This is a genomic window from Acinetobacter yuyunsongii (assembly GCF_041021915.1).
In the GTDB taxonomy this organism is placed as follows: domain Bacteria; phylum Pseudomonadota; class Gammaproteobacteria; order Pseudomonadales; family Moraxellaceae; genus Acinetobacter.
This window is the reverse complement of the sequence record NZ_CP157435.1, coordinates 1,960,827-2,018,497: the sequence shown is the minus strand read 5'-3', so window position 1 is coordinate 2,018,497 and position 57,671 is coordinate 1,960,827. Positions and strand designations below refer to the sequence as shown.

The window sequence follows — 57,671 nt, the reverse complement described above, 5'->3', positions numbered from 1 at the left end:
CACCTGAATATCGAAATTATCGCCGAGTTACTTTTTAATTGAGCCAGATCTAGTCTGATTGATGAAATGTAAATGTAATTCAGTAATCTAGAACAGAACAAAACCTGACTGATCTTGAATGATCTTTCAGGTTTTTAGCTTATTATTACTCTCATACAACTATCTGTTATATTTTTTTTATAAAATCTGTATCTACCTTTATCATCTGTATTCATTCAAAGTATAACGAGGTTGATATGAATGGGCTAAATATGAGTTTTTTAAAAAAGAAAAATAATGCGAGTTTCGTATTTTTTATTATCACACTCTATGCTTTGATCGGTTTTGGGTTAGGCTATATTATTTGGGAATATTTTCTTTAAAATCAGCTTCAAGTCTGATTTATAGCACTATTTAGCTATTCATTTAATACAGCAAATTTAAGCTTGGGAATCTGTTTCGCTACAATGATCACATCTACTGGATGCGGCTTGGATTATATTCATCCAGCCATTCAAAACAATGAATAATATTCATAGCTCTTCATTAGAATAAATCATTTTATTCATAGATTTTTGTTCTGTACTCTAAAAATAAGCCGTATTTTAAAAATTACATAAATGATGACTTGGGACGATGATCATCACATCTTCATCATTTGAAAGAATAAAGAGTGTTGGAATGAGAAAACTCGATTTTGCAATTATAGATCCGCATATCCATCAATGGGATCCATATCATACTCCACATTCTGCTGCCTTGTTGGTTAAAGCTTTGGGGAATTATCCCCGTGTGATGAATAAAGTTATTCGAGTCGTTAAACCGAAGCCACTTTTAGACACGCTAGGATTAACTAAATATGCGTTGAGTCCTTATCTCCCTCAAAATTATCATGAAGATATGGGACATCATAGGATTGAAAGCGTAGTGCATGTCGAAGCAAATTGGCATCATCACAAAGGCTTTGGTGTTGTCGAAGAAACCAAATGGATTCAACAATTAAATTTTAAAGACCAAAATTTAAAGCTAGGTGCAATTATTGCCACTGCTGACCCGCGAGATCGAAAATTTAAACAGATTTTAAAAGCGCATCAAGATGCCAGCCCTCTATTTAGAGGTATTCGTAAAATGGCTTCTTGGCATGAGGATTCTGGTATTTATCGTTGGTGTGATCAAGCACATTTATATCAGTCTAAAAAATTCCTTAAAGGCTTTGAACAACTTGCCAAAATGGATTTATCTTTTGATGCGTGGACTTATTCAACACAAATTTCAGAAATTACAAAATTAGCGAAACAATTTCCTCAAACACCTATAGTCGTTGATCATTTGGCAACACCCGCAGGACTTTTTGGCCCTATTGGCAAAAAAACTGGCCAAACACCATCACAACGTGCCGCCATTTTCCAGCAATGGCAGCATGATTTGGCAGTTTTGGCTGAGCAGAAAAATGTCTATGCCAAGATTTCAGGGCTGATGATGCCCGTGTTAGGACACCGATTTTATCAACAATACCGTACTGCAACCGTCTATGAAATGGTGAATTTATTAACACCATTGATTCAGCATGCAATACAGGTATTTGGTCCAGATCGAATCATTTTTGCTTCAAATTTTCCTATGGATAAAGCAAATGCAACGTTAAGCGATTTGATCCAAGCTTATATTGAAATGATTACACCTTATGGTGATCAAGCGATGTATTCCATTTTTAGACAAAACGCTGCCAATTTTTATCAATTAAATTAGAGTCATCATATGAAAAGTTTTAATCAAAAGGTTGCTGCAATTACGGGTGCAGGTTCTGGAATCGGTCAACAACTTGCTATTTTATTAGCACAGCAAGGCGCTGATTTAGCTTTAAGTGATGTGAATGATCAAGGTTTAGCCGAAACATTGTCTTTAGTAAAACAGTATCCTGTAAAAGTTACCTTAACCAAACTGGATGTTTCTCATCAGCAAGCTGTACGTGAATGGGCGGAGAATAGTTTCAATGATCATGGCAAAATCAATTTGATTTTTAACAATGCTGGCGTTGCATTAGCAAGCACAGTAGAAGGTATGAGCTATGAAGAAATGGAATGGATTTTTAATATTAATTTTTGGGGTGTTGTCTACGGCACAAAAGAGTTTTTGCCTTATTTAAAGCAAAGTGGTGAAGGGCATATCATTAATATTTCTAGTTTATTTGGACTCACTGCTCAACCTTCTCAAAGTGCTTATAATGCAACAAAGTTTGCAGTGCGTGGTTTTACCGAATCATTACGTCAAGAATTAAATATGCAAAATAATGGTGTCAGTGCGACTTGTGTACATCCAGGTGGTATACGAACCAATATCGCTAATAGTGCTCGTATGAGTGACAGTATTCGTTCTTTGGGTATGAACCCTGCAAAGGCTAGTCGATCATTTAATAAAGTTTTGAAAACCCCACCTGAAGAAGCTGCAAAAATCATTTTAGAGGCGGTCAAACAGGACAAAGCTCGAATATTGATTGGCAATGATGCCAAAATTTTAGATTTGATTCAGCGGATTACACCAACTCATTATTCTCAAGCATTGGATTTTTTAACCAAAAAAACTTCGAAAAAAAGTTAAAATATTCTTCAACCTAAGGATGCTCATTTAATTTGTGTGAGCATCCTAGTTAATTCATTTCAAGGTGAATTATCATCTATCATTATGTTTTATATGTAGAAAGTAAAATACTTGTTTCACTATTATAAATACCTGAAATATTTCGAATTCGTTCGAGTGCCTTGTCAAAATTTTCTAAACTGTCGGACTGTAATTCAACCAAAATATCCCATTTCCCGTTTGTAGTATGCAGGCGTTCAACGGCTGATTCTAGGCGTAATTCACGAATAACGGCTTGCGCTTTGGTTCCCTCCACCATGATATTCATCCACGCCCGAATAATATTTTTCTCCACATTAGGGCGAAAGCGTACAGTATATCCCGTGATGATACCCGTCGATTCCATGTATTCAATTCGTTTTTGCACAGTCGCTCTAGAGACTCGTGTTTTTGCAGCCAGATCTGTAATTGAGATCCGAGCATTATCTTTGAGTAAACCTAAGATAATATGATCAATATTGTTCATTTTGATACTTACTATTAGCAAATTGATAAAAATTAATTCATTTTAATCATTATAAAGAATTTTTTGAATCAATTTGATTTTTAATAATAATCAATATACAAAGCCCCAAACATTTTTTTCGAATGAATCAAGAAATCTATGTTGACACGGAACGATGGGGTGAGCGGAAACCTTTGCAGTAAGGGAATCTGTAGATAACAGGGACAATTGATTAATTAAGGAAAAGATGATGTCTTTATCATATGCGGCTCAAAATGGTAGTGCTTGGCAAACCTTTCTCACTCAAGTAGATCGTGTAGCACCTTATTTGGATGCCGACCTCAGCAACTTTATCAATACACTGAAAACACCAAAACGTACGCTAATTGTTGATGTGCCAATCGTGATGGATGATGGCACAATTCGTCATTTTGAAGGCTATCGCGTACAGCACAATCTCTCTCGTGGTCCTGGTAAGGGTGGTATTCGTTATCACCAAGATGTTGAGTTGAATGAGGTCATGGCCTTATCAGCATGGATGACCATTAAAACTGCGGTGCTTAATCTCCCATTTGGCGGCGCAAAAGGTGGTGTTCGTGTCAACCCAAAAGAACTTTCAACACGTGAATTAGAGCGTTTAACTCGTCGTTTTACTAGTGAAATTAGCCCAATTATCGGCCCACAAATTGATATTCCTGCACCTGATGTTGGTACTAATGCCAATATCATGGGCTGGATGATGGATACTTATTCAAGTATTAAAGGTCACACGGTTACGGGCGTTGTAACTGGAAAACCTGTGCATTTAGGTGGTTCACTCGGTCGTGTTCGTGCAACAGGTCGTGGCGTATTTGTTACAGGTATGCAAGTTGCAGAGCGTATCAAATTACCTATCGAAGGCAGCAAAGTTGCAGTTCAAGGCTTTGGTAACGTAGGTAATGAAGCTGCTTATTTGTTTAATCAGGCAGGTGCAAAAATTGTTGCTGTGCAAGATCACACAGGCACAATTTTTAATGCTGAAGGTTTTAACGTAAAAGCATTACAAAAGCATGTTGCTGAACAGGGTGGCGTGAAAGGTTTTGCTGAAGCCACTGTGATCTCGGATGAAGAGTTCTGGGATGTCGATATGGATATTTTGATTCCAGCAGCATTAGAAGGTCAGATTACGGTTGAACGTGCACAAAAACTCAAAGCGAAAATTGTGCTTGAAGGTGCAAACGGACCAACTTATCCAGAAGCAGATGATGTATTCGTTAGCCGTAACATTACTGTAGTGCCTGACGTAATTTGTAATGCGGGTGGTGTAACCGTCAGTTATTTTGAATGGGTTCAAGATATGGCGAGTTATTTCTGGAGCGAAGACGAAATTAATGAACGTCTCGACAAGCTGATGATTCAAGCCATGAGTGATGTGTGGAATACCGCAGCACAAAAGCAATGTAGCTTGCGTACAGCAGCTTATATTTTAGCATGTGAACGTATCCTCAAAGCTCGTAAAGAGCGTGGTATTTTCCCGGGATAAACCATCCATAAAGTTAAAGCAAACGGCTCATTGAATATTCAATGAGCCTGCATATCAAAACAGGAAGTGAGTAAATAAAATGAGCGAAGTCGCAATTACACGTAACAATTTTAATGATTGGATGGTGCCTGTTTTTGCTCCAGCAAATTTCATTTTGGTTCGTGGTGAAGGTTCTCGTATTTGGGATCAAAACGATAAAGAATATATCGATTTTGCAGGTGGTATTGCGGTTAATGCTTTAGGTCATGCCCATCCAGTTGCGGTAAATGCTTTAACAGAACAAGCTCAAAAACTTTGGCACATTGGTAATGGTTATACCAACGAGCCAGTATTACGCCTTGCAAAACAATTGGTTGAAAGTACATTCGCTGACAAAGTATTTTTCTGTAATTCTGGTGCAGAAGCGAACGAAGCAGCATTAAAACTGGCACGTAAAGTTGGTTTACTCAGTGGTAATCCAAATAAAAATCATATTGTTGCATTTAAAAATGCATTCCACGGTCGAACTTTGTTTACTGTAACAGCGGGTGGACAACCTAAATATTCTCAAGATTTTGCACCTTTACCGGGTGGAATCGAGCATACGGCATTTAATGATTTAGATGCTGCTAAAGCTATTATTACTGAAAATACCTGTGCGGTGATCGTAGAACCGATCCAAGGCGAAGGTGGTGTGTTACCCGCTGACATCGAATTTTTGAAAGGCTTACGTGCATTGTGCGATGAAAAAGGCGCTGTACTGATTTTTGATGAAGTACAAACAGGCGTTGGCCGTACAGGTTCACTTTATGCCTACATGAATACTGGCGTAACCCCAGATATTTTAACGACGGCAAAAGCCTTAGGTGGTGGTTTCCCAATCGGCGCAATGATTACTACAGATCATTATGCCAACATGTATGCGGTGGGTGATCACGGTACGACTTATGGTGGTAACCCATTGGCTTGTGCAGTGGCAGGTGCGGTGTTTGAATTCATCAATACACCAGAAGTTTTAGACGGCGTTAAAAAACGTCATCAATATTTCATCGATGCTTTGCATAAAATCAATGCTGAATATGGTTTATTCAAAGAAATCCGCGGTCAAGGTCTATTAATTGGTTGCGTTCTGAAAGATGAATATGCAGGCAAAGCAAAAAATATCGTGACCTTAGCGGGTGAAGAAGGCTTGTTGGCGTTGGTTGCAGGTACTGATGTCGTACGTTTTACCCCTTCACTGATTATTCCAATGGAAGATATTGACGAAGGTTTAAATCGTTTTGCTCGTGCCTTAGCACGCCTCTAAATCTTGTTGTGAGCATCTAACCATGATGATTGTTAGACATGCAGCGCATCGGGACTTAGATGATATTTATCGTTTAGCGCAAAGAGCAGGAGAGTCGGGCATTGGCTTGACCTCCTTACCAGAAAACAAAGAAATCTTAGCTGAACGTATTACACGTACGACTCACACTTTAGCGGGCTTAACCGAAAAGTGTGAGGCAAGTTATTTGTTTGTTTTAGAAGATACCAGTATTCACAAAATTGTGGGTGTGAGTGCGATTGAAGTTGCAGTGGGGTTAAAAGAACCATTTTACAACTTCCGTGTAGCAAAACAGGTGCATGCCTCTAAAGCCTTAAATGTGTATAAGACTTTAGATACTCTTTTTTTAAGTAATGATCATACTGGTTGCAGTGAACTCTGCACTTTGTTCCTTGATCCTGAATACCGCAAAAACCAAAACGGTAAGTTTTTATCCAAAGTACGTTTTCTGTTTATTGCAGCGTTTCGTTCTTTCTTTGAAGAAAGATTGATTGCTGAGATGCGTGGTTTTTCAGATCAAAATGGACATTCGCCATTTTGGGATTCGCTCGGTTATCTATTTTTTGATATGGATTTTGCAGCTGCGGATTATTTAAGTGGTGTAGGACAAAAAGCGTTTATCGCCGAACTCATGCCGAGATTTCCAGTCTATGTTGATTTGCTGACCTCAGAGGCGCGTGCTGTGATTGCTGAAGTACATCCGCACACATTGCCTGCGGCAAAAGTGTTGATGTCAGAAGGGCTTAAATATCAGGGTTATGTGGATATTTTTGATGCAGGACCAACACTGGAAGCCAATACCGCTGAACTACGTGCAGTCAAAGAGAGTCGTTTGCTCAACGTTCAAATCACTGAGCAAGTTGAAACGACAGAAACTCATTTTTTGGTTGCGAATGACCAATACCAAGATTATTGCGTGTTGTTGATCAATAACAAAATCACTGAAAGTGACACTTTGCAGATGACAGCAGCACAAGCACAAGCACTGAATATTGCTGAACACGATCAAGTACGCGTTTTAGCATTAGAAAAAATGGAGAAGAACTAATGTCACAAGGTGCATTATTAATTGATGGTGCTTGGATCCAAGGACAAGGAACCGCATTCAGTAAAACCAACCCTGTTAACAATCAGCAAATTTGGGCAGGTCATGAAGCCAGCCAAGCTGATGTTGAGCAGGCATGTCTTGCTGCTCGTCAGGCATTTCCTGCTTGGGCACGTATGCCGTTAGAAGATCGTATCGCAATTATTGAACGTTTTGCGAGTCTACTTGAGCAGAATAAAAATGAATTGGCTCAAGTGATTAGTCAAGAAACCAGTAAACCACTTTGGGAAACATTGACCGAAGTGCAATCAATGGTGGGCAAAGTCGCGATTTCAATTCGTGCTTATGATCAACGTACGGGTTTCAGTGAAACTAGAATGCCAGATGGTATTGCTTCATTACGTCATCGTCCACATGGTGTTTTGGCTGTATTTGGTCCATATAACTTCCCAGGTCATTTGCCAAATGGTCATATTGTTCCTGCATTGATTGCAGGCAATACCGTAGTGTTTAAACCAAGTGAACTTACCCCTTGGACTGCGGAAGAAACGGCAAAGTTATGGCAGCAAGCAGGTTTGCCGAATGGCGTATTGAATATCGTACAAGGTGGGCGTAGTACAGGTGAGGCACTTGCTGCGGCTGAACAAATTGATGGTTTGTTGTTCACAGGTAGTGCCAATACAGGTTATCACTTGCATAAGCAAATGGCAGGCGCGCCTGAAAAAATCCTTGCTTTAGAAATGGGTGGTAATAATGCCCTCATCATTGATGAAGCAACTGATATTGATGCGGTCGTGAATTTAGCGATTCAATCGGCTTTTGTTTCGGCAGGACAACGTTGTACTTGTGCACGCCGAATCATTGTCAAGCAGGGTGTAAATGGTGATGCCTTCATTCAACGTTTTGTAGAAGTCTCGAAGAATCTAGTTGTTGGTGCGTGGAATGCTGAACCACAACCATTTATGGGGGGAGTGATTTCTTCTCGTGCGGCTGAACAAATGTTAGTAGCACAAACTAAACTGATTGCTTTAGGCGCAAAACCATTATTAGAAATGACACGTCCACAAGCAGACAGTTCATTGTTGACTGCAGGCATTTTAGATTTAACACAGGTCGATGGTATTCCTGATGATGAATACTTCGGTCCATTGACGACAATTTATCGCTACAACACTTTTGATGAAGCATTAAGCATCGCCAATAACACTCGCTTTGGTTTGGCAGTTGGTTTGGTTTCACCTGATCGTGATTTATTTGATCGTGTCTTGGTTGAAGCACGTGCGGGTATTGTGAATTGGAATAAACCATTGACTGGTGCTTCAAGTGCAGCACCATTTGGTGGAGTAGGTGCTTCTGGCAATCACCGAGCGAGTGCCTTTTATGCAGCAGATTATAGTGCTTGGCCAATGGCATCATTGGAAAGTGATAACGTGACGCTTCCTGCAAAATTATCACCGGGCATTGTGCTCTAAGACGGATCGCATCGGGACACATGGAGAATAAAATGTCTGGTTATGAAATCAATTTTGATGGTTTAGTTGGTCCTACGCATCATTATGCGGGCTTATCATTTGGTAATGTGGCTTCAACTAAAAACCGTAATAATGCATCAAATCCTAAGCTTGCGGCAAAACAAGGCTTGAAGAAAATGAAAGCGCTTGCAGACTTAGGGCTTAAACAAGGCGTGTTTGCACCACAAGAGCGTCCGCATGTACCAACATTGCGTCGTTTAGGCTTTACGGGTAGTGATATTGATGTGATTGCTCAAGCCATGCGTACTGCGCCTGCGTTGTTATCATCATTGAGTTCAGCGTCATCAATGTGGACCGCGAACTCGTGTACGGTATCACCATCGGCTGACAGTACTGACGGGCGGATGCATTTTACTGCTGCAAACCTAAATAATAAGTTTCATCGATCAATTGAGCATCATACAACGACTCGTATTCTTCAAGCGATGTTCAAGAATGATGTATATTTCGCACATCATGAAGCATTGCCAGAAGCTGCTTTATTTGGCGATGAAGGTGCAGCCAATCATAATCGTCTAGGCGGTGCTTATGATCAGGCTGGCGTGCAAGTTTTTGTTTACGGTCAACAACAACTTGGTGGTACGGTTGCACCACAAAAATTCCCTGCACGTCAAACACGTGAGGCGAGTGAAGCGATTGCGCGTTTACATCGGTTAGATGCAAATCGTACTGTATTTATTCAGCAAAATCCTGACGTGATTGATCAAGGCGTATTTCATAATGATGTGATCGCCGTGAGTAACCAACAGGTGTTTTTCCATCACCAACATGCATTTTTAAATCAAGCTGCAGCCTTAGATGAAATTCGTCACAAGATGGCCGAAATTGAACAAGAGTTTGTTTCGATTGAAGTGCCTGAAAGTCGAGTGAAAGTTGAAGATGCTGTTTCAACTTATTTATTCAACAGTCAAATCTTAACCCGTGCTGATGGTGGCATGAGCATTGTTGTACCAGAAGAATCTCGTCAGAACTCAGCCGTTTGGAGTTACTTAAATGACATGATTCAAATGGGAACACCAATTGACGACATTAAAGTATTTGATCTGCGTGAAAGTATGCGGAATGGCGGCGGACCTGCATGTTTAAGACTTCGTGTTGCTGTAAACGAAGCTGAGTTGAATGCAGTCAATCCAAACTTGTTCATGAATGATGCTTTGTTCAAAACACTGAATCAGTGGGTGGATCAGCATTATCGTGATGAGTTAACGCAGGATGATTTGGCTGATCCAAGTTTATTGATTGAGAGCCGTACTGCGCTAGATGAACTCACTAAGATTTTAAATTTAGGCTCGGTTTATCACTTCCAAAGATAAAACAGCAGAGAACAGCTTTTAAGGATGAAAGTACATGGTTGATCTACTCGCGTTGACTTTAGCGCAACAGGAACCCGAGCAAATGCAGGGTGAAACAGTTGAGTTTACATGGCAATGGCTAGGTGAAGGGTTACTGCAATGTACACCTAAAACAGCGTATAGAAAAACCATGGTGCTTTCTGCTGGAATTCATGGTAATGAAACAGCACCGATTGAATTATTGTCTCGCATCATTAGTGACCTATTTGCTGAGCATTTAAAATTAGCGGTGCGTGTACTCTTTGTTTTAGGTAATCCTAAGGCAATTCGACAAGGTGTTCGTTATCTCGAAAATGATATGAACCGAATGTTTTGTGGTGCATATCAGCAGTTAGCACAAGATGATGAAACGCATCGAGCAGCACAATTAGAACAGTGTACTTCAGAGTTTTTTGAGCAAAGTCAGTTTGAAGCACAGCGCTATCATTATGATATGCACACTGCAATTCGTGCATCATTACTGCCTGTATTTGCATTATTTCCCTATCAAACACAGCCCTATGATGACTTCCTGATTCAAAGTTTGAATGCTGCGGATTTGGATGCTTTGGTGTATCACAATGCGGTTGGAAAAACCTTTACTCATTTTACAGCTGAACGATGTCAAGCGGCGAGTAGTACCTTGGAGTTAGGCAAAGCAAAGCCGTTTGGTCAAAATGATTTAACTGAATTTGCGAGTACCGATCAGGTTTTACGTGCGGTACTTTCAGAGCAGGCTTTGCCATGTAGACAGAAGCCAAGTATTCGCCAATTTAAGGTGGTGGACTCCGTTCTAAAGCAGAGTGACGATTTCCAATTGCAATTAAGTGCTGATGCACCTAATTTTTCGACCTTTCAGAAAGATGAGGTGATTGCAACTCAGCAAGCAGGCAATTATGTCGTCGATAATCAACAAGTTTGGATTTTATTTCCAAATCCAAATGTCAAGATGGGCTTGAGAGCTGGACTGGTTTTAAAGGAAATTGGGTAGCATACACATACATCGACTTTTAAAAAATGGATGTGATACGGAATAGGCGTAAATGGAGTTTGAATATGGATGTTCAGTAGAAAACAGAAGATCGGAAAAAATATCCATTGGATATTCATTTTTATGAAGTGGAAAGCAAGGACAGGTTGTCATAAAAAGATAGTTGGAGTGATCGTGTATGATTAACAATATGGAAGTGGGTAAGCCGCTAAAACGTGCCATGACGAAACGTCATTTGGTGATGATTTCATTAGGTGGTGCAATTGGAACGGGCTTATTTTTAGGCTCAGGTGATGTGATTTCACAGGCAGGTCCCATTGGTGCGATTCTCTCTTACCTGCTTGGTGGTATCATTGCCTACATGGTGATGCTGTGTTTAGGTGAGTTGGCAGTACAGATGCCAGTTTCGGGTTCATTTGGTGAATATGCCAGAACCTATATTGGACCAGGCACGGGCTATATGATCACATGGTTGTATTGGTTGACGTGGACTGCAACATTAGGTACTGAATTCACAGCTGCAGCTTTACTCATGCAGGAGTGGTTTCCTTCCATATCCATGTGGACATGGACCTTATTATTTGCAGCACTGGTCTTTACGCTGAATGTGAGTTCCACTCGGTTATTTGCTGAGTCGGAATTTTGGCTATCTTTGGTTAAAGTTCTCACCATTATCTGTTTTATTGCATTGGGCCTAGCCGCTATTTTTGGCTTGATCTCCTATCATGGTCATGAGTCAGCACCGCTGTTTAGTAAATTGACCGAGCATGGTTGGTTCCCAAATGGTATTTACCCAATTTTTGCCACAATGCTGATCGTTAATTTTGCATTCTCTGGTACAGAACTGATTGGGGTTGCCGCAGGGGAAGCTGAAGAACCTGCGAAAACGGTACCGAAAGCAATTAATGCTGCAATTTGGCGTTTATTGATTTTCTTTGTTGGTACGATTGTGGTGATTTGTGCATTACTGCCTTATGAAATGGCAGGACTCAATGCAGAAGGCGTAAGTAATAGTCCATTTGTAACGGTATTTAATTACATCGGCATTCCATATGCAGAAGATATTATTCGTTTTGTGATTATTACTGCACTTTTATCGGCTGCCAACTCAGGCTTATTTGCTGCTTCTCGAATGATGTGGTCATTGTCAGCGCAGAATCAACTTCCTAAAGTGTTTGCTAAATTGACACGTTCAGGTACGCCAATTATTGCCATTATTGTCACCATGTTTGGTGCAATTCCTGGTTTATTATCTGAACAATTTGCGCCTGAAACCATTTTTAAAAATTTACTGGGTGTTGCTGCTTTTACTATGGTCGTGGTTTGGATCTCAATTTGTGTGAGCCAATTTAACTTCCGTAGACAATGGATCAAGTCTGGAAAAACGGTAAAAGATCTTAAATTTGCTGCGCCGTTGTTTCCGTTGACACCAATTTTAGGTGGGGCTTTCTGTGTCATTACTTGTATTAGTATGGTGGCAGATCCTTCAATGCAAGTTGGTTTTGTCTGCTGTGTTCTATTTATCATCGCCTGCTATGCAAGCTACTATATGTTTTATAAAAACAAAGCTTAACTGTATAAGCTAATCTTTCATAAAAGACGAATCCTTACTCAGAATCTTTGAGTTGAGATTCGTCTTTTTTACTTTAGGAAATGACCATTTAGCTGTTTATAAAATGTAAAAAACTTCAAATAAAGATGACAAAAAAGAGCAAGTGCCGTAGTACTTGCTCTTTTCATTTGATTTAGGATATTTACTTATAGGTAAATATCGCTAGTCATGTTTTAGAAGAATCCAGCAGGTTTAGTTGAATAACTCACCAATAAATTCTTGGTTTGTTGATAGTGATCTAACATCATTCTGTGGTTTTCACGACCCACGCCTGATTTTTTATAACCACCAAATGCAGCATGGGCAGGATAGATGTGATAACAGTTTGTCCAAACACGGCCTGCTTCAACTGCTCGACCAGCGCGGTATGAAGTATGTGCAGAACGAGCCCAAACCCCAGCACCTAAACCATAGATGGTGTCATTTGCGATTTTTATGGCTTCATCAAAATCTTTGAACGTTGTTACAGATAGAACTGGTCCAAAAATTTCTTCTTGGAAGATCTGCATCTCGTTGTGTCCTTTGAAGACAGTTGGTTCGATATAGAAACCTTCACCCACTTCTTGTCTAGCACCACCACCCGTAAGAAGTTCAGCGCCTTCTTCTCGACCCATGTTAATACAACGTAGGATTTTTTCCTGTTGTTCTTGTGAAGCTTGTGCACCAACCATTGTTTCAGTATCAAGTGGATGTCCAACTTTGATACGTTTCACACGCTCAATGGCTTTTTCTAAGAACTTATCCGCAATACTTTCTTGAACTAATGCGCGAGATGGACAAGTACAAATCTCGCCTTGATTGAGTGCGAACATTGCAAAGCCTTCAAGTGCTTTATCAAGAAAATCATCTTCTTGATCCATAACATCTTCAAAGAAGATATTTGGAGATTTTCCACCAAGTTCTAAAGTGACTGGAATAATATTCTCAGTTGCATATTGCATGATCAATTGTCCAACTTGGGTTGAACCTGTAAATGCAATTTTGGCAATACGAGGATTAGTGGCAAGTGGACGGCCTACTTCGACACCATAGCCATTCACAACGTTTAATACACCAGCAGGTAGAATATCTTGGATTAATTCTAAAACAAGTAGAATGCTTACAGGTGTTTGTTCTGCTGGTTTTAATACGACACAGTTACCTGCTGCTAGTGCAGGAGCAAGTTTCCATGCAGCCATGAGAATTGGGAAGTTCCATGGAATAATTTGTCCAACGACACCTAAAGGTTCGTGGAAATGGTAAGCGATTGTATCTTCATCGATTTCTGAAATGCCACCTTCCTGTGCACGGATACAACCAGCAAAATAGCGGAAGTGGTCAATTGCCAATGGAATATCGGCAGCAAGTGTTTCTCGAACAGGCTTACCATTATCCCAAGTTTCTGCAACGGCAAGATATTCTAGATTTTGTTCTAGTCTATCAGCGATTTTAAGTAAAATATTTGAACGTACTGTCGGAGAGCTTTTATTCCACTCAGCTTTGGCTTTGTGTGCTGCATCTAATGCGAGTTCGATATCTTCAGCTGACGAACACGGTACTTTTGTAAATACTTTGCCATCGACAGGAGAGATATTATCGAAGTATTCTCCTTTAATAGGTGCTACCCATTGACCGCCAATAAAGTTCTCGTATTGAGCTTTGAATTGAACCTTTGAATCAGGTTGATTAGGATCGACATAACGCATATATATATTCCTTTGCTTATAATTGATCTGTTAAGCATCTACAGCTTTGGTATAAGGTACTTTTGTACGCTATTTGATTAGGATATAACTGGGAAGGTTGGAGAAAGGTTGGAAAACGTGGTCATTAGTAAGGGATACACAAATGTTTACAAAACGAGACCTATTACAACAACGAACATCAATTGATCAACTTAAGCGACACAATAGTTTGTCGCCGCAAAGTGCTGAAATGTTAGGACAAAGTATTGCCAGTTCTTGGCAACGCTCAGCATCTTGTGCTATTCCAAAAGAGCGCTTGGCTGCACCTTTATTGGCACAACATAACAAAGCAAAAACGACTTTAGATTTAGCATTAGAGGCTTGTTCAAATGATCTCAGTCATATTGCGGCACAATCATCTATGGTGATTGCGGTTGGCGATGTGGGGAGTACAATTATTTGGACTGCTTCCAGTACGCAGATGCAAAGCGCCGCTGAAAAGGTACATTTTATTGCAGGCGGTCAATGGGCAGAAGAAGAGGTTGGGACGAATGCCTTAGCGCTGTCTTTAAAGACTCAACAATCTAGTTGCGTGTTTTCAAATGAGCATTATATGGAATCCGTGCATGACTGGGTTTGTTATGCAGCGCCAGTGATTGATCCCTACTCCAAACAAGTGTTAGGTGTGGTGGATTTATCCACAACTTGGAAAAATCACAATACGCTCGGTGTATTGGCTGCTGAGCGTTGTGCATCTATTATTCAAACCGCTCTGATTGAACAGCAACGTCAGCGTTTATATATCCGTGCTTTTACTTCACCGCAAGTGATGTTTAATAATAAATCTTTGGTTTTAACGCCGCGTCAAATTGAAATTTTGGCAATTTTAGCGCTCTGTCCGAATGGTTTAAATTTAGAAAATTTACATCAAGCGCTTTATGGTGAGCGTAAAGTCAGTGTTGGAACGTTAAAGGCTGAGATGTCACAGTTACGTGATATTTTGGGCGGAATGCTAGGCTCAAGACCTTATCGCTTACTTGCAAATGTAGAAGCTGATTTTTTATATGTGGAACAGGCACTTGACTCGGGTTATATCGCCTCAGCATTACAATTGTATAAGGGTATCTTCTTATCAAAAACAGAAAGTCCTTTCCTATGCGCATGGCGAGATTGTCTTGAATCACGTCTCAGCGATATGATTTTTAAAACCAAAGAAATTGATGTATTACTGAAACATGTAGCTCATTTTCCTGAAGCAATTGATGCCGTTGAAAGATTAATTGAATTATTACCCTTAGATCATCCTGCACATCAATCGCTGAGCAAATTCAGAGATATGTCATAACTACAGCGGATCTAAAAAATAAAATTTTGTTTTATTATTCAATAACAATGGATGATATCTTTTGGGATGTCATTTAGCTGGCATTAGAAAAATTTGTCTAAAGGCATATCATCTAATCAAATTGAAAAACAAGATGATTCGCTTAATTTAGTTCATATCTTTTAAATATATAACAGCGTTTGACCTTATCAAAGACACGGTTAATTTAGAAAAAATGATTCACAAGTTCGCTGAAATTTGATTCGATTATGGATGTTGATAAGCTCAATGAAATAAAAAAAGGGAATACCTTTTGAGGGGTATTCCCAAAATCAAGTAAGCCGACGGTCGGAGAGATTCAGCTTACTTCTCGGGAAAAGCGTGGATTACAATGCTGCTTTAAAAATCTCAACAACTTGGGCATGCGTTGCTTTGCGAGGGTTAGTCAGCATACAGGCATCTTTTTGAGCATTTTCAGCCATGATTGCAAGATCTTCAGTTTTCACACCAAGTTCAGTTAAACCTGATGGGATACCGATTGAAGATGATAATTCCCGAATGGCGTCAATGGCTGCAAAAGCCGCTTCAGTTTCTGTAAGCCCTTCAGTATTTACACCCATAAGTTCAGCAATTTTTGCATAACGGTCTTGGCAAGAAATTAGATTGAACTCACATACATGAGGGAGCAATACCGCATTACATACACCATGTGGGAGATTATAGAATCCGCCTAATTGATGAGCCATGGCATGGACATAACCTAGAGATGCATTGTTGAATGCCATACCTGCGAGGTATTGTGCATAGCTCATTGCATCACGTGCTTCAATATTTTCACCATTTGCAACCGCAGGGCGTAGCCATTGGCTAATCATGGTAATGGCTTTTTCTGCACAGGCATCGGTGATTGGGTTTGCTGCAGTCGATACATAAGCTTCAACTGCATGTGTAAGTGCATCCATTCCTGTTGCAGCGGTTAAACCTGCTGGCTTTGCAACCATAAGTTTAGGGTCGTCGATTGCAATCAACGGAGTACAGCGCCAGTCAACAATTGCCATTTTTACGTGGGTATCGGTATTGGTAATAATACAGAAACGGGTCATTTCTGATGCAGTACCCGCAGTCGTATTAATCGCAATAAGTGGGGTCATTGGTACTGTACTTTTATCAATACCTTCATAGTCACGGATATGACCACCGCCAGCCGTGACGAGTCCAATCCCTTTTGCACAATCGTGTGATGAGCCACCACCTAAAGAGACAATAAAATCACAGCTATTGTCGTTATAGGCTTCTACACCATGATGCACATTGATGTCAGTTGGATTTGGTTCAGCGCCTGGAAAAATGTGGCTGTCAACGCCTGCATCTTTTAAATATTGTGCAATGGTGTCTGCAACACCAAATTTAAATAAGCCTTGATCAGTTACGATCAGTGCTTTTTTTGCACCAAGATTCTGTGCTTTCGCACCGATTTCTTTTGCACAGCCTGGTCCAAAGAGAGATACACAAGGGATGTAAAAACCGTTAGTTTGATCTGCAATATTTTTAAAAGCCATGGAGTGATTCCTTCTTCCATATTCCATTGTTTGTTATTCAGTGATCTCATCACTGTAGGCTCAGTATGCAAGGCTTAAAAATTTTTCCTACCTACCAAAAACCTACCAAGAAATGTCTTAGATTGTTTAAATGAAATAATATGAATTTTCATTTGAGCGCAATCGATGAATATTAGACAGTTAAATATCTGTATTTTTACTGAATATTAATGTTGTTAAATAATTGTTTTTTAATGTAATAAAGAGTAAATCTCACATTTTATTCACGGTTTTATCTCTATAAATTGTTTAGTCAATTTTGATAAAATCAAGAGGATAAAATGAAAGCTAAAACTTTATTTGGCATGGCAATATTGTCTGCTGCAATGACTGCTGTTGTAATACCAATGCAAGCAAATGCTGAAAAACCCTCTGCTGTCGATAAAATTGATGTGAATCAATATGCTGGAAAATGGTACGAGATCGCTCATTTGCCAATGTATTTTCAACGACACTGTCTTAGTGATACGACTGCTGTGTATACGCTTAATCCTGATAAAACCATCGGGGTCTTAAATAGCTGTAGAACTAAAACAGGGCAAATGGATAGTTCAGAAGGTGTGGCTTATCCTGCTAATAGTGGGAATAGTAAATTGAAAGTTAGTTTCTTACCTAAAGGTTTACGTTGGCTTCCATTTACGAAAGGCGATTATTGGGTTTTACGCGTAGATCCTGAATATAAAGTTGCATTGGTAGGTGGGCCATCGACGAAATATTTATGGCTTCTTTCTAAGACACCAACAATTGATGACGCTACTTATAATTCATACCTTGAAACAGCGAAACAACAAGGTTACGACTTATCTAAGCTCATCAAAACTCCTCATCGGACACCATAAATTCTTAAAATTTAATCAGGTATCTCAGTTTGATACCTGATTTTTACTATTAATTTTAGCTTGTGATTTACATTTTTTAGAGCAATATTGAACTTCATTCCAACATCTTTCCCATTTTTTACGCCAAGAAAATGTGAGGTGGCAATTTAGACAAACTTTCTCGGGTAAATGTATTTTTTTATGCATTTTTAGAGTTCTTCGATTTGATTTTGAAGGTGGGAGGCACGTTTTAAAATACGATTTTGTTCAGATAATTCTAATTTATCCCATTGCTTATACATCATTGTCATCCGCGGATTTGAACTAAAAAAGACTCGATTTCGATGTAGAAAGTCCCAATATAAACTGTTGAATGGGCAACTATCATGATCAGTTTTGGTTTTTAGATTGTAATGGCAGTGTTGACAGTAATTGGACATTTTATGAATGTAATTACCTGATGCTGCATAAGGTTTACTTGCAACAAGACCAGCATCTGCAAATAAAACCATTCCATGAGTATTTGGAAGTTGTACCCATTCAAATGCATCAGCATAGACACTCAAATACCATTCATTGACTTGCTTGGGTGAGATGCCATTCAGTAATGTGAAATTACCAATCACCATCAAGCGTTGAATATGGTGAGCATAAGCATTTTCCAAAGAGTTTCTTAAACATTCATGCATACATTGCATTTTTGTTTCAGCAGTCCAAAAATAGCTGGGCAAGTCTCTTTCAGCATTTAATTTATTGAGATCACGATAATTTGGCATACACAGCCAATAAATGCCGCGAATAAATTCACGCCAACCTAGTATTTGTCGAATAAAACCCTCAGCAGCGTTCAACGGAATTTGGTTATTGTAATAAGCTGATTCAGCAGCATCACAAACTTCTTTGGGTGACAGCAATCCACAGTTTAGGTAGGGAGAAAGGAGGCTATGGAACATATAATCTTGTTGGTTGACCATAGCATCTTGATATTGACCAAAATGGACTAATTGATGTCGGATAAAATAATCAAGGGCTTGAAGAGCCTGTTGACGTGTAGTTGCCCAGTTGAAATGATCAATTTGACCAATATGATCTTGAAACTCTGCTTTAACTAAAGCGATCACATCTAAATCAATCTGGTCATGAGTAAAATATAAAGCAGGAGAAATAGTGGGGGTTCCATTCCACTTTTGACGATTATCACTATCAAAATTCCATTTTCCTCCAATTGGTTTATCCGCCTGCATCAAATAGCCTGTTTGCTGTCTTAACTTTCGGTAGAAAAACTCCATCCGTAGGATTTTGGCAGTTGAACTCCATTGTTTAAAAGCTTGAATCGAAGAGAAAAAACGATCGTCTATAAGGATTTGTATGGGAATGTTAAGTTCTTTTTCCCAACTATTTTCCATTTGATATTGTAAGCGGTATTCTCCACATGCGGTTATGACTAAACCTTTTGCCTCTTGTTTATCTAATTGAGACTTAAGAAATTGAAGAAAATTGTTTGTTGTTTTTGAACGGTCAAAAACTTGATAACGAACAGTCCATCCTTGTTGTTTAAGATGTTTGGCAAAATGTCGCATTGCACTAAAAATGAGTGCAATTTTCTGAGGATGATGTTTTACGTAAGTGGTTTCTTCAACCAGTTCTGCCATTAAAATCACATCTTCATGTTTATCAAGTCGTTTTAATGTGGCGATTTCTTCCGAGAGTTGATCACCTAAAATTAAACCGTAACGCATAAGCTTTCACGCTTAAAAATTTGAATATAGTTTTTCGGTTGTAAAGTTCTTGTGAATACTGCAATTCTTTTTAATCGTATTAGATTGAGAGCTTTTAAATTAAGCAGCATGGGCACTTAAATAAACGGCTAAAACTTGAATATACATTATGAAATATTCTCAGTGAAGAAACAGGTGACATCAAACGTGCATCTAATTTTTGACCGTAACAATTACAGCTCAGCGTTGGTTGAATGACATTGCCACAGCTTTTGTGTGAGCTACATTAATCATCCAATTTTTTGGCATAGCCATTGCTTTATGCTGGTTGAAAAATATCTATGCTCAGGCTCTTGGAATAGATACAAAGTATTTTTCGTTTGTTTCCTTCTTGAAACATATTTCACGATATTTTTTGTATTTTTGGAGTGAAATCTTTTGCTTATCGCTATATTTCTGAGAATATATTTTTAAGTATGAAGTATATTTTATCGTTCTGATTTCAATAAAATTAGAATCTTTAAAATGCGACCTTTGAAAAAGGGGAAAAGGTTTCATAATTTGGATTGCACTAAATTGAGCTATTTTTAATTTTTGCACTAAACTGGGATGAACTCACATTAGGTGAAATTGAATTTCATCATGCTGTGAGATTTTATTTTGACTCATAGCATCATTAAAAATAGCAAAGTCTTAATCTCTGTTATTTTTAGCATATTTTTATCTTTCAATATGTTTTTAAAAATATATCGATTTCTGAGGGAAAAGTGGCATGCCGATCAATATGAAAGCGATCCGTGTTTTATGTACTATCTTTGGTTGTAGCGTATTTTCTAGTAGCAATGTTTTTGCGAATGAGTCTGTAACGGTCTATGCCGCAGCAAGTTTGACCAATGCGGTGAATGAATTAGATGCAATCTACGAACAAAAAAATAAAGTTGAAGTAAAGACTTCTTATGCGGGTTCTTCAACGCTAGCTAAGCAGATTGAAGCAGGTGCGCCAGCTGATGTATTTATTTCGGCCGATGTGCAATGGATGGATTATTTACAGAATAAGCAGCTTGTTTCAGCAAGGGATCGCGTGAATTTATTGGGTAATCGTTTGGTAGTGATTGCTCCCAAAGCTCGTCCAATCAAATTAAAAATAGATAAAATTTTTGATTTCACTAGGGTTGCTCAAGGTAAATGGTGTACAGGTGATACCAAGAGTGTACCTATTGGGAAATATGCAAAGCAGGCTTTGATCTCGATCGGCTGGTGGGATAAGGTTTCAACTCGCCTAGTGGAGACTGAGGATGTACGTGCTGCCTTAAACTTTGTGGCTCGTGGTGAATGTCAGTTAGGGATTGTTTACGCTACTGATGCAGCAATCAGCAAAAATGTCGTCATCATTGGAACATTTCCAGAAAATACCCATCAACCTATTATTTATCCAATAGGTTTAGTAAAGAAGAATACAGAGTCAATGAAATTCTATAAGTTTTTACAAAGCAGTCAGGCAACAAAAGTATTTAAAAAATATGGTTTTAGTGTACTTAAGTAATTAAATGATGATTCTGACTCCTGAAGAACTTGAGGTGTTGCTACTGTCATCTAAAGTGGCAGCAACATGTCTGATTGTGAGTTTAATTCCTGCTATTTTGATTGCTTGGGTTTTGGCTCGAAAAGAGTTCTGGGGAAAATCACTATTTGAAACACTGGTTTTCTTACCTTTAGTGTTACCACCGGTTGTACCTGGTTATTTGTTACTTCAAATTTTTGGCAATCGAGGTATCTTAGGGCAATACCTAGCACCCTTAGGTTTAGAGTTTGCGTTTAATTGGAAAGGGGCTGTGTTGGCTTCTGCAGTGATGGGTTTTCCGTTATTGGTACAATCAATTCGACTCGCCATTGAACTGGTCGACCAGCGCTTAGAAATGGCTGCAAAAACCTTAGGTGCATCCTCTTTCGGGGCATTTATGCAGGTGACATTACCTCTTGCCAGTAGTGGTATTTTGGTGGGGAGCATTTTATGTTTTTGTCGAAGTTTGGGTGAGTTTGGTGCAACCATTACTTTTGTTGGCAATATTGCCAGTGAAACACGGACACTGCCTTTAGCGATGTATAGTCTGATGCAGCAGCCTGATACTGAAGCCGCAGTATGGCGATTGATTATTTTGTCTTTATCTGTGGCGTTTTTTGCGTTGTGGTTTGCGCAATGGTTCAATCGTTATCAAAAAAATAAGCGTGGGCATTAGCGATGATTGATTGTCATATCCAACTCAAACAAGGGCAATTTGATCTTGATCAACGCTTTCAGTCTGATCAGTCCGTGATTGGTTTATTTGGCGCTTCTGGTTCAGGCAAAACTACGATCTTACATAGCATTGCAGGCTTAGTTACGCCGCAAGCAGGTTGGATCAAAATCAAAAATCAAACATGGTTTGATCAGGCACAAAAAATTAATCTGACTACACAACAACGTCGTATTGGTCTTGTATTTCAGGACGCACAGTTATTTCCGCATAAAAACGTCAAGCAGAATCTATTGTTTGGATTTAAGCATATTCAACCGCAGCAACGTCAGTTTGAAGTGGATTATATTATTGAGTTACTCAAGTTAGAGCATCTGATTGAACGAATGCCCATCAAGCTCTCAGGAGGGGAAAAACAGCGTGTCGCATTGGGACGAGCATTGCTGTATTCGCCACAATTGTTGTTATTAGATGAGCCACTTTCTGCATTGGATGCAGCACATAAAGCAGAGATCATTCCTTTTTTTCAAAGCGTCAAACAGGAATTAGGCATTCCAATGTTATATGTCAGCCATGATAAATCTGAGATTAAGCAGCTCACCCATGAAATCTGGTATTTATAAATAGCGTTGTAATAAAGCCAGAAATTTCTGTACTTCCTCATCATTGACATGATCAACATCTTTTAATAGTGGAAATTTATCATATTCAATAGATTGGGCTGACTAGAGTTGATTTGTGCATCAACGCTAGTGCAAATTTTTATACAAATAGGTATAGAACTAAACCAAAAAGTGCAGAAGCGAAAATCACATAAAGCACATTGATTTGGAATTTAAACAGCGCAATCATCGCAGCGATTGTGATGATTGCCGCTTCATAATTAAAAGTGTGATCGAAACCCTGTGGCCACAACACATGATAACTAAAGAAAAGTGCCAGATTGAGAATAACCCCCACGACAGCAGCGGTAATTGCCGTAAGTGGTGCAGTAAATTTAAGTTCATTATGAGTGGATTCAATAATCGGAGCACCTGCGAGAATGAACACAAAGGAAAATAAAAAAGTAAACCATGTAACAATGACAGCACCAAATGCACCCGCCAAGAACAAATGATCTGCACCTAACAAGGCATGATTAAAGCCCCCTACAAATCCAACGAATGCAACCACCATAATCAGTGGGCCTGGAGTACTTTCACCCAATGCCAGTCCATCAATCATTTGGGTTGGACTGAGCCATGCATAGTGATTCACCGCACCTTGATACACATAAGGTAATACGGCATAAGCTCCACCAAATGTCAGTAATGCAGCCTTGGTAAAGAACCATGCCATTTGGGTATAAGCATGTTGCCATCCTAAGCTTAAGGTTAAACTGATCATTGGGATACACCATAACAATGCTGCGATAACGAGGATTTTAGTCAGTTGAGTCCAACGGAAAATAGCATGTGCAGGAGGAGGCGTATCATCATCAATCAGGGCAGCACCATAATGTTTTTGCTTGCCTTGATGGGTGCTTTGAGTTGCAAATAAGTGTGGTTGCTTTTTACTCAGTAAATAGCCCAGTATCGCGGCACTCAATACAATCAATGGAAAGGGAATATTGAAGAAAAAGATCGCGATAAAAGCAGTAGCGGCAATCAAATATAAGAAATTGTTTTTGAGTGAGCGGCTACCAATGCGATAAGTTGCATGGAATACAATTGCTGTTACGGCAGGTTTGATGCCATAAAATAATCCAGCAATAATTGGCACATCACCAAACTGTACATAAATCCATGACAAGGCAATTAGAATAAATAAAGAAGGCAGCACAAATAGAATGCCTGCAACTAAGCCACCTGCGGTTCGATGCATCAACCAACCAATATAAATGGCGAGTTGTTGTGCTTCAGGGCCGGGTAAAAGCATGCAATAGTTGAGTGCATGTAAGAATCTTTTTTCAGAAATCCAACGTTTCTGTTCGACTAGTTCTTGGTGCATCACTGCAATTTGACCTGCTGGTCCTCCAAAACTAATGAAGCCTAATTTCAACCAAAATAAAAAGGCTTGCCAAAAAGGAATAGAGTCCAGAGCTTTTATTGGATCAGATTGCTGCATAATTATTCTCAGATAGAGCGTTTATTTTCTGAATATCGCGAGTTGTATTGCACACCATAAGAAGTTGTCGATTCTAAATGAATCCAATTCATTTCTTTATATATTTAATTGCTTTAATAATTCAAATTAATGACTTTTAATAAATTTTTCTGATTGCAGAATAATAAAAACAAAGTGTTTATATCGATAAAAAATATAAATATAGGACTTACGCATTGACGGATTCAAAAAAGTATTAAAATGCTTTATAAAGTATCTGTGATCAGACGAATTAAAAATGCTTCTACAGCAACTTGTACTCTACCCATTTATATGGGCTTTCTCATGACAGAACCGAACTCTATTAGCTGCACACAACTTGCCGAGACTTATAACATCTCGCATGATAGTGTAAATCGCTTTCTAGAGCGTGAAGACTACACACCTCACGACCTATATCAATAAGCAATTCAACATATTGATAATAATAAACTTATTGTTAGTATTGATGATACTGTTTTATATAAAGCGTATAGTCAGCATACATGCCGCCGAGCGCGGTAGTGAATATTTGCGAGAATTTAAAATTACAAGAAAAGGCATTTCCGGTTCTCTTTTATCTGCGCTTGGAAATTTCTAGACCGTTTGATTCTTAGGCATTAAGTAAAATGATCTCTTGTTTATAAACCGAAGGCGCTTGCCCTGTCCAGCGTTTAAAGGCACGTCGGAATTCACGTAATTCGCTAAAACCCAGTTGCAGGCTAATCTCACTCATGGATAGGTTCTTTTCCAGTAATTGTTTGGCTTTACGCTCCAAGACATTTTGTCGGATTTGTTGAAAACTCAAGCCTTCTAATAATAATTGCCGCCTTAAATGGCGTTCGCTGATGCGTAAATGTTCCGCAGCTTGCTGCATTTCAAAACGTTCAGGTAAATGCTGTTCAATCAAGTGGTCAAGTAAATGTACATAGCCGACCTGATTGAGCTGATCAATTTCTTTTAGTGCCTGTTCACAGATTTGTATTGCAGTTGCGTAATTGGCAGGGCTGTAATTTTTTAAGCTGCGCTGCAACATGCTGCTGCTAAAGCGCATGATATTTTTATCACTGTTAAATTGAATTGGGCAGCCAAAGATATCGATATATTGCTGTTGATATTCGCTTGCTAAATAGCTGAGCTCAAGACTGATCACATCATTATGGTCGCCCAGCATTGCATTTAAACAGGTGATGATGCTGCTGAATAATTCATCATAGAAAAAGGCTTTCAGTTCATTGCAGGGATAGGGTTCAGTCACTTCCAATTTACAAACATCACCCTGAATTTTAAAGTCGATATTGAGTACACTGCCCGAAATACGATGGTAACGAAGCGCGATTTCTAGAGCATCTGCAACGGTTTTACAGGATTGCATGGCAAAGCCCAAAATCCCCATCGAAATCAGACCTTCGCTACTGCCAAGCTTTAAACCAAGGTCGGGCTGCTGATAGGTGGTCATGGCTTGACCAACCACATCACAGAGTTGGCTAAAACTGACCACAGCTTGGGTTTGCTGTATTTGTGCAATGTCTAAACCTGAATTCTGAAACCATGCAGCATAATCCCACTGTTGCTGCTCTGCATAATGGATCAGGCTCGCCAGAATGGTGGGTGGAATAAATTGCTGTTGATCATTTTTATCGCTGCTACGTATAGGCATAAGTCCGTTTTGCCCCCCAAAGAAAAGTCTCTTTAACCCTGTTGCGTATCGCATAATTTTGATTAACTTTCAACATGCTTTAACACAGTTAGAAAAAGAATCGAAAGGAAGTCGTGATGTATCAGGTGGGTTGGAATAAACAACAAATCAAAATTACACCGAAAGGTTATGCCATGTTTGGTTATGGACAATGGTCACATCGGGCCTATGAACAGCGCACAGCTTTATTTGCACGTAGCTTTAGTATTGTTGATCAGCAGCAGCATCGGCTCATCATTTGCTGTCTGGATTTAGGCTGTATTACCCATGCCACACGCAGTCAAACAGTTGAGCGACTCACACAAATCCTTGATTCACAATTTGATGAAAATCAATTGGTCCTCATGGCAACCCATACTCACTCAGGACCTGGCGGTTGTGGCTATGAAGCTTTATACAATATGCCAACCCCTGGTTTTGTGCCTGAACATTTAACTGCAATTGTTGAGGCGATTGTACTGAGTATTCAAAATGCGATTGCATCTGAACAAGACACCGAGATTTTTTTAGGGACGCAGCATTTTCCAGAACAGACACCTGTCGCATGGAATCGTTCAATCAAAGCCTATAATCGGAATCCAGAAGTTCAGCCACGTACCGAAGCTGAAACGCATTTAGCCTTGAACAGAGAAATGCAGTTGATCGGTTTCTATCGTGAGCAACAACTACAGTCGTTTATTTCATTATTTGGTGTCCATGCAACCTGTTTGGGAAATTCTTTAAACGCCTATGATGGCGATAATAAAGGCTATGCAGCCGTATTCTCTGAGCAGGCTTTAATTGAGCAAGGGATTCAAAATCCAGTCACGATTTTTGCTCAAGCAACTGCAGGGGATGTATCACCGCATTTTCATGGCAAAGATCAGCTGAAGATTCGCAATAAGATTAAAGGCGAGCAGGAATATCAATACGCACAACAAAATGGTCGTTATCAAAGTGAGCTGGCTTTGACGGCTTTACAGTCCAATATTCCTAAAAAATTACATAAAGTTGAAGGCAAGATCGATGCTGTTTTATCCTATGTTGATTTGAGTAATATTGAGATTCCAGATGAGTTTGCAGCTGGGCAAAAGCATGCAAAAACCAGTCAGCCTTGTCATGGCACCGCATTTTTTGCAGGCACGCCTGTCGATGGTTTAGGTGCGCCAAAAGTTTTAATTAAAGGGATGCAGTTTTTAGCCGATCAATTTCGCAGACAGAAAACCAAGCATTCAAAAGCAGCTGATTTTGCAGACTATCAGCAGTTGTATGCCTCTCAAGGACCAAAACAGATCTTACTGGAAGCAGGTGCTAAAAAGATTTTAGGTCAGCCGATTGGTTTTCCACCGAGTATGCTTGATCCGTTGATTGCTGAGATGAATCGACAAGTGAAAGCGGGGGCGATTCAGCACAGTCCTTTAGTCCCGAGCGTTGTTCCATTACAGATTATACGATTAGGTCAATTGGCTTTGATTTGCTGTCCAGGCGAATTTACCACCATCGCAGGGCAGCGTGTGGTTAACACCGTCAAGCAGACGCTTGCTACACAGGCGTCAATAGAGAGGGTCTGGTTGGCATCGTATTGCAATGATTATATGGGTTATGTCACGACCTATGAAGAATACCAACAACAAGCTTATGAGGGTGGGCATACCTTATTTGGTCAATGGACATTGGCAGCTTGTCAGAGCAAATTCAAAGATTTGGCAAAACAATTGTTGTTAGAAAAAAATAAACGTCATTACGATGAAATGACACGACCACAGCCGATTCCAGAAAACGAACTCGCAAAACGCAGCAATCATGGCAATTTAAAAACTGCCGTTAGCCAAGGAGAGGCAGTATGAGTGATTTAACACAAGGCATTTGGACAAACTGGTCAGGTTTTCAAAAAGCCAAGCCACAACAGATTTTACAACCAGTCAATATTCAAGAATTACAGTCGATTGTTTATGAACAGCAAAAAATACGTGTAGTCGGTGCAGGACATTCCTTTACGCCGTTGGTGTGTACCGATGCGACCTTAGTATCTTTAGATCGAATCTCAGGTGTTGCATCTTTCGATGTAGAACACTGTCAGAGCAATATTTATGCGGGTACACGTTTATACGATTTAGATCAGCATTTACAGCAGCAATCCATCAATCAGGCTTTGATGAATCAAGGAGATATTGATCAGCAAAGTCTGGCGGGTGCAGTTTCTACAGGCACACATGGCACAGGTGCAGATTTACATTGTATTTCAGCCTATGTTGAAGCTTTTGAGTTATTGACGGCATCTGGTGAAATCCTAAAATGCAGTCGCACAGAGAACTCTGAAATCTTTGCCGCAGGGCGGGTTTCTTTGGGTAGCTTGGGAATCTTAATCAAGATCACTATGCAGAATCGACCTCGCTATAAGCTGAAAGAGCATATTCAACTTTGTCTAGTCGAGGACATGATGCAAAACATTCAGCAATGGAAGCATCAGCATCGACATATCGAGTGTTTTGTATTTCCCCATGAAAAGCAGTTGATGTTGAAAACTTTGGATGAAACCGATGAAGCAATTTTACCGCGGAAAGAGAATTTCCCATCGGATGATACCTTACTGACCTTATGCTCTGAGTTGACCAAAAACTTTCCGTCACTAAATCCTTATTTACAGAAACTATTAGGCATCTTTGTCAAACCAACCACCTATGTCGATTGGTCGAGCAAGATATTTCCAACACTGCGTAATACCAAGTTCAATGAAATGGAGTATCAGATTCCCGTTGATCGTGGAATTGAGTGTTTGGATGAAATATTGCATGCTTTAAGAACGTATAAAGTCGCCACCTTTTTTCCGCTCGAATTTCGCTTTGTGAAAGGTGATGATATTTGGCTCAGTCCTTTTTATCAGCAGGACTCGATTTCGATTTCAGTGCATCAATATCATAAGCAAGATCCGAAGTTGATTTTTGATGTGGTTGAGCCGATTTTGCAGAAATATCGAGGGCGTCCGCATTGGGGTAAAATGCATCATATGACCAGTACACAGCTTCGAGCTTTATATCCAAAGTGGGATGATTTTATGGCTTTGCGTCAGCAGCTTGATCCAGAAGCTAAGTTTTTAAATCCGTATCTGGAAAAGTTGTTTTTAGGGAAAAATTAACACAATAAGGACATGTGCATGTTGGATCATTATTTTAAACAACTCAATCTTGACCTAAAAAAACAGGGGATTGCGACCCCGCAACTTATTGTAGATGCGGCTGCGTTAAAACAAAATATCCAACATGTACAACTGCGTTTGTCACCTGCACCACATTTAAAAGCACGCTTGGTAGTGAAATCATTAGCAAGCCTAGAATTACTTAAGTTGCTATCTGAACAACTGAATACGCAACGCTTTATGGTATTTCATCAACCGCATATTGTTTCGATCTTAGAAAATTTTGCCGAAGCCAATATTTTGTTGGGTAAACCAATGCCCGCTCAAGTAGTCCATCAATTTTTTGATCAGCATGCGGAGTGGTCAAATGCCAACATTCAATGGCTGATTGATACCAAGCAACGCTTACAACAGTATCTTGAGATTGCTCAGCTCTATGCTCTATCTTTGCATGTGAATATTGAGATTGATGTTGGTTTGCATCGTGGTGGCGTGCAATCGGCAGCACAAATGGTCGAAATATTAAAGTTGATTCAACAGTATCCGCATTATTTAAAGCTTTCTGGTTTGATGGGCTATGATGCACATGTCACTAAAATTCCAGCCATCATTAAAAAACCTGAATTGGCTTATCAAAGCTCACAGCAGACCTATGCCGATTACCAAAAGCTAATTAAACAGCAGTTTCCATCACTGTGGAGTGATGCGCTGTGTTTTAATGGCGGTGGTAGTCCAACCTTTAGCTTTCATACCACTGAAAGTGTCTGCAATGATTTGTCTTTTGGTTCAATGCTCTTAAAACCAAGTGATTTTGACAGTGATTTTTTAAAGGCTTTACAGCCTGCTTTATGGATTGCATCGCCAGTCTTAAAAGTTTTACCTTTTACCCAGCTGCCATCAATGTCTTTACTCGATAAATTGCCACATAAGTATAAAGCACTATTTATTTATGGCGGCTATTGGCTGGCGAATTATGTCTATCCAAAACAAGCGCATCCACATGCATTGTATGGGCGAAGTAGTAATCAGGAGTTGGTCAATGTACCCAAGGATTGTGATATTCAGGTCGATGATTTTGTGTTTTTAAGACCGACACAGAGTGAAGCGATTATTCCTCAGTTTTCTAAGTTGAAGCTTTATCGCGCACATGCTTTTGAGACATGGCAAAGCTTTCGGGAATAAAAAAGCCTTGTGCGATCACACAAGGCTTTGCATTTTGTCTCAGTTTATTGTTTGACAATCAGCACAGGAATATGTGATTCCGTTAAAACAGCACGCGCTACACTACCCAGTAATAAGCGTTTTACGCCTGTACGACCATGTGAACCCATAATAATAAGGTCTGCGCCAATTTCATCAGCTATAAAAATAATGCCTTCACTCGCTACACCATGCTGAATTTTGGTTTGAACCTCAATTCCATCGCGAATGAAAGATTGAGCAATATCTTGTAGTTGGGTTTTAGCATGCGCTTCAGCCTGCATAAAATGATCGGTAATGGCTGGTGCAACTTGATAAAAATCAACACCGACATATGGATCAACAGCCACCACGCTGAGTACAGTCACTTTTGCCCCTGATAATTTTGCTAAAGACAGTGTATGTTCAACTGCTGCATAAGAAATTGGAGAATCATCAACAGCGACTAAAATATTTTGATAAGACATATTTACTCCTTATAGTTTATCGTTGTAAAAGATAAAAGTATAAGCAGTTGATAACACATTGAACCCACTCTAGCAAATGGGACGATCATCTAAAACCTATGATAACGCTGAATATAATCTAGAAATATAGGAAATCCCTCAGCAAACTATGGGTCTAAGAGAATCTCTGTATTTTTGTAATTTTTCTTCATATTTATCGGCATAGGAACATCCGTGTTACTCAGTTTAGAAGCATTCAAACAACAAAAATTTGATCAAGTCGCAGCAAAAATTATGGCTGATCCAGAGAGTTATCTCGCATTTGACTCAGTTTCAGATTTTTATAAAGCTGAATGGCTAGATGAGTTTCCACAAGGGGCGACATGGTCTGCTACAGGATTAGATGATGGCGCTGAGCAGTTTTATGCAGTCATCGAATATGGCAATCACTATCTCTATATCAGCCGAACGGAGCGAGTAACGGTAAAATTAGGTATAAGACATCATTACAATAAAAATTATTAATCCGGGCAGTCATTAATTTTTACATGTTCAGATTTTGTGATTGAAATGAGAATGATATAATTTGCTGCGATGATGAAACCTTAATTAAAACTAAACGGAAATTTAAAAAATGGCACATCAATTTACGGTAAATGAAACAATTCATGGCGTTTCAATTGAAGATTTTTCAAGATTAGTTGCTATGACTTCATTGCATGAAGCAGTATGTAAGCGTATTCCAGGTGAGAACTTAGAAATTATTGAATCTGCTGTAAAAGGTGATATTTATACCTTACGTCGTGAATATAATCTTGATGTGAATATTCCAGATGTGGCTAAAAAATTATTAAAAAATGCATTCCGTTTAAAACGTTCTGATATTACTGATTTAAAAAATTTAACCTCAACTGTAGAGCTAGGCGCAAACTTACCTTTAGAAGCAAAAGCTGAACGTAAGGTAACAGGTAACAGTAACCAAGTAGACATTACTCTGACCTGGACGGTAAAGGTGAAAGTACCTTTGATTGGTGGTATGCTTGAAAAGCATGCTGAAGGTGAAATTCGTAAATTTAGCCAGCTTGAGATTGAAATTGTTGAGGATGAATTAAAGAAAAACCTTTAATTTAGATGCGATAAAAGAACTCTCCGTGAGGGGAGTTTTTTATTTTTATAAGCGTAGAAAATAGGGCAGAAGCGCAAGAATGACACCAACCGCACTGAGTAAAGCGGTACTTTCTATAAAGTAAGGATAAATCATTAGAATCAGGCCACAGGCAAGGGGCACGGTCATTTTCTGCTTTTTGCCATACATAAAATAGCCTAAGCCAATCGAGCTAAAGATCACACCAAGAAAAAGCTGGGTCGCGTTCATTGTGATTTGCCATACGTTATTTTTATCGTGCATATACTATGACAAGATTCTTAAATGAAAATTATGGCAACCCGATTCAATATCCCATACGATGTTATTCATGATTTGGTCAAAACAATTAATTATAAGGTTATGCGATGAGTGTGATTTTACCTGTGGCACAGCGTGGTGAAGACATTTTAAAGCTGAAAGCGGCATTGGTGGCCGATGCGGAATTTAATAGTGGATGGTTGATGGCACTAGCATCTGCCATGCATGCCACCATGCTTGAACGTAATGGTGTTGGCATTGCAGCACCGCAGGTTTATATTTCCAAGCGTGTGATTATTGTGGCGTCCCGACCAAACCCACGTTATCCAGAGGCACCTGAGATGGATGCAGTGGTGATGGTGAATCCTGAGATTTTGGAGTTTTCCCAAGCAACTTGTTTGGGAGAAGAGGGTTGTTTGAGTGTTCCTGATCAACGTGGAGTGGTTGAACGTGCACAAGTAGTAAAAGTACGTTATTACACTTTACAAGGTGAAATTGTCGAAAAAACTTTTGAAGGTTTTCCTGCACGTATTGTGCAACATGAAGTTGATCATTTAGATGGTATGCTGTTTGTGGAGCGGCTCAGTGCTTAGAAATTAAAATAATAATGAAGCCTTACAATAAAAACTTAAAACTTCCATCACGAGATTTACGAGGCAACATGACTGATGCAGAACAATTGCTATGGTCAAGATTGCTCAGTAAACAGATTTTAGCATCAAGTGGACGATAGTCGAAATGCTGTATTTTTTAAGACAAATATCTATTCTTTTATAAAAATTTCAATTACTTGTGAATTCTTTACAAGTGTGATTTCAATAGGGAGTGTTACATATATATCTACCCGCGTTGAGTGTAAATTAGATAGGCTTACATGAACTGAAGATAAAGTTTCAGGCGTAACTTTCTCAAAGTTTATATGTTCAATGATGTTACTTGGGGTAATATAAACTCTATCATCAGGTAATATATGAGAATACTTAAAAATAGTTTTTCCAATTTTATAAAATCTATTATTTTCACCACATTCAATTTTGTAAGAATGCAGTAAAGTTCTATTGATATTATGTAAGATAAAACTAAAAATTTTTGAATTTCCTAAAAAAACTATAGGGGATGCATAAATATAACTGCGTAGTAAAATTTTTTTAAGTAATAAAGAAGTATCTTTCTCAAAATATATTTCTGTAATTTTTTTCTGGTCTAAAGATTTAAATATGAACGAATCAATTAGGTGATAGTAGTAATCTGGTTTTAAAATATTATCTATATGTATGTTGTAATCTGTGGTTAGATATTTAGATGGTAAGGATTCTAAGCTATTAATTGTTTTAATATTATTTTTGTAGCTAATTTTTTTATTTGAAATTAATGGTGAAAATGTTGATTCATCTTTGAAATTATCTAAATTTTTTACATAAAAAGTACTTTCTGAAACTATTTTTTGAGTTTTGTTGCTGTCTAATTCTATTGAGTTAAACATTAGCTTTTGATGTTCTGAAATAAATTTTATTAAGTTTTCAATATAATCACTTAATCTTTTTTTTGTGATTTCTAACTTTTTGATGTGCCACTCTAAGCTATTATAATCATTGAAATGAATAATATCTTTCTGAATTTTCAATAGTAAGTTGTGTATTTTATCAATTCTTGCTATTGAGGATTTTTTCAGTGCATATTCCCATATATATGTTGAAACTGGTCTTGTTTTTTTTGAGTTTAGTAATAGTAATGTAATTATATAGTTAGTCATCCTGTTTTCTAAATGCGGAACCCATCCACCATACATTAAGCCTGAAATTTCAATTACACGGTCTAGGTCTTCAAGAAAATTGTTGAAATAATACTCATACATATTGTTAGAGAGAAGCCTAAAATAGCTAAATAAAATTTCATCTATGGTTTGAAATGAATAAGAGTTATTGATTAAATCAGTTGTTCTAATTAATTGTTTACCTTTGATTAAAATTTCATAATATTTGTAACATATTTCTTTGTTATCTAAATTTTTTGTAATTAGGTAAAAAGATAATATTTTTGTTTCTAAAGCAAGATTAGCAAATGTATATAAATTTTCAGATTCAAATATCGTTTGCAGTTTATCTTCATATTCTACATAATTTGGCATCTTATCAGCTACATCTTCCCAACGACTTAAGCAATCGCAAATGTAGTCAAGTGCTCTTATATTTTTATCCTTACTAAATGTATTAATTGTTAAAGCTGTAAGATTAAGATGGTTCTTATAAATATTGAATGTTAAATTATCATCTAGTTTTAGATATGAATTTAACCACTTGTACCAAGAAGATATAAATTCATTGATAATTTTAGGTTTTACCTCTGTTATTTCTTTGGTTATGAAATAAGTATGTCGATGATGCGCTTTTAAAAGCACTAAGATAGATTCATTTTCTAGTATTTGATAATTTCTGCAAAAAATATAAAAATAGATACTGTGGAGACTTTGATAGAATTCTAAATTTGGATGACTTATAGATAATTCTATGTTTTTCTGAATTAAGAAAATAATTTTTGAAAATTTTGTTCCAAATATATTTTCTTCGAATTGACTATTTAAGTTAGATGAGATTTTTTCATCTTTGATTTCTGTTGACATAATTATAATTATATCTAAAAATTCAATTAAAAAATCTACATTTTTTTCAAATGAATTTAGATCTGAGTTTTTAATATTCTCATTTATTCTATTGGTAATAATACTAATAATATTAATAGATTCATCATTTTTATTTGAGTTAATAAAATATTTGATTAAAATTTTATTAACACCTGTAGTGGTAGTAAATGAAATTGTTTTCTCAAGAAAAAAAAGAGTTATGATGATAGCATCAATAAACATGATTCCTAATGTGGCATTTAAAGCTCTCCTAATTTGTTCTGAAAGTAAAGAGTCATACAAGTAGAAAAAACTAATGACATAAAAAAGCAGTATAATAAAGGATCCACGGTAAAGTGTTTTAGCATTTGTATTGGCAATATATATTTTGAAAATTGAATCAAAATCATTGTTTTTGCTGTATAAAATTCCAATTAGGGTTAAAATTATTGGAAACACTAAGGCAATGATTGTAACTTGTGCTGCAAAAATATAGAGAGATTCATTTTCTAATTTAGGTAAAGTAAATATATTTGAAATTAAAAAAAATAATAAGAATGTACACAGAACTATCCCAATTCGTTTTATTGGAAAGTATTTGGGATTAGTACCAATCTCAAAATATTTTTTATAAGAGGTAGAATAAGAATATTCTTTAAGTATTTTTTCTTTTTGATCTTTTAAGTTCATAGTCTTTTTACATGTAAGGTAGTACATGTTGTATGTACTACCTGTATATTTAATCAAACAATCGAATCATCTAAATTTGGTGCTAACCAGCGTTTCGCTTCATCGAGTGTCCAGCCCTTACGCTTCGCATAATCCTCAAGCTGATCTTGAGAAATCTTGCCCACGTTAAAGTATTCACTTTCAGGGTGCGAATAATAGAAACCACTGACAGAAGAAGGCGGCATCATCGCAAAGTGTTCAGTCAACTTCGTACCAATCTTCGCTTCTGAACCTAACCAATCAAATAACACTGCTTTTTCAGAATGCTCTGGGCAAGCAGGGTAACCTGGAGCAGGACGAATACCGACATATTTTTCCTTGATTAACTCTTCATTATCCAAAGTCTCATCAGCTTTATAACCCCAGAACTCTTTACGGATACGCTCATGTAAATGTTCTGCAAAGGCTTCGGCAAAACGATCCGCCAAAGACTGTACTAAAATCGCTGAATAATCATCACCTTTGGCTTTATATTCATTTGCTAATTCTTCTGCACCAAAGATCGACACCGTAAAACCACCGAGATAATCTTCAGGTTGTTCAGAAGGCTTAATATAATCCGCCAAAGACAAGTTAGGTTTGCCTGTGACTTTGTCAGATTGCTGACGAATATGCTCAAAAGTATGTGTAATATTTTGACCCGCTTCATCGAACACGCTCACCGTATCGGCACCTGTACGTTGCGCAGGGTATAAACCAAATACAGCACGGGCATCGAAACGATTATTCTCGATAATGTCTTTCAGCATCGCTTGTGCTTGGTTATATAAATCAGTGGCTGCTTCACCCACAACTTCATCTGTCAGGATTTTCGGGAATTTACCCGCCAAGCTCCAAGAGATAAAGAATGGCGTCCAGTCAAAATATTCAACCAATGTTGCCAATGGATAGTTGGTGATGACTTGCGTACCCAAAGCATTTGGCTTTGGTGGTACATAGTTGTCATCAATCTTAAAGCCATTTTCAACAGATTCGGCATAACTCAATTTTGCAGCTTTCGGTTGCTTATTTGCTAAACGTTCACGAATCTTGGCATATTCAGCACGATGCTCTGCAATAAAGTTACCGCGCATTTCAGGAGAAAGTAGGGTGGTTGCGACACCCACTGCACGTGAAGCATCCGCGACGTAAATTACAGCATCATTTGAATATTGAGGATCAATCTTCACTGCAGTATGTGCTTTCGATGTGGTTGCACCACCAATCAACAATGGGATGTTAAAGCCTTTACGTTGCATTTCTTTCGCAACAAACACCATTTCATCGAGTGATGGCGTGATTAAACCTGACAAGCCAATGATGTCACATTTTTCATCAATCGCAGTTTGCAGGATTTTTTCAGCAGGAACCATCACACCTAAATCGACAATATCATAGCCATTACAACCCAAGACCACACCCACGATATTTTTACCAATATCGTGTACGTCACCCTTAACAGTTGCCATCAGCACTTTACCTTTAGACTGGCTTCCTGTTTTTTCAGCTTCGATGTATGGGTTCAGCCAAGCTACGGCTTGCTTCATCACACGCGCTGATTTCACTACTTGTGGCAAGAACATCTTACCTGAGCCGAACAGGTCACCAACCACGTTCATACCATCCATCAATGCGCCTTCAATCACATCGAGTGGACGTTTAGCTTTTAAACGGGCTTCTTCGGTATCTTCATCAATATAAGTGGTAATCCCTTTGACTAAGGCATATTCAAGACGTTTCTCAACAGACTGATTACGCCATTCAAGGTTTTCAGCTTCTTTGGCTGCGCCACCATGACTACGATATTTTTCTGCAACTTCCAGCAGTTTCTCTGTGGCGTTTTGACCAGACTCACCTTGGTTCTGGTTTAGAACAACATCTTCAACCGCATCTTTTAGTTCTTTTGGAATATCATCATAAATCGCCATTTGACCAGCGTTCACGATCCCCATAGTCATGCCTTGTTTAATGGCATGGTAAAGGAATACAGAGTGAATCGCTTCACGCACTGGCTCATTCCCACGGAAGGAGAACGATACGTTTGAGACACCGCCTGAAATCATGGCGTGCGGCAAGTTCTGCTTAATCCAACCTGTGGCTTCAATAAAGTCGACACCATAGTTGTTGTGTTCTTCAATCCCTGTTGCCACGGCAAACACGTTCGGGTCAAAAATAATATCTTCGGCAGGGAAGCCTACGTCATTGACTAGAACATCATAAGAACGTTTACAGATTTCGCGCTTACGTGCAGCAGTATCTGCCTGACCTGTTTCATCAAAGGCCATCACAATAATCGCAGCACCGTACTGACGGCATAGGCGAGCTTTTTCGACAAACTCGTCATAACCTTCTTTCAATGAAATTGAGTTGACGACGGGTTTACCTTGTACACATTTTAAGCCTGCTTCAATGATTTCCCATTTCGATGAGTCAATCATGATCGGCACGCGTGAGATATCAGGTTCAGAAGCAACCAGATTCAGGAAGTGCACCATCGCATTTTGCGAATCGAGCATGCCTTCATCCATGTTGATGTCGATGATCTGTGCACCAGCTTCAACTTGCTGCTGAGCCACTTCCAATGCTTCAGCAAATTTTTCTTCGCGGATGAGACGCAGGAATTTTTTTGAGCCCGTAACGTTGGTACGTTCACCGACATTGACGAATAGAGAATCATCATAAATGTTAAATGGCTCTAAACCACTTAAACGGCAGGCTGGTTTGGTTTCAGGAATTTGACGTGGCTTGATATCTTTAACTGCGTTATAGATCGCACGGATATGATCTGGTGTGGTACCACAGCAACCACCTGTAATATTGATTAAACCACTTTCAGCAAATTCTTTGATGAACGCTGCTGTTTGTTCAGGCGTTTCGTCATATTCACCAAAGGCATTTGGTAAACCTGCGTTTGGATGGGCAGAAACGAAAGTATCAGCTACATCAGCAATGGTTTTAACATGTGGACGCATCGCGTCTGCACCGAGCGCACAGTTAAAACCAATTGAGAGTAAGTCACCATGACGAACCGAGTTCCAGAACGCTTCTGCGGTTTGACCTGTTAAGGTACGACCAGATGCATCTGTAATAGTGCCTGAGATCATTAACGGCAGTTCATGACCGATTTGCTTGAACACCTCTTTTACCGCAAAGATCGCTGCTTTACAGTTGAGCGTATCAAACACGGTTTCAATCAAAAGAATATCGGCACCACCTTCGATGAGGGCATGTGTCGCTTCAATATAATTTTCTTTGAGTTCATCAAAGGTGATGTTACGGAAAGCAGGGTCATTTACATTGGGTGAAATGGAACAGGTACGAGAAGTTGGACCAAGGACACCTGCTACAAAACGCGGTTTATCTGGAGTTGAGTATTTGTCACAGGCCGCACGCGCTAAACGTGCTGCTTCACGGTTGATCTCTGGGACGAGGTCTTCCATGTGATAGTCCGACATTGAAACACGTGTGCCGTTAAAGCTGTTGGTTTCAATAATATCTGCACCTGCATCCAAATAAGCTTCATGGATGCCTTGAATAATGTGTGGTTGTGTGAGTACCAATAAATCATTGTTGCCTTTTAGGTCTGAGGCCCAATCTGCAAAACGTTCACCACGATAATCTTGTTCTTCTAATTTATGGCGTTGAATCATCGTCCCCATCGCACCATCAATAATTAGGATACGTTGCGCAAGAAGTGATTGTAGGGTGGTAAGCGTGGACATTCAGAAACCCCAGTCGATGATGAAGATAAAAAGCAGGGGCATTGTAACAGAAGCGAACAAAAAGCGCGTATTTTCAGCATCAGGATGATGTAATTCATCCAGTCAGGTTGAAAATGTCATAAAAGCTTCATGAAATTGCAATAATTTCGGTGAATAATGCCTAAAAACACAACGTATATTTCGGAATATGACAAATAAGTTTCACATTTTGTTGTGTTTGTTGCAAAATCAGACAAACAGGTTTTATTGAACTTATTTTTAATTAAGATATTGTTTTTGTTATATAAAAATAAAAATAATCTTGGTTTGAATCAAAAAAAACATAAAAAAATATAAGAAAAATATGAAAATTTGGCTTCATATGACAGTCCTTTGTCATATAATTGTCATAATTTAATTAAACAATACAGAGGATTTTATTATCCTCTTACCGTCTACATGAATTCTAATCTTCCTCCTGTTTCGGATTCACCGCTTGCCAGCTCTACGGCAAAATCGACGAATGTACATGTTCCTACACCGAAATTTTTTATGCCGGTGTTTTTAACAATTATTATTGCAACACTTATTTATATTGGTTTTCAGGTGAGTGCTGACTTAGCGCATGTACCACCTTTGAGTTTATATTCAGTTATTCTTCTATCCACGGCACTTTTCATTGCTTTAGGCTTTGAATTTGTTAATGGTTTCCACGATACAGCCAATGCGGTTGCCACCGTGATTTATACCAATGCATTACCTGCACCTGTTGCAGTGATGTGGGCTGGTTTCTGTAACTTCCTTGGGGTTATGGTCGCGAGTGGTGCTGTTGCTTACGGAATTATTGCATTACTTCCAGTTGAAATGATCATGAATGTCGGCAGTGGTGCTGGCTTTGCTATGGTTTTTGCACTGTTGATTGCAGCGATTCTGTGGAACTTAGGAACTTGGTTCTTAGGTATTCCTGCATCAAGTTCTCATACTTTGATCGGTTCGATCTTGGGTGTGGGGATCATGAATCACTTGTTAAATGCATCAACTGGCGCAACCAGCGGCATTGATATGGATCAAGTCATCAAAGTCGGAAAGGCATTGTTGTTTTCACCTTTGATCGGTTTTGCATTTGCAGCAATTGTATTCTTACTGGTTAAAAAAATCTTTAAGCGCCAATTGGAATTGTTCCAACCTCCTGTTGGTAACAAACCACCACCACCACTTATTCGTGCGATTTTAATCTTTACCTGTACGGGTGTAAGTTTTGCGCATGGTTCAAATGATGGTCAAAAAGGCATGGGCTTAATCATGTTGATTTTGATTGGTTTGGTTCCTTTGGCTTATTCATTGAATAAAAACTTAGATGCTCAACATCTACAATCATTCGAACAGCTTTCGGCTCAAACAGCGACAGTATTGAATGTCAATCAGAATGAATTATCTGATGAAAAAGCTCGCGAAGTTTTGACGAAATTTATTCAAACCAAAGAGCAAACACCTGAAGTTGTTCCAGCACTTGCAAGTATGACGGAACATTTAGGAACACGCGTTGCAAATTACGGTGATCTTAAAGCTATTCCTGAGGCCGCTGTAAGCGAAATCCGTAATGATATGTATTTAAGTACCACAACTTTCAAGCGATTAGATAAAGCGAAAGCTTTGCCAGAAATGGATAAAGACCAAGCCAAAGTGGTAAAAGAATACCGTAGTAATCTTGATTCATTCCTGCAATATATTCCAAATTGGGTTAAAGTTGCGGTGGCACTTGCGCTTGGCTTAGGTACGATGGTGGGGTGGAAGCGTATTGTTGTGACTGTCGGCGAGCGTATTGGTAAGAACCATATGACTTATGGCCAAGGGATGTCTGCTGAACTTGTTGCAATGACAACGATTGCTGCTGCTGATGGTTTAGGTATGCCAGTTTCAACAACTCACGTTCTAAACAGTGCTGTTGCAGGTACCATGGTTGCCAACAAGTCTGGGCTGAACTTCGCGACAGTGAAAACAATCCTTTCTGCATGGATATTTACCTTGCCAGCAACGATTTGTTTATCTGGTGGTTTATACTGGTTATTCTTACAGTTTGTATCATGATTTGATTTACTTTAAAGCCCAATCATCTAAAAGCTTTGCCTCGGCAAAGCTTTTTTTATGGGTCATAAAATAGCGATAGATATGGACACAAACCAAGAATATTAGGCTCTAACTCAAGTCAATCTGTTCTAATTTGAATGCCTGAATGCCTGAATGCCTGAATGCCTGAATGCCTGAATGCCTGAATGCCTGAATGCCTGAATGCCTGAATGCCTGAATGCCTGAATGCCTGAAGTAATGATTGTTCCTAAATAAGCGAAGAAGATCTACGTGAACCTATTACAAAAAGTTTTATTCCCCAAACGAGGAATATTTTTATTCTTGATTATCCGCTAAGATAACTGAGATATACAGTTTACTTAACTGCCTGTTTAGATATATTTAAAAATATAGGCAATCGAAATTAGAGTTTACACTCCGCCATTCTCCAAAATAGAGAGTGGCTTTTTTTATTTCTATCTCTAAATATCGAAAAAAAAGAGCTGTCGAAACAGCTCTTTGCATGTATTACGTGAGTTCAATTCAATTAAGCTTGTTGAATACCAGCAACAACCCAATCCTGTTGTGAACCAGCAGGTTTAACAAAATGCCAAATTTCGGTGAAAGGTTGCGGCAAGCTGTTTAAATCTTCGCTTACTGTTCCTGTAAAACGCACGCTGACAACATATTGACCATTTTCAGTTGCAATGTCTGCCACCATTGCATTCAGGTTACTAAATTCAGCAACATCCTGATCCTGATTGGCCATGATGTCCTGATACATTGAATTAAAAAGCTCAGGTGTTAAATAGCGGCGAATTTCTTCAACATTACTTGCACTATTGACAGATTGAATGTGGTTGAAACGCTGACGTGCAACACGCAGGAATGCAGCAGGTTCAGTACCATCAGGGAGTTGATTGCCACTACTCATTGATGCTCCGCCAAATACTGCTTGAGGAGCAGCCGTACCGCCACCGACAGATTGACCAAAAATATTGGTATTGTCACCTGCAGGCGCTGTATTTTGGCGGCCAAAATTGTTTTGACCGCTGTTGTTTGGAGCGTATGGATTATTGGCTGCTAATTTTTTTTTTGCGCCTAATTTGCGGAATACAAAGAAGGCGATAGCAGCTGCAAGAAGGACCCAAAGCCAGCTAGGAATGCCGCCTTTTTCTTCTTGTTGAGCTTGTTCAGCAGCTTGTTGTTCTGTTGCAGTTGGATTCTTATCATCAGCAAGCGCATTTGCAGCAACAGCACCTACAGCAGCACCTGCTACACCAGCAGCAACCATTGAACCTACACCAGGGCCAGACTTTTGTGGAGTAGTTGTTTGTTGTTGAGTCGGAGTCGCTTGACGAGGTTGTTGGTACGACTGGCTAGTTGAGCTAGAACGGCTCATACCATGACTTTTGCCACCGCCCGCACGTTTAGCTTCTGCAACTGGTGCTGCGACCAAAGTTGCCATCAATAAAGCTGCCATCAAGCCACGCTGGTGTACTTGCATCGAAAATTCCTATTTAATTCCAAGATGTAAGTGTATTTATGAAGGTATTCGTTGATAATTTCAACTAAAAAAGTATGTTTTTTTATGTCAGTTCATCACTAAGCTGCATTGCTTCAGTCAATGCTTCATGTAAACGAGCTACAGCAATGATTTGAACACCATCAATACTTTTTTGTGGCGCATTTGCTCTTGGTAAAATCACATATTTAAAACCATGTTTTGCCGCTTCTTTTAAGCGTTCCTGACCATTCGGAACAGGGCGTATTTCTCCCGATAAACCAACTTCACCAAAAACAGCTAGTTGTTGTGGTAATGCTTTACCACGCAAACTTGAAGCGCAGGCGAGTAATACCGCTAGATCTGAACCAGTTTCCGTGATCTTTAATCCACCTACGACATTCACATAAACATCTTGTCCCGCGGTTTGAACACCACCATGTCGATGCATTACCGCAAGTAGCATGTTCAGACGATTTTGTTCAAGTCCTAATGCAACACGCCGAGGTTGAGCATGTGCATCATCAACAAGAGCTTGAACTTCGACGAGTAATGGGCGAGTGCCTTCACGGCTAATCATCACAATTGAACCCGGAATGGCTTCATCATAACGACTGAGGAAAATAGCGGAGGGATTGGCGACTTCTCGTAGCCCTTTATCGGTCATGCCAAAGACACCTAGCTCGTTGACTGCTCCAAAACGGTTTTTCACGGCACGAATCATACGATATCGAGAATCCGACTGACCTTCAAAATACAGTACGCAATCCACCATATGTTCAAGCACACGTGGTCCAGCTAAAGCACCTTCTTTAGTTACATGCCCCACGATAAATAACGCTGTTCCGCTATTTTTTGCAAAACGTGTGAGTAGGGCTGCTGATTCACGGATTTGTGAGACACCACCTGGTGCAGATTGTAAGGTTTCTGTATATAAGGTCTGAATCGAGTCTAAAATCGCAACGGCTGGTCTTTCTTGAGCCAATACTTCACAGATTCTTTCCACACAGGTTTCAGCCATTACTTTGAGCTGGTCTGTAGGTAAATCTAATCGCTGCGCACGTAAGGCAACTTGTGAAAGTGATTCTTCGCCTGTGACATAAAGAGCTGAACTTTTCTTACTAGCCATGTGAGTTGCGGTTTGCAATAAAATTGTTGATTTACCAATACCAGGATCACCACCAATCAGTACAACAGAGCCTGTAACCAAACCGCCACCGAGTACACGATCGAATTCGCTAATACCTGTCTGTAGACGAGTTTCATGTGAAATTGAGATTTGATTAAGGGTTGTGATATTAGCACTTTGACCAGCATAACCACCGCCCATTTTAGGCTGAGCTCTATGACTAACTGTTGGTTCCAGTCGAACTTCTACTAGACTATTCCATTCGCCACACTCAGAACATTGACCAGCCCATTTAGAATGATCTGCACCACATTGTTCACATCGATAAACAGTTTTAATTTTTGCCATATATAAAATTGAAAATTTGCGATAAATTAGTTAAAAAGTAGAGTAATTACGGAAAAGATCAATATCGTTCATTTTCTTGATAAGGAATTAAGATTAAACGGTGTTTTCGTAATTGACTGGTTAAAGGGAAGTGCTCAGAAAAATAACACGATATAAGACTTTTACAAGTAAGATATAGTAGGTTTTTGAGTCGAAAATTCTTTAAATTCACTTTTTCCACGGAAGGTCTTTGAGCATTTGCTCATTTGTTGTCATAAAAATTATATTGAATGGCATAAATATTGCTGGTGCTCAGACAAATGAAAATGTATCAATTGATATATTTTTAAATTATACAAAAGGTTGATGTTTATGAGTGCAGCAGAAATTGTTGATTGGATAAATGGTATTATTTGGAGCAAAGCTCTGATCTATTTATGTTTAGGTGCAGGTTTATTTTTCTCCGTCCTAACAAGGTTTGTTCAAGTTCGTCAGATCAAAGATATGATAAGCCTCCTCATTAAAGGAGGCTCATCGGCACAAGGTATTTCTTCGTTTCAAGCACTCGCTGTTTCACTCTCAGGTCGTGTTGGTGTAGGTAATATTGCAGGTGTAGCAGCAGCAATTGGTTTTGGTGGACCAGGTGCGGTCTTCTGGATGTGGCTTGTTGCATTTTTAGGAGCGAGTACTGCTTATGTTGAATCAACCTTAGGTCAAATTTATAAAGTTGAATATCAAGGACAATATCGTGGTGGACCCGCTTTTTATTTTGATAAAGGTCTAGGTCAGCGTTGGTTGGGTATTTTATTTGCGATTGCTGCGATCATTTCATGTGGTTTGTTTTTACCCGGTATTCAAGCAAATGCAGTAGGTAATGCTTTCACACAAATCACAGGTGAAGGTGCAATTGTTTTTGGAAATGTCGGCACTTATAAACTACTCGCTTTAGTTGTGATTGTAACACTACTTGCTGTCATCATTTTTGGTGGTATCAAACGTATTGCAAAATTCGCTGAATTTGTAGTGCCGTTTATGGCGGCTGGCTATATTGTCATGGCATTAATTATTGTCTTTATCAATATCGATAAGTTACCTGGTGTGATTTCCTTAATTTTCGCTGATGCCTTTTCTCCTATGGCAGGTCTTGGTGCTGCAATTGGTTGGGGAGTAAAACGTGGCGTGTATTCTAACGAAGCAGGTCAGGGTACAGGACCACATGCCGCTGCCGCAGCTGAGGTAGAGCATCCTGCTCAACAAGGTTTAGTACAAGCATTCTCAATTTATATCGATACTTTATTTGTTTGCTCTGCTACTGCATTTATGATTCTTATTACTGGAATGTACAATGTTCAAGGTACTCTAGAAGCAGGTCAATTTATTGTACAAAATGTTGCCGCCACGGCTGAAATTGGCTCTCCTGCGTTTACTCAAATGGCAGTAAGTACAGTATTTGGTGGTTTTGGACAAATCTTTGTTGCATTAGCTGTATTCTTCTTCGCATTTACAACGATTGTTGCGTATTACTATATTGCTGAAACCAATATTACTTATTTAAGTTATATTACTAAAACTCCATCTTTATTATTTATCACCAAATGCTTCATCATTCTTTCTGTTTCATATGGTGTAATCAGTGCAACAGGTTATATTTGGGGAATTGGAGATATCGGTGTAGGTTTAATGGCTTGGATTAATATCATTGGTATTATTGTCACTTACTTCATTTGGAAACCAACGATTAAAGCGTTGAGAGATTATGAACAGCAGCAAAAAGCAGGTGTTAAAGAGTTTACTTTTGATCCAGTAAAACTTGGTATTCGTAACGCCACCTTTTGGGAAGATCGTATTAAGAATAAACAAAACTAATATCATAATAAATTAAAGTAAATATCTAGATATAAAGGCAGCCTTAAGAGGCTGCTTTTTATTGCCTAATTTTTAAGCTATTGAAAAATATAGAGTCAAAAAAGTGCATTGAGTTGGTACATCCTTGTGCGTATGATCAGGTCCATTTGTATTTAACTTGAAATGTTGAGTTGTACAGACAGAAAATTGGCTAGCTAAAACATCATCAAAGCAATTTACAATGCAAGAAGATGCCATTAAATGGTGCGAATTGTCATTTTGATTTGAGCATTAGCTAACGAACGAAAAATACTTGAGAGTTTTTGTAAAAATGTCGAATCAAAATTTAGGTGAGGCCAACGAGCAAAGTGAGCTTCACCGTAGTCTATCTAATCGACATCTTCAACTGATTGCAATTGGTGGAGCAATCGGAACGGGATTGTTTATGGGGTCAGGCAAAACCATTAGTTTAGCTGGACCATCTATTTTATTCATTTATGGCTTGATCGGTATCATGGTGTTTTTCGTCATGCGTGCCTTAGGTGAATTACTCTTATCGAATTTAAAGTATAAATCTTTTATTGATTTATCCACTGATTTAATCGGTCCTTGGGCGGGTTATTTTGTTGGATGGACGTATTGGCTATGTTGGGTCACGATTGGTATTGCCGACCTATCAGCCATTATTTACTATCTTGAGTTTTTCAATGGGGGCGAGTCATTTACTCCATTGGGTGGATTGTTGATTAGTACTGTTGCGATTCTATTTGTACTTGGATTGAACCTTGTCACCGTAAAATTATTCGGTGAAATGGAATTCTGGTTTGCAATGGTTAAAATCACCGCAATTATTGTCTTAATTGCGGTTGGTTTATGGATGATCTTTACGGGGTTCACTAATGCTGCGGGTACAACGGCGAGTATTAGCAACTTGTGGACACATGGTGGTATGTTCCCTAAAGGGTTAGATGGCTTCCTCGCAGGCTTCCAAATTGCAATTTTCGCCTTTGTCGGTGTGGAGCTGGTCGGTACAACTGCCGCTGAAACACAAGATCCAAAACGTAACTTACCGAAAGCGATTAACTCAATCCCAATTCGTATCATTATTTTCTATGTATTGGCATTGTTTGTGGTGATGTGTGTAACACCTTGGGATCAAATTAACCCTAAAGTCAGCCCATTCGTAAACATCTTCTCACAAGCAGGTATTGCTTCTGCGGCGATTATTATGAATTTGGTGGTGTTATCTTCAGTGATGTCATCAATGAATAGTGGTGTATTTTCGACCAGTCGTATGTTGTTTGGTTTATCAACGGATAAGCAAGCACCAAAATTATTTGGAAAACTTTCTAAATCGGCAGTTCCTGCAAAAGCATTAATCTTTTCTTCGATCTGTATTTTTATCGGTGCTTTCGTTCAATTCGTTTATAAAGTGAAGACAGGAACCAATGATGAGGTTACCGCGTTTACCTTAGCGACCACTTTATCGACTATCTTGTTTATCTGTGTCTGGATTGTGATTATGTGGAGTTACATTAACTACCGCAAAAACCGTCCTGAGTTACATGCACAATCAACCTTTAAACTTCCTGGTGGCGTGTTTACTTGTTGGGTGGTTATTTTATTCTTCCTTGCAACGATTTATTTCCTTGCTTTGGACGAAACCACTTTAGAGTCACTTAAAGTTAGCCCAATCTGGTTTGTTATTTTGGCAATTGGTTATTTCTTAAATAAAAAGAAGTAAGCAGTTAAAGAAGTAATTGACATGAACGTCGGCATCTAAGTCGGCGTTTTTTTATGGATATTGTTTTATTCCTTCAAGTTTAGACTTTAGCCAATCTGATGATCACGTTATACTGCTCCGAATTGTAAAAGTTAGGTGCTCAGATGCGTCAAGTCATTTGTTCGATCGGTTTATTATTCAGTAGTGTGGTACTTACTGCATGTGGTCAGTCAGGGGCATTGCAATTACCTTCTGATATCAATCATGACAAACGTGCAAAATACCTGCTTTATAAAAATGAAACGTCTCAGGCTAAAACGTCATCTGATGATGTGAAAGCTGGAAACCAAGCAGCAACATCTTCAACAGTATCACATACAACCTCACCTTAAGTTTGTAAATAAGGACATCTTCATGAGTTTCACTCGCATTAATGGAGTATTGCATGCTGAGCAATGTTCATTAGATCAGCTCGCACAGCAATTTGGCACGCCTTTATATGTTTACTCAAAATCTACATTTGAGAAGCATTATTTAGATATGCATCGTGCTTTTGATTTTATTGATCATCAAATCTGTTTTGCAGTGAAGTCAAACTCAAATATCGCTGTTCTGAATGTATTAGCAAAACTTGGTGCAGGTTTTGATATTGTGACGGGTGGGGAACTAGCACGTGTTCTCGCAGCAGGTGGTGAACCTTCAAAAATTGTATTTTCTGGCTTAGGTAAGTCTGAAGCGGATATTGAAAAAGCTTTGACCGTAGGTATTGCATGTTTCAATGTTGAATCTCATGCTGAACTTGATCGGATCCAAAAAGTAGCCGCAAAATTAGGCAAAAAAGCCCCGATTTCATTACGTGTAAACCCAGATGTGGATGCGAAAACTCATCCCTATATCTCAACAGGTCTGAAAGAAAACAAGTTTGGTATTCCAAGTGATACGGTCAATGAGACTTATCAATATGCGGCGTCATTACCAAATCTTGAAATTGTCGGTATTGACTGCCACATCGGTTCGCAATTGACAGAAACCAAGCCTTTTGTTGATGCGCTTGATCGTGTCATTGTGATGATCGAGCAGTTGAAAGGTCTGGGTATCAACCTCAAACATATTGATATCGGTGGCGGTTTGGGTGTTTGTTATAAAGATGAAACTCCGCCAAGTGTTGAAGAGTATGCTAATTCAATGCGTCCAGCTTTAGAAAAGCTCGGTCTCAAAGTGTATATGGAACCAGGACGTAGTATTTCTGCCAATGCAGGTGTATTACTCACCAAGGTGGATTTACTCAAACCGACGAATCATCGTAACTTTGCCATTATTGATGCAGCGATGAATGACTTAATTCGCCCAGCTTTATATGAAGCGTGGATGGATATTCAGTCAGTCAATCCAAATCCTGATGTTGAAGTTAAAACTTGGGATTTAGTTGGTGCAATCTGTGAAACAGGTGATTTTCTGGGTAAAGAGCGTGATCTAGCTTTACAGGAAAATGATGTATTGGCGGTATTGGGCGCAGGTGCCTACGGTTTTGTAATGAGCTCGAATTACAATACCCGTGGTCGTGCTGCCGAAGTTATGGTCAGTGGTGATCAAGCCTATTTAATTCGTGAACGTGAAACCATAGAATCACTTTGGGAAAAAGAACGTTTATTGCCTGAGGAGTAAATTGAGATGTATTTAGAATTTACCAAAATGCATGGTTTGGGCAATGATTTTATGGTCGTTGACCTGATCACGCAGCGAGCTTATTTAGATACTTTAACCATTCAACGTTTAGCCGATCGTCATTTTGGTGTGGGTTTCGATCAACTTTTGATTGTTGAACCACCTGATTTTCCTGATGTTGATTTTAAATATCGAATTTTTAATGCTGATGGTTCGGAAGTAGAACAATGTGGTAATGGTGTACGTTGTTTCGCTCGCTTTGTACATGAGCGTCAACTGACGACCAAAACTAAAATTCGTGTACAAACTAAAGCGGGTATTGTTGAGCCTGAATTGGGTGCCAATGGGTGGGTTCGTGTAAATATGGGACCACCAAAATTTCTTCCAGAAGAAATTCCATTTCTTACCCAAGAACATGAAGATATTGAAGGCTTATACGCACTAGAACTTGCAAACAATCAAAGTATCAATATTGATGTTGTGAACATGGGGAATCCTCATGCTGTGACTATCGTGCCTGATGTATTAACTGCTGATGTTGAGCGTATTGGCCCACAAGTAGAATCACATACACGGTTCCCTTCACGGGTGAATGCTGGATTTATGCAGATCATTGATGAAAAGCATATTCGTTTACGTGTGTTTGAACGTGGTGTCGGCGAGACTTTAGCCTGTGGTACAGGGGCTTGTGCAGCAGCGGTTAGTGGCATGCGCCGTGGTTTACTTGCCAATGAAGTTGAAGTTCAGCTTGCAGGTGGTAAGTTGCATATCGCTTGGCGTGAAGGTGATGTGGTCTGGATGACAGGTCCAACCACGCATGTTTATGATGCGCGTCTGGATTTAAGATATTTCCAAGGTTAATCTTGGAATCAGTAGACATTCCTAAAGGGAGTGTCTACATGAAGAGAAAATTATAATTTCAAAGGATAACAATGAATCATTTAGTTTTTCTTGCAGGTGCATCTGGAAATACTCAATTTTGGAATCCTTTAGTTGCCAAACTTCCAGAAGTCTACACCAAACAAATAATTCATTATCCAGGCTTTCATGGTGTGGCAACTGATCCAGAGATTAACAATTTTGATGATCTGAGCAATTATGTCGTTGCACAGATTCAGCAACCTTCTATTCTCATCGCTCAATCCATGGGTGGGATTTTTGCAATTGCTGCGGCCTTACAGAAAACTGATTTGGTTAAAGGTCTCGTATTGATTGCAACTTCAGGTGGAATCAATTTAGATCGATTTCAGGTGCAAGATTGGCGTCAGCTTTATCGACAGGAATATTTGGAATCCCCTGATTGGTTTGTGACGACAAAGGTCAATTATGAGGAATTTCTATCTACGATAGAGGTAGAAACATTACTCATTTGGGGCGATCAAGATTCAGTTAGCCCAATCGAAGTTGGGCAATATTTAAATCAGATACTTAAAAAATCAAAACTTTATATTGTCGAGGGTGGTGATCATGGGTTGGCAAAGCAGGATGCAGATGAAGTGGCAATACGAATAAATGCCTATTTAAAAATGATTTAGACCATGATTAAAACGTATAAAAGGCGTGCTGTGATACCAGCACGCTTTTTTTATGACTTATCGCTTACTCAATGCTAGTTTCAGTGCAAACAAGATAAAAATACTTCCTGTGACGCGATCCATATATCGAATAAATTTAGGTTGCTTTAAATAAGCGGAAATGGACTGCATCGCAGCAATTAGAAAAATTGACCAGATCAATCCGATTACGATATGTATCATCACAAGACTCATGGTCCAAATTACTGGAGATGCAGACTGTGGAATAAACTGTGGCAAAAAGGAAATATAGAAAATACCGACTTTGGGATTGAGTAAATTTCCCCAAAAACCTTTCATAAACCAATTTGGCGTTGTCACTGCTGAATTATTTAAACTCGCAAGTTGGCTACGAGGTTTTAAAAGGAGATTGAGTCCTAACCATGTCAGGTAAATTGCCCCTATCCATTTCGAAGCATTAAAAGCAAGATCCGAAGTCATCAACAATGCACCTAAGCCACAGGCCACGATCACTCCCCACACAATACAACCTAGATTAATTCCTAAAGCTGCTTGAAATGCTTTCATTTTACCTTCAAGTGTTGCAGTACGGATGATGAGTGTTGTATCCAGACCAGGAGTAATCGTAAGAATTGAGATTGCAATAAGATAGGGGATAAGCAACATTGACATGGTGATGGCGCTACAAAAAACTTGAAATATATTGTATTACACAGCTATATATACCTCGAGATTTGTTTAAAGATAAATCAGAAGAAAATTTGTTAAAATACAAGTTGGTCGATATTCCAAGATGGAGAGAAATTTGGAAACTCCTATAAAACTTCTTTCCATGTGGTTAAAAGAACGCATTATTCAAAATCAATCGGAACATACGATTGCAGCATATCAACGTGATTTAACCGATTTTTTAAATTTTTGTGAATACAAAAAGCTACGATTGAAAGATGTCGAAGCATCTGATTTAAGAGAATACTTGGCTGCACGAGTTGAGCAAGATCAATTGAGTTCGAGTAGTCTGCAACGCCATTTAACATCAATTCGTCAGTTTATGAAGTGGGCTGAGCAAGGTCAGTATCTACAACAAAATCCATCTGAAGACTTTCGATTAAAGCGCCAGCCGCGTCCTTTGCCAGGGATGATTGATATTGAAACAGTGAATCAGATTCTAGATCAGGCAGCGCCCGAGAAGCCGATCGAACAACAATTATGGCTACGTGATAAAGCAATGCTTGAACTTCTTTATTCCAGTGGATTGCGCTTAGCCGAATTACAAGGGTTAAAGATTAAGGATATTGATTTTAATCGACAATTGTTGCGTATAACGGGTAAAGGCAATAAAACGAGAGTTGTGCCGTTTGGAAGCAAGGCAAAACAAGGCTTGATTGAATGGCTTAAAGTTTACCGAATTTGGCAAGGAAATTTTACTGCCGAATCAGCAGTTTTCATCTCACAACGAGGAAATACATTACAACCTCGTCAAATTGAAAATCGCGTTAAATTGCAAGCACAAAGAGCAGGTGTTAATGTCGATGTACATCCGCATTTATTACGCCATTGTTTTGCCAGCCATATGCTTTCAGCAAGCGGTGATTTACGCTCAGTTCAGGAGATGTTAGGACACAGTAATTTATCAACGACCCAAATTTATACCCATGTTGATTTTGATCAATTAGCAAAAGTCTATGATCAAGCCCATCCGCGAGCACAAAAAAATGAGTGAACAACAAGAAACAGCTTTATCGTTGGATAATGAAGTATTTATTCAGTGTGCGAATTATATTGAGAAGATTTTATTTCAATATCAAACAATAATAGGTGCAGACTATCAAGGTTATTTGAATCATTGTAAGCGTGTGGCTGTTTGTTGTTTAATCCTAGCCCAAGATGATTGCCAACAAACCCGTGATAAAATTGCGATTGCTGTTGTCTTTCATGATATTGGTATTTGGACAGCAAAAACGATTGATTACATTCAACCTTCTGTGCAGCAGATGAGGCAATATCTTGAAATCAATCAACTATCTGATTGGCAAAATGAACTAACTTTAATGATTACGGAGCATCACAAGCTAACAACTACCGAATGCGATCAATATCCCTTAGTTGAGCATTTTAGAAAGGCTGATTATGCCGATTTTTCATTAGGATTATTACGTTCAAATATTCCCTTTCAAACTTTTAAGTATTTAACGCAACAATATCCGAATTGTGGTTTTCATAAGAATTTGATGTTTCTTGGGTTTAAACGTTTTTTGCATAAGCCATGGAGTCCATTACCAATGTTTAAATGGTAATTGCGGTACTCTTTTTTGAGTAAAATTAGATCATAAACGATATATGATGTTGCAAAGTTGAATGTTTAATAACCGACTGTTTTTTTATTTGTAGTTGCAATTTATTGAACAAACATTCTTACTTTATTGCCAAGTTTTTGCAAAATGTAAATTGGATTAAGATTTATCAGAAATGATCGGTTACAGATCTTTTGTACGTGTTTTATATAACCATTTTAGGTGGTTGAATTATATAAAATATTAGCTAAATCAAACTCTAATATAAGTGCTGAAAGTATAACAATATTTATATGCTGAATAACCTGCCAAAATTAGTGAACTGAGCATTTCATCTTTTTTACAGTCATAGCGAAAATTGTGACTTGACCGAAATGCCAAATACATTGCAAGATAGGGCACCTAAAAAGTTTCGATCGAAGAGTTAGAATGCTCTTCACTACATTTACTTGCTTAGAACAGCCGAGGATTACATGAAGGCTCTTGTCGCTGTAAAACGTGTGGTTGATGCCAACGTTAAAGTTCGTGTTAAGCCGGACAATACTGGGGTTGACCTAACTAACGTTAAGATGTCAATTAACCCATTCTGTGAAATCGCAGTGGAAGAAGCGGTTCGCTTAAAAGAAAAAGGAACGATTTCAGAAATCGTTGTTGTTTCAGTGGGTTCTAAAGACGCGCAAGAACAAATTCGTTCTGCAATGGCTTTAGGTGCTGACCGTGGTATCTTAGTTGAAACTACTGATGAAATTGGCGCTTTAGAAGTTGCTAAAATTTTAAAAGGCGTTGTTGATGCTGAAAAACCAGAACTAATTCTTCTTGGTAAACAAGCAATTGATGATGACTCTAACCAAGTAGGTCAAATGCTTGGTGCTTTACTTGGTGCTGGTCAAGGTACTTTTGCATCTGAAGTTAAAGTTGACGGCGGTAAAGTACAAGTTACTCGTGAAGTTGATGGCGGTTTACAAACTGTTGAGCTTGGTCTTCCAGCAATCATCACAACTGACTTACGTTTGAATGAGCCACGTTATGCTGCTCTTCCAAACATCATGAAAGCGCGTAAAAAACCGCTTGATACTAAGTCTCCTGCTGACTACGGCGTTGCAACTGGTACTAAACTTAAAACAGTTAAAGTTGAAGCACCTGCTGAACGTAAAGCTGGCGTACAAGTTAAGTCTGTAGACGAACTTGTTGAAAAATTGAAAAATGAAGCGAAAGTGATCTAATACAGAAGGATAAAATCATGAGTATTTTAGTTATCGCTGATCACAACAACCAGTCACTTAACGGTGCAACTTTAAACGTTGTTGCGGCAGCTCAAAAAATCGGTGGTGATATTACTGTATTAGTAGCTGGTTCTGGCGCTCAAGCAGTTGCTGATGCTGCTGCTAAAGTTGCTGGTGTGAGCAAAGTATTACTTGCTGACAATGCTGCTTATGCGAACCAATTGGCTGAAAACGTTGCTGGCTTAGTTGCTGACATCGCAAAAGGCGGTTACAAATACGTATTAGCTGCATCTACAACAACGGGCAAGAATATTCTTCCACGTGTTGCTGCACTTCTTGACGTAAGCATGATTTCAGACATCATTGCTGTTGAATCTGCAAATACTTTCAAGCGTCCTATCTATGCAGGTAACGCAATCGCAACTGTTCAATCTGACGAAGCAATCATCGTTGGTACAGTTCGTGGTACAGCATTTGATGCTGCAGCTGCTGAAGGCGGTTCTGCTGCAGTTGAAGCTGTTGCTGAAGCGAAAGATGCTGGTATTTCTAAGTTTGTAAGCGAAGAAATCGTGAAACTTGATCGTCCAGAATTAACTGCTGCGCGTATCGTTGTTTCTGGTGGTCGTGGTGTAGGTTCTGGTGAAAACTATCACAAAGTACTTGACCCATTAGCTGATAAGCTTGGTGCTGCTCAAGGTGCTTCACGTGCTGCGGTAGATGCTGGTTTCGTACCAAACGACTTCCAAGTTGGTCAAACTGGTAAAATCGTTGCGCCAGATCTTTACTTGGCAATCGGTATCTCTGGTGCGATTCAGCACTTAGCGGGTATGAAAGATTCTAAAGTTATTGTTGCAATCAACAAAGACGAAGAAGCGCCAATCAACAGCGTTGCTGACTACTGGTTAGTGGGCGATTTGAACACTGTTGTACCAGAATTGGTATCTAAACTTTAATTCTCTGAATTAAGTTTGAAACGCTCCGAAAGGGGCGTTTTTTTATGTTAAAAATAAGAATAAATAAATGAGAGCATTGCCGATGAATTATACTTTTAAGACCTATTTTCTGATGCTGGCTCATTATAATCAGTGGGCAAATCAAAAGTTATTTTCTACGCTCATCGGCTTAACAGAGGAGCAATTAAATCAAGATTGTAAAGTTTATTTTAAATCCCTTATGCAAACGGCAAATCATGTGTTGGTAGGAGATATACTTTGGTTTGAGCGTATCAAAGGTGTTGTTGCATCAACGTATACTTTGGATGAAATTCTTTATAATCAACTCGCCCAATTAGAGAATGCTCGAATTGAACATGATCAAAGTCTGATAAATTTTATCCATGAACATGATGAAGTTTCATTCCATCAAATGATTACTTATGTCCGTCGAGGTCAAATTTATACTGAGCCTTTGATTGAATATTGGCACACCTATTTAACCATCAAACGCATCATCGAGGTCAAATGCACAGCATGATCTTTGAGCTCACAGCAAAGTCCTTGGAGCTAGACTTAATTTTCTTTCAAAGAGAATGTGCCTATTTATACCGCTGATTTTAAAAAACTGGATTGAATATTTTATTAAAAATGCCTTTATTTTGATTAAAAAGTAATCTTTTATTCTATTCACTAAAAAATAGAAAACTAGATTTTTAACTTATTAATTCTAATAAATTTTTTATTGTAAAAAAATGCTATTTTCAGATTAGCAAACTCCCAGTTAACCTGTCATTTATGCTATAATTTTTGGCTATATTTTTTAATTTTAGTTCAATTTTCTGAACTAATTTTTTGCAAGATTGAATACATAAAAACAAGTAGAGCCATCTACTTGTAAACAAGGAGTATGCATGAGCGTATCGGAAATTAGACCGATTGCCATTGAGGACGAACTCAAGCATTCATATCTAGATTACGCGATGAGCGTAATTGTATCTCGTGCATTGCCAGATGTGAGAGACGGTCTTAAACCTGTTCACCGTCGTGTGTTGTTTGCAATGCATGAATTGGGCAATGATTATAACAAAGCATACAAAAAGTCTGCTCGTGTTGTCGGGGACGTGATCGGTAAATATCACCCTCATGGTGACAGCGCAGTATATGAAACAATCGTTCGTATGGCGCAAGACTTCAGTTTGCGTTACATGTTAGTTGATGGTCAGGGTAACTTCGGTTCGGTCGATGGGGATAGCGCAGCAGCAATGCGTTATACCGAAGTTCGTATGCAAAAGTTGACCCATGAAATCTTAGCAGACTTAGAAAAAGATACTGTTGATTGGGAAGATAACTACGACGGTTCTGAGCGTATTCCTCAAGTCATGCCGACACGTATTCCAAATCTTTTGATTAATGGTACGACAGGTATTGCGGTAGGTATGGCGACCAATATGGCACCGCATAACATGACAGAAGTCGTGAATGCATGTTTAGCCTACGCCAATAACCCGAATATTTCGATTGAAGGCTTGATGGAACACATTACGGGTCCAGATTTCCCTACAGGCGGTATTATTTACGGTAAATCAGGCATTGTTGATGCCTATCGCACCGGTAAAGGCCGTTTGCATATTCGTGGTAAATATCACTTCGAAGAAGATCAAAAAACGGGTCGTACTACGATTGTGTTTACTGAGATTCCTTACCAAGTTAACAAAGCAAAAACCATTGAGCGTATTGCCGAGTTAGTCAAAGAAAAGAAACTTGAAGGTATTTCTGAACTGCGCGACGAGTCAGATAAAGACGGTATGCGTATTGCGATCGACTTGAAGCGTGGTGAAAATGCAGAAGTTGCAGTGAATAACTTATTCCTGCATACCCAACTTCAAAACTCGTTCAGCATCAACATGGTTTGCTTAGACAACGGTCAGCCTAAGTTGATGAACCTGAAAGATATTATTGCGGCATTTATTCGTCATCGCCAAGAAGTCGTGACTCGCCGTACCATGTTCGAATTGCGTAAAGCACGTGAACGTGGACATATCTTAGAGGGTTTAACGGTTGCCTTGGCAAATATTGATGCCATTATTGAAACCATTAAAACGTCTGCTAACCCCGCTGAAGCACGTGAGCGTTTACAGGCAGGTGAGTGGGCAGGCGGTGGTGTGGTTGCACTACTTGAAAAAGCAGGCGCGATTTCTGTTCGTCCCGATGAGATTGAAGGCGAAGACCCTACACGTCCATTTGGCTTGTCAGGTGATATTTATCGTTTATCTCCAACACAGGTTGCCGCAATTCTGGAATTGCGTTTGCATCGTTTAACGGGTCTCGAACAAGACAAGTTACATGCAGAATATTCTGAAATCTTAGGTCAAATCGCTGAATTAACAGCAATTCTCAATGATTTTAATTTATTGATGAATGTGATCCGTGAAGAGCTTGCTTTAATCTTGCAACAATATGGTGATGGGCGTCGTACTGAAATTGTTGAATCAGGCGTTGATTTCTGCCGTGAAGATTTGATCCCAGAAGAACAAGTGGTATTGACTGTTTCTCAAACAGGTTATGCGAAAACTCAACCACTTTCTGACTATCAAGCGCAACGTCGTGGTGGTCGTGGTAAGTCTGCAACTTCAATGAAAGATGATGATATTAT

Annotated in this window: 48 protein-coding genes and 2 pseudogenes (2 of these 50 cut by a window edge); 36 read left to right on the top strand and 14 right to left on the bottom strand. The window is 38.9% G+C overall.

Annotated features, from left to right (window positions below):
* The 4 genes from ABLB98_RS09700 to ABLB98_RS09685 all read left to right on the top strand — a co-directional run.
* On the top strand, positions 1-38 hold the end of the coding sequence (locus ABLB98_RS09700; RefSeq protein WP_348882164.1) for an NAD-dependent malic enzyme. It extends 1,663 nt beyond the left edge of the window; only the last 38 of its 1,701 coding nucleotides appear in the window; its start codon lies off the left edge, out of view; it ends in the stop codon at positions 36-38.
* Between the two features lie 213 nt (positions 39-251).
* Entirely contained in the window at positions 252-362 is a 111-nt protein-coding gene (locus ABLB98_RS09695) for a hypothetical protein (protein WP_348882299.1), read from the top strand.
* A 298-nt stretch (positions 363-660) separates the two neighbouring features.
* A complete protein-coding gene (locus ABLB98_RS09690; protein ID WP_348882163.1) occupies positions 661-1,728 on the top strand; it encodes an amidohydrolase family protein in 1,068 nt (355 codons plus the stop codon).
* A gap of 9 nt (positions 1,729-1,737) precedes the next feature.
* Positions 1,738-2,577, top strand: a complete 840-nt coding sequence (locus ABLB98_RS09685) for an SDR family oxidoreductase (RefSeq protein ID WP_249571452.1) — start codon at positions 1,738-1,740, stop codon at positions 2,575-2,577.
* An 82-nt stretch (positions 2,578-2,659) separates the two neighbouring features.
* Here ABLB98_RS09685 and ABLB98_RS09680 read toward each other — a convergent pair whose 3' ends face one another.
* The gene (locus tag ABLB98_RS09680) at positions 2,660-3,082 is read right to left on the bottom strand and encodes an Lrp/AsnC family transcriptional regulator (protein ID WP_004660976.1); all 423 of its coding nucleotides are present in this window, start codon (positions 3,080-3,082) and stop codon (positions 2,660-2,662) included.
* Between the two features lie 226 nt (positions 3,083-3,308).
* On the opposite strand from ABLB98_RS09680, the gene ABLB98_RS09675 reads away from it, so the two are divergent.
* The 7 genes from ABLB98_RS09675 (at position 3,309) to ABLB98_RS09645 (ending at position 12,358) form a co-directional block, all read left to right on the top strand.
* A complete protein-coding gene (locus ABLB98_RS09675; RefSeq protein WP_087543385.1) occupies positions 3,309-4,583 on the top strand; it encodes a Glu/Leu/Phe/Val dehydrogenase in 1,275 nt (424 codons plus the stop codon).
* 79 nt (positions 4,584-4,662) lie between these two features.
* Positions 4,663-5,868: an aspartate aminotransferase family protein gene (locus tag ABLB98_RS09670; protein ID WP_087543387.1), complete on the top strand. Its 1,206-nt coding sequence runs from the start codon at positions 4,663-4,665 to the stop codon at positions 5,866-5,868.
* A gap of 22 nt (positions 5,869-5,890) precedes the next feature.
* Positions 5,891-6,934, top strand: coding sequence for an arginine N-succinyltransferase (astA, locus tag ABLB98_RS09665; RefSeq protein WP_348882162.1), 1,044 nt, complete (start codon positions 5,891-5,893; stop codon positions 6,932-6,934).
* Positions 6,934-8,403, top strand: a complete 1,470-nt coding sequence (gene astD, locus ABLB98_RS09660) for a succinylglutamate-semialdehyde dehydrogenase (protein WP_348882161.1) — start codon at positions 6,934-6,936, stop codon at positions 8,401-8,403. Before astA ends, astD begins: the two co-directional genes overlap by 1 nt.
* Positions 8,404-8,435: 32 nt before the next feature.
* Positions 8,436-9,776: an N-succinylarginine dihydrolase gene (astB, locus tag ABLB98_RS09655; RefSeq protein ID WP_348882160.1), complete on the top strand. Its 1,341-nt coding sequence runs from the start codon at positions 8,436-8,438 to the stop codon at positions 9,774-9,776.
* Positions 9,777-9,810: 34 nt separating this feature from the next.
* Complete coding sequence (gene astE / locus ABLB98_RS09650) at positions 9,811-10,785, top strand: succinylglutamate desuccinylase (RefSeq protein ID WP_348882159.1); 975 nt, start codon at positions 9,811-9,813, stop codon at positions 10,783-10,785.
* A gap of 178 nt (positions 10,786-10,963) precedes the next feature.
* Positions 10,964-12,358 (top strand): amino acid permease, encoded by a 1,395-nt coding sequence (locus ABLB98_RS09645; protein WP_005161448.1) that lies wholly within the window; start codon positions 10,964-10,966, stop codon positions 12,356-12,358.
* Between the two features lie 212 nt (positions 12,359-12,570).
* On the opposite strand, the gene ABLB98_RS09640 is transcribed toward ABLB98_RS09645, so the two are convergent.
* Positions 12,571-14,082 carry an aldehyde dehydrogenase family protein gene (locus ABLB98_RS09640; RefSeq protein WP_348882158.1) on the bottom strand — a complete coding sequence of 504 codons (1,512 nt, stop codon included), beginning with the start codon at positions 14,080-14,082 and terminating at the stop codon, positions 12,571-12,573.
* Positions 14,083-14,224: 142 nt separating this feature from the next.
* Between ABLB98_RS09640 and ABLB98_RS09635 the strand changes: the two genes are divergently transcribed.
* The gene (locus tag ABLB98_RS09635; RefSeq protein ID WP_087546858.1) at positions 14,225-15,406 is read left to right on the top strand and encodes a transcriptional regulator; all 1,182 of its coding nucleotides are present in this window, start codon (positions 14,225-14,227) and stop codon (positions 15,404-15,406) included.
* Positions 15,407-15,771: 365 nt separating this feature from the next.
* On the opposite strand, the gene ABLB98_RS09630 is transcribed toward ABLB98_RS09635, so the two are convergent.
* Positions 15,772-16,944 carry an iron-containing alcohol dehydrogenase gene (locus ABLB98_RS09630; RefSeq protein WP_348882157.1) on the bottom strand — a complete coding sequence of 391 codons (1,173 nt, stop codon included), beginning with the start codon at positions 16,942-16,944 and terminating at the stop codon, positions 15,772-15,774.
* Between the two features lie 320 nt (positions 16,945-17,264).
* On the opposite strand from ABLB98_RS09630, the gene ABLB98_RS09625 reads away from it, so the two are divergent.
* Positions 17,265-17,822 (top strand): lipocalin family protein, encoded by a 558-nt coding sequence (locus tag ABLB98_RS09625; protein WP_348882156.1) that lies wholly within the window; start codon positions 17,265-17,267, stop codon positions 17,820-17,822.
* Positions 17,823-17,846: 24 nt separating this feature from the next.
* Here the strand turns inward: ABLB98_RS09625 and ABLB98_RS09620 are convergent, their stop codons facing one another.
* Together ABLB98_RS09620 and ABLB98_RS09615 are read right to left on the bottom strand one after the other, a co-directional pair.
* Positions 17,847-18,008: a DUF2256 domain-containing protein gene (locus tag ABLB98_RS09620; RefSeq protein WP_081399873.1), complete on the bottom strand. Its 162-nt coding sequence runs from the start codon at positions 18,006-18,008 to the stop codon at positions 17,847-17,849.
* A 2-nt stretch (positions 18,009-18,010) separates the two neighbouring features.
* Positions 18,011-19,540: a cryptochrome/photolyase family protein gene (locus ABLB98_RS09615; protein WP_348882155.1), complete on the bottom strand. Its 1,530-nt coding sequence runs from the start codon at positions 19,538-19,540 to the stop codon at positions 18,011-18,013.
* A gap of 763 nt (positions 19,541-20,303) precedes the next feature.
* Here ABLB98_RS09615 and modA point away from each other — a divergent pair.
* The 3 genes from modA to ABLB98_RS09600 are packed head-to-tail and all read left to right on the top strand — an operon-like array spanning position 20,304 to position 22,376.
* The gene (modA, locus tag ABLB98_RS09610; protein ID WP_348882298.1) at positions 20,304-21,062 is read left to right on the top strand and encodes a molybdate ABC transporter substrate-binding protein; all 759 of its coding nucleotides are present in this window, start codon (positions 20,304-20,306) and stop codon (positions 21,060-21,062) included.
* Between the two features lie 4 nt (positions 21,063-21,066).
* On the top strand, positions 21,067-21,756 hold the full coding sequence (gene modB / locus ABLB98_RS09605; RefSeq protein ID WP_087537202.1) for a molybdate ABC transporter permease subunit: 690 nt from the start codon (positions 21,067-21,069) through the stop codon (positions 21,754-21,756).
* A gap of 2 nt (positions 21,757-21,758) precedes the next feature.
* The gene (locus tag ABLB98_RS09600) at positions 21,759-22,376 is read left to right on the top strand and encodes an ATP-binding cassette domain-containing protein (RefSeq protein WP_348882153.1); all 618 of its coding nucleotides are present in this window, start codon (positions 21,759-21,761) and stop codon (positions 22,374-22,376) included.
* Positions 22,377-22,515: 139 nt separating this feature from the next.
* Here ABLB98_RS09600 and chrA read toward each other — a convergent pair whose 3' ends face one another.
* On the bottom strand, positions 22,516-23,859 hold the full coding sequence (gene chrA / locus ABLB98_RS09595; protein WP_348882152.1) for a chromate efflux transporter: 1,344 nt from the start codon (positions 23,857-23,859) through the stop codon (positions 22,516-22,518).
* A gap of 258 nt (positions 23,860-24,117) precedes the next feature.
* Between chrA and ABLB98_RS09590 the strand changes: the two are divergent.
* A pseudogene (locus ABLB98_RS09590) lies at positions 24,118-24,381 on the top strand (IS701 family transposase); the annotation flags it as partial.
* Positions 24,382-24,490: 109 nt separating this feature from the next.
* Here ABLB98_RS09590 and ABLB98_RS09585 read toward each other — a convergent pair.
* Positions 24,491-25,591 carry an AraC family transcriptional regulator gene (locus ABLB98_RS09585; protein WP_348882151.1) on the bottom strand — a complete coding sequence of 367 codons (1,101 nt, stop codon included), beginning with the start codon at positions 25,589-25,591 and terminating at the stop codon, positions 24,491-24,493.
* A gap of 62 nt (positions 25,592-25,653) precedes the next feature.
* On the opposite strand from ABLB98_RS09585, the gene ABLB98_RS09580 reads away from it, so the two are divergent.
* Genes ABLB98_RS09580 through ABLB98_RS09570 form a run of 3 tightly spaced genes read left to right on the top strand, consistent with a single transcriptional unit; the run spans position 25,654 to position 29,873 of the window.
* A complete protein-coding gene (locus ABLB98_RS09580) occupies positions 25,654-27,402 on the top strand; it encodes a neutral/alkaline non-lysosomal ceramidase N-terminal domain-containing protein (protein WP_348882149.1) in 1,749 nt (582 codons plus the stop codon).
* Positions 27,399-28,691, top strand: a complete 1,293-nt coding sequence (locus tag ABLB98_RS09575; protein ID WP_348882148.1) for a D-arabinono-1,4-lactone oxidase — start codon at positions 27,399-27,401, stop codon at positions 28,689-28,691. Before ABLB98_RS09580 ends, ABLB98_RS09575 begins: the two co-directional genes overlap by 4 nt.
* A gap of 18 nt (positions 28,692-28,709) precedes the next feature.
* Entirely contained in the window at positions 28,710-29,873 is a 1,164-nt protein-coding gene (locus ABLB98_RS09570) for an alanine racemase (protein ID WP_348882147.1), read from the top strand.
* 44 nt (positions 29,874-29,917) lie between these two features.
* Here ABLB98_RS09570 and ABLB98_RS09565 read toward each other — a convergent pair whose 3' ends face one another.
* Positions 29,918-30,358 (bottom strand): universal stress protein, encoded by a 441-nt coding sequence (locus ABLB98_RS09565; protein WP_005161401.1) that lies wholly within the window; start codon positions 30,356-30,358, stop codon positions 29,918-29,920.
* Between the two features lie 213 nt (positions 30,359-30,571).
* Here ABLB98_RS09565 and ABLB98_RS09560 point away from each other — a divergent pair, with 213 nt between their 5' ends.
* Together ABLB98_RS09560 and ABLB98_RS09555 are read left to right on the top strand one after the other, a co-directional pair.
* Complete coding sequence (locus tag ABLB98_RS09560) at positions 30,572-30,862, top strand: hypothetical protein (RefSeq protein WP_087537195.1); 291 nt, start codon at positions 30,572-30,574, stop codon at positions 30,860-30,862.
* Between the two features lie 109 nt (positions 30,863-30,971).
* Complete coding sequence (locus tag ABLB98_RS09555) at positions 30,972-31,463, top strand: DUF2505 family protein (RefSeq protein WP_005161389.1); 492 nt, start codon at positions 30,972-30,974, stop codon at positions 31,461-31,463.
* Positions 31,464-31,508: 45 nt separating this feature from the next.
* On the opposite strand, the gene ABLB98_RS09550 is transcribed toward ABLB98_RS09555, so the two are convergent.
* Positions 31,509-31,712 (bottom strand): amino acid transport protein, encoded by a 204-nt coding sequence (locus tag ABLB98_RS09550; protein WP_348882146.1) that lies wholly within the window; start codon positions 31,710-31,712, stop codon positions 31,509-31,511.
* 137 nt (positions 31,713-31,849) lie between these two features.
* Here ABLB98_RS09550 and def point away from each other — a divergent pair, with 137 nt between their 5' ends.
* Positions 31,850-32,335: a peptide deformylase gene (def, locus tag ABLB98_RS09545; RefSeq protein WP_348882145.1), complete on the top strand. Its 486-nt coding sequence runs from the start codon at positions 31,850-31,852 to the stop codon at positions 32,333-32,335.
* Positions 32,336-32,505: 170 nt separating this feature from the next.
* Here the strand turns inward: def and ABLB98_RS09540 are convergent, their stop codons facing one another.
* Together ABLB98_RS09540 and metH are read right to left on the bottom strand one after the other, a co-directional pair.
* Positions 32,506-35,052 (bottom strand): hypothetical protein, encoded by a 2,547-nt coding sequence (locus ABLB98_RS09540; protein ID WP_348882144.1) that lies wholly within the window; start codon positions 35,050-35,052, stop codon positions 32,506-32,508.
* 53 nt (positions 35,053-35,105) lie between these two features.
* Positions 35,106-38,792: a methionine synthase gene (gene metH / locus ABLB98_RS09535; protein ID WP_348882142.1), complete on the bottom strand. Its 3,687-nt coding sequence runs from the start codon at positions 38,790-38,792 to the stop codon at positions 35,106-35,108.
* A 438-nt stretch (positions 38,793-39,230) separates the two neighbouring features.
* On the opposite strand from metH, the gene ABLB98_RS09530 reads away from it, so the two are divergent.
* Positions 39,231-40,859 carry an inorganic phosphate transporter gene (locus tag ABLB98_RS09530; RefSeq protein ID WP_348882141.1) on the top strand — a complete coding sequence of 543 codons (1,629 nt, stop codon included), beginning with the start codon at positions 39,231-39,233 and terminating at the stop codon, positions 40,857-40,859.
* Positions 40,860-41,385: 526 nt separating this feature from the next.
* Here ABLB98_RS09530 and ABLB98_RS09525 read toward each other — a convergent pair.
* Entirely contained in the window at positions 41,386-42,345 is a 960-nt protein-coding gene (locus ABLB98_RS09525; protein WP_348882139.1) for a Tim44-like domain-containing protein, read from the bottom strand.
* A gap of 82 nt (positions 42,346-42,427) precedes the next feature.
* On the bottom strand, positions 42,428-43,819 hold the full coding sequence (gene radA, locus ABLB98_RS09520) for a DNA repair protein RadA (protein ID WP_348882137.1): 1,392 nt from the start codon (positions 43,817-43,819) through the stop codon (positions 42,428-42,430).
* A gap of 351 nt (positions 43,820-44,170) precedes the next feature.
* On the opposite strand from radA, the gene ABLB98_RS09515 reads away from it, so the two are divergent.
* The 6 genes from ABLB98_RS09515 to ABLB98_RS09490 all read left to right on the top strand — a co-directional run bounded on the left by ABLB98_RS09515 (position 44,171) and on the right by ABLB98_RS09490 (position 50,566).
* Positions 44,171-45,664: a sodium:alanine symporter family protein gene (locus ABLB98_RS09515; RefSeq protein ID WP_005161364.1), complete on the top strand. Its 1,494-nt coding sequence runs from the start codon at positions 44,171-44,173 to the stop codon at positions 45,662-45,664.
* Positions 45,665-45,974: 310 nt separating this feature from the next.
* Entirely contained in the window at positions 45,975-47,387 is a 1,413-nt protein-coding gene (locus ABLB98_RS09510) for an amino acid permease (RefSeq protein ID WP_348882136.1), read from the top strand.
* Between the two features lie 143 nt (positions 47,388-47,530).
* Positions 47,531-47,758 (top strand): lipoprotein, encoded by a 228-nt coding sequence (locus tag ABLB98_RS09505; protein ID WP_348882135.1) that lies wholly within the window; start codon positions 47,531-47,533, stop codon positions 47,756-47,758.
* Between the two features lie 22 nt (positions 47,759-47,780).
* Entirely contained in the window at positions 47,781-49,031 is a 1,251-nt protein-coding gene (gene lysA, locus ABLB98_RS09500) for a diaminopimelate decarboxylase (protein WP_348882134.1), read from the top strand.
* 6 nt (positions 49,032-49,037) lie between these two features.
* Positions 49,038-49,892 carry a diaminopimelate epimerase gene (gene dapF / locus ABLB98_RS09495; protein WP_348882133.1) on the top strand — a complete coding sequence of 285 codons (855 nt, stop codon included), beginning with the start codon at positions 49,038-49,040 and terminating at the stop codon, positions 49,890-49,892.
* A gap of 71 nt (positions 49,893-49,963) precedes the next feature.
* Positions 49,964-50,566: an alpha/beta hydrolase gene (locus tag ABLB98_RS09490; RefSeq protein WP_348882131.1), complete on the top strand. Its 603-nt coding sequence runs from the start codon at positions 49,964-49,966 to the stop codon at positions 50,564-50,566.
* 57 nt (positions 50,567-50,623) lie between these two features.
* On the opposite strand, the gene ABLB98_RS09485 is transcribed toward ABLB98_RS09490, so the two are convergent.
* A complete protein-coding gene (locus tag ABLB98_RS09485) occupies positions 50,624-51,238 on the bottom strand; it encodes a LysE family translocator (protein WP_348882130.1) in 615 nt (204 codons plus the stop codon).
* 160 nt (positions 51,239-51,398) lie between these two features.
* On the opposite strand from ABLB98_RS09485, the gene xerA reads away from it, so the two are divergent.
* From xerA to gyrA, 6 genes and pseudogenes are all read left to right on the top strand, one after another.
* Positions 51,399-52,289, top strand: coding sequence for a site-specific tyrosine recombinase/integron integrase (gene xerA, locus ABLB98_RS09480; protein ID WP_348882297.1), 891 nt, complete (start codon positions 51,399-51,401; stop codon positions 52,287-52,289).
* Entirely contained in the window at positions 52,282-52,863 is a 582-nt protein-coding gene (locus tag ABLB98_RS09475; protein WP_348882129.1) for a phosphohydrolase, read from the top strand. The genes xerA and ABLB98_RS09475 overlap by 8 nt, the downstream gene beginning before the upstream one ends.
* Before the next feature lie 470 nt (positions 52,864-53,333).
* Positions 53,334-54,083, top strand: coding sequence for an electron transfer flavoprotein subunit beta/FixA family protein (locus ABLB98_RS09470; RefSeq protein ID WP_005161342.1), 750 nt, complete (start codon positions 53,334-53,336; stop codon positions 54,081-54,083).
* Positions 54,084-54,100: 17 nt separating this feature from the next.
* On the top strand, positions 54,101-55,036 hold the full coding sequence (locus ABLB98_RS09465) for an FAD-binding protein (protein WP_348882127.1): 936 nt from the start codon (positions 54,101-54,103) through the stop codon (positions 55,034-55,036).
* 82 nt (positions 55,037-55,118) lie between these two features.
* Positions 55,119-55,633, top strand: a pseudogene (locus ABLB98_RS09460) (DinB family protein).
* Between the two features lie 296 nt (positions 55,634-55,929).
* Positions 55,930-57,671: the 5' portion of a DNA gyrase subunit A gene (gene gyrA / locus ABLB98_RS09455; protein ID WP_348882126.1), read on the top strand. It continues 1,018 nt past the right edge of the window; only the first 1,742 of its 2,760 coding nucleotides appear in the window; it begins with the start codon at positions 55,930-55,932; its stop codon lies beyond the right edge, outside the window.

Coding starts and splice junctions, on each gene's coding strand:
- ABLB98_RS09695 (WP_348882299.1), top strand. CDS start 252: ATGAGTTTTTTAAAAAAGAAAAATAATGCGAGTTTCGTATTTTTTATT.
- ABLB98_RS09690 (WP_348882163.1), top strand. CDS start 661: ATGAGAAAACTCGATTTTGCAATTATAGATCCGCATATCCATCAATGG.
- ABLB98_RS09685 (WP_249571452.1), top strand. CDS start 1,738: ATGAAAAGTTTTAATCAAAAGGTTGCTGCAATTACGGGTGCAGGTTCT.
- ABLB98_RS09680 (WP_004660976.1), bottom strand. CDS start 3,082: ATGAACAATATTGATCATATTATCTTAGGTTTACTCAAAGATAATGCT.
- ABLB98_RS09675 (WP_087543385.1), top strand. CDS start 3,309: ATGATGTCTTTATCATATGCGGCTCAAAATGGTAGTGCTTGGCAAACC.
- ABLB98_RS09670 (WP_087543387.1), top strand. CDS start 4,663: ATGAGCGAAGTCGCAATTACACGTAACAATTTTAATGATTGGATGGTG.
- astA (WP_348882162.1), top strand. CDS start 5,891: ATGATGATTGTTAGACATGCAGCGCATCGGGACTTAGATGATATTTAT.
- astD (WP_348882161.1), top strand. CDS start 6,934: ATGTCACAAGGTGCATTATTAATTGATGGTGCTTGGATCCAAGGACAA.
- astB (WP_348882160.1), top strand. CDS start 8,436: ATGTCTGGTTATGAAATCAATTTTGATGGTTTAGTTGGTCCTACGCAT.
- astE (WP_348882159.1), top strand. CDS start 9,811: ATGGTTGATCTACTCGCGTTGACTTTAGCGCAACAGGAACCCGAGCAA.
- ABLB98_RS09645 (WP_005161448.1), top strand. CDS start 10,964: ATGATTAACAATATGGAAGTGGGTAAGCCGCTAAAACGTGCCATGACG.
- ABLB98_RS09640 (WP_348882158.1), bottom strand. CDS start 14,082: ATGCGTTATGTCGATCCTAATCAACCTGATTCAAAGGTTCAATTCAAA.
- ABLB98_RS09635 (WP_087546858.1), top strand. CDS start 14,225: ATGTTTACAAAACGAGACCTATTACAACAACGAACATCAATTGATCAA.
- ABLB98_RS09630 (WP_348882157.1), bottom strand. CDS start 16,944: ATGGCTTTTAAAAATATTGCAGATCAAACTAACGGTTTTTACATCCCT.
- ABLB98_RS09625 (WP_348882156.1), top strand. CDS start 17,265: ATGAAAGCTAAAACTTTATTTGGCATGGCAATATTGTCTGCTGCAATG.
- ABLB98_RS09620 (WP_081399873.1), bottom strand. CDS start 18,008: ATGCATAAAAAAATACATTTACCCGAGAAAGTTTGTCTAAATTGCCAC.
- ABLB98_RS09615 (WP_348882155.1), bottom strand. CDS start 19,540: ATGCGTTACGGTTTAATTTTAGGTGATCAACTCTCGGAAGAAATCGCC.
- modA (WP_348882298.1), top strand. CDS start 20,304: ATGAAAGCGATCCGTGTTTTATGTACTATCTTTGGTTGTAGCGTATTT.
- modB (WP_087537202.1), top strand. CDS start 21,067: ATGATGATTCTGACTCCTGAAGAACTTGAGGTGTTGCTACTGTCATCT.
- ABLB98_RS09600 (WP_348882153.1), top strand. CDS start 21,759: ATGATTGATTGTCATATCCAACTCAAACAAGGGCAATTTGATCTTGAT.
- chrA (WP_348882152.1), bottom strand. CDS start 23,859: ATGCAGCAATCTGATCCAATAAAAGCTCTGGACTCTATTCCTTTTTGG.
- ABLB98_RS09585 (WP_348882151.1), bottom strand. CDS start 25,591: ATGCGATACGCAACAGGGTTAAAGAGACTTTTCTTTGGGGGGCAAAAC.
- ABLB98_RS09580 (WP_348882149.1), top strand. CDS start 25,654: ATGTATCAGGTGGGTTGGAATAAACAACAAATCAAAATTACACCGAAA.
- ABLB98_RS09575 (WP_348882148.1), top strand. CDS start 27,399: ATGAGTGATTTAACACAAGGCATTTGGACAAACTGGTCAGGTTTTCAA.
- ABLB98_RS09570 (WP_348882147.1), top strand. CDS start 28,710: ATGTTGGATCATTATTTTAAACAACTCAATCTTGACCTAAAAAAACAG.
- ABLB98_RS09565 (WP_005161401.1), bottom strand. CDS start 30,358: ATGTCTTATCAAAATATTTTAGTCGCTGTTGATGATTCTCCAATTTCT.
- ABLB98_RS09555 (WP_005161389.1), top strand. CDS start 30,972: ATGGCACATCAATTTACGGTAAATGAAACAATTCATGGCGTTTCAATT.
- ABLB98_RS09550 (WP_348882146.1), bottom strand. CDS start 31,712: ATGAACGCGACCCAGCTTTTTCTTGGTGTGATCTTTAGCTCGATTGGC.
- def (WP_348882145.1), top strand. CDS start 31,850: ATGAGTGTGATTTTACCTGTGGCACAGCGTGGTGAAGACATTTTAAAG.
- ABLB98_RS09540 (WP_348882144.1), bottom strand. CDS start 35,052: ATGAACTTAAAAGATCAAAAAGAAAAAATACTTAAAGAATATTCTTAT.
- metH (WP_348882142.1), bottom strand. CDS start 38,792: ATGTCCACGCTTACCACCCTACAATCACTTCTTGCGCAACGTATCCTA.
- ABLB98_RS09530 (WP_348882141.1), top strand. CDS start 39,231: ATGAATTCTAATCTTCCTCCTGTTTCGGATTCACCGCTTGCCAGCTCT.
- ABLB98_RS09525 (WP_348882139.1), bottom strand. CDS start 42,345: ATGCAAGTACACCAGCGTGGCTTGATGGCAGCTTTATTGATGGCAACT.
- radA (WP_348882137.1), bottom strand. CDS start 43,819: ATGGCAAAAATTAAAACTGTTTATCGATGTGAACAATGTGGTGCAGAT.
- ABLB98_RS09515 (WP_005161364.1), top strand. CDS start 44,171: ATGAGTGCAGCAGAAATTGTTGATTGGATAAATGGTATTATTTGGAGC.
- ABLB98_RS09510 (WP_348882136.1), top strand. CDS start 45,975: ATGTCGAATCAAAATTTAGGTGAGGCCAACGAGCAAAGTGAGCTTCAC.
- ABLB98_RS09505 (WP_348882135.1), top strand. CDS start 47,531: ATGCGTCAAGTCATTTGTTCGATCGGTTTATTATTCAGTAGTGTGGTA.
- lysA (WP_348882134.1), top strand. CDS start 47,781: ATGAGTTTCACTCGCATTAATGGAGTATTGCATGCTGAGCAATGTTCA.
- dapF (WP_348882133.1), top strand. CDS start 49,038: ATGTATTTAGAATTTACCAAAATGCATGGTTTGGGCAATGATTTTATG.
- ABLB98_RS09490 (WP_348882131.1), top strand. CDS start 49,964: ATGAATCATTTAGTTTTTCTTGCAGGTGCATCTGGAAATACTCAATTT.
- ABLB98_RS09485 (WP_348882130.1), bottom strand. CDS start 51,238: ATGTCAATGTTGCTTATCCCCTATCTTATTGCAATCTCAATTCTTACG.
- xerA (WP_348882297.1), top strand. CDS start 51,399: ATGTGGTTAAAAGAACGCATTATTCAAAATCAATCGGAACATACGATT.
- ABLB98_RS09475 (WP_348882129.1), top strand. CDS start 52,282: ATGAGTGAACAACAAGAAACAGCTTTATCGTTGGATAATGAAGTATTT.
- ABLB98_RS09470 (WP_005161342.1), top strand. CDS start 53,334: ATGAAGGCTCTTGTCGCTGTAAAACGTGTGGTTGATGCCAACGTTAAA.
- ABLB98_RS09465 (WP_348882127.1), top strand. CDS start 54,101: ATGAGTATTTTAGTTATCGCTGATCACAACAACCAGTCACTTAACGGT.